The 57,178-nt window shown below is 63.1% G+C and carries 51 protein-coding genes and 1 riboswitch (2 of these 52 only partly in view); of the genes, 27 read left to right on the forward strand and 24 right to left on the reverse strand.

What is annotated here, in order from left to right; translation table 11 throughout:
* Both P0D70_RS11675 and P0D70_RS11680 read left to right on the forward strand, forming a co-directional pair.
* On the forward strand, nt 1-736 hold the 3' portion of the coding sequence (locus tag P0D70_RS11675) for an ABC transporter ATP-binding protein (protein ID WP_408184592.1). 311 nt of this gene lie to the left of the window's left edge; the window shows 736 of its 1,047 coding nt (coding positions 312-1,047); its start codon lies off the left edge, out of view; its stop codon occupies nt 734-736.
* 44 nt (nt 737-780) lie between these two features.
* Nucleotides 781-1,608 (forward strand): phosphodiesterase, encoded by an 828-nt coding sequence (locus P0D70_RS11680; protein ID WP_091792792.1) that lies wholly within the window; start codon nt 781-783, stop codon nt 1,606-1,608.
* A gap of 22 nt (nt 1,609-1,630) precedes the next feature.
* Here the strand turns inward: P0D70_RS11680 and P0D70_RS11685 are convergent, their stop codons facing one another.
* Nucleotides 1,631-2,116 carry a DUF2569 domain-containing protein gene (locus P0D70_RS11685; protein WP_408184593.1) on the reverse strand — a complete coding sequence of 162 codons (486 nt, stop codon included), beginning with the start codon at nt 2,114-2,116 and terminating at the stop codon, nt 1,631-1,633.
* A 227-nt stretch (nt 2,117-2,343) separates the two neighbouring features.
* On the opposite strand from P0D70_RS11685, the gene P0D70_RS11690 reads away from it, so the two are divergent.
* On the forward strand, nt 2,344-3,552 hold the full coding sequence (locus P0D70_RS11690) for an MFS transporter (protein ID WP_408184594.1): 1,209 nt from the start codon (nt 2,344-2,346) through the stop codon (nt 3,550-3,552).
* A gap of 25 nt (nt 3,553-3,577) precedes the next feature.
* Here the strand turns inward: P0D70_RS11690 and P0D70_RS11695 are convergent, their stop codons facing one another.
* From P0D70_RS11695 to P0D70_RS11715, 5 genes are all read right to left on the reverse strand, one after another.
* Complete coding sequence (locus P0D70_RS11695) at nt 3,578-4,006, reverse strand: response regulator (protein WP_408184595.1); 429 nt, start codon at nt 4,004-4,006, stop codon at nt 3,578-3,580.
* A 20-nt stretch (nt 4,007-4,026) separates the two neighbouring features.
* Nucleotides 4,027-4,659 (reverse strand): response regulator, encoded by a 633-nt coding sequence (locus P0D70_RS11700; RefSeq protein ID WP_408184596.1) that lies wholly within the window; start codon nt 4,657-4,659, stop codon nt 4,027-4,029.
* Between the two features lie 160 nt (nt 4,660-4,819).
* A complete protein-coding gene (locus P0D70_RS11705; RefSeq protein WP_091792788.1) occupies nt 4,820-5,392 on the reverse strand; it encodes a ferritin-like domain-containing protein in 573 nt (190 codons plus the stop codon).
* Nucleotides 5,393-5,493: 101 nt separating this feature from the next.
* Nucleotides 5,494-5,655: a DUF1328 domain-containing protein gene (locus P0D70_RS11710; RefSeq protein ID WP_006052455.1), complete on the reverse strand. Its 162-nt coding sequence runs from the start codon at nt 5,653-5,655 to the stop codon at nt 5,494-5,496.
* Nucleotides 5,656-5,763: 108 nt separating this feature from the next.
* A complete protein-coding gene (locus P0D70_RS11715) occupies nt 5,764-5,940 on the reverse strand; it encodes a DUF1328 domain-containing protein (protein WP_091800263.1) in 177 nt (58 codons plus the stop codon).
* A gap of 252 nt (nt 5,941-6,192) precedes the next feature.
* On the opposite strand from P0D70_RS11715, the gene P0D70_RS11720 reads away from it, so the two are divergent.
* Together P0D70_RS11720 and P0D70_RS11725 are read left to right on the forward strand one after the other, a co-directional pair.
* A complete protein-coding gene (locus P0D70_RS11720; protein WP_408184597.1) occupies nt 6,193-7,662 on the forward strand; it encodes a sensor histidine kinase in 1,470 nt (489 codons plus the stop codon).
* Between the two features lie 235 nt (nt 7,663-7,897).
* A complete protein-coding gene (locus tag P0D70_RS11725) occupies nt 7,898-8,032 on the forward strand; it encodes an entericidin A/B family lipoprotein (RefSeq protein WP_091792786.1) in 135 nt (44 codons plus the stop codon).
* Nucleotides 8,033-8,360: 328 nt separating this feature from the next.
* Here the strand turns inward: P0D70_RS11725 and P0D70_RS11730 are convergent, their stop codons facing one another.
* On the reverse strand, nt 8,361-9,155 hold the full coding sequence (locus P0D70_RS11730) for a DUF4397 domain-containing protein (protein WP_091792785.1): 795 nt from the start codon (nt 9,153-9,155) through the stop codon (nt 8,361-8,363).
* A 361-nt stretch (nt 9,156-9,516) separates the two neighbouring features.
* Between P0D70_RS11730 and P0D70_RS11735 the strand changes: the two genes are divergently transcribed.
* A complete protein-coding gene (locus P0D70_RS11735; protein ID WP_408184598.1) occupies nt 9,517-11,559 on the forward strand; it encodes an oxidoreductase in 2,043 nt (680 codons plus the stop codon).
* Nucleotides 11,560-11,625: 66 nt separating this feature from the next.
* Here the strand turns inward: P0D70_RS11735 and P0D70_RS11740 are convergent, their stop codons facing one another.
* Entirely contained in the window at nt 11,626-12,555 is a 930-nt protein-coding gene (locus P0D70_RS11740; protein WP_408184599.1) for an EamA family transporter, read from the reverse strand.
* A gap of 946 nt (nt 12,556-13,501) precedes the next feature.
* On the opposite strand from P0D70_RS11740, the gene P0D70_RS11745 reads away from it, so the two are divergent.
* The 6 genes from P0D70_RS11745 to P0D70_RS11770 all read left to right on the forward strand — a co-directional run bounded on the left by P0D70_RS11745 (nt 13,502) and on the right by P0D70_RS11770 (nt 20,972).
* On the forward strand, nt 13,502-13,912 hold the full coding sequence (locus tag P0D70_RS11745; RefSeq protein WP_177204949.1) for a GreA/GreB family elongation factor: 411 nt from the start codon (nt 13,502-13,504) through the stop codon (nt 13,910-13,912).
* A gap of 149 nt (nt 13,913-14,061) precedes the next feature.
* Nucleotides 14,062-14,180, forward strand: a riboswitch (TPP riboswitch).
* Between the two features lie 94 nt (nt 14,181-14,274).
* Complete coding sequence (gene thiC / locus P0D70_RS11750; protein ID WP_091792783.1) at nt 14,275-16,206, forward strand: phosphomethylpyrimidine synthase ThiC; 1,932 nt, start codon at nt 14,275-14,277, stop codon at nt 16,204-16,206.
* 264 nt (nt 16,207-16,470) lie between these two features.
* The gene (locus P0D70_RS11755) at nt 16,471-16,683 is read left to right on the forward strand and encodes a YMGG-like glycine zipper-containing protein (protein ID WP_091792782.1); all 213 of its coding nucleotides are present in this window, start codon (nt 16,471-16,473) and stop codon (nt 16,681-16,683) included.
* Nucleotides 16,684-16,946: 263 nt separating this feature from the next.
* The gene (locus P0D70_RS11760; RefSeq protein ID WP_408184600.1) at nt 16,947-17,438 is read left to right on the forward strand and encodes a hypothetical protein; all 492 of its coding nucleotides are present in this window, start codon (nt 16,947-16,949) and stop codon (nt 17,436-17,438) included.
* Between the two features lie 325 nt (nt 17,439-17,763).
* Nucleotides 17,764-19,362 carry an L-lactate permease gene (locus P0D70_RS11765; protein WP_408184601.1) on the forward strand — a complete coding sequence of 533 codons (1,599 nt, stop codon included), beginning with the start codon at nt 17,764-17,766 and terminating at the stop codon, nt 19,360-19,362.
* Between the two features lie 683 nt (nt 19,363-20,045).
* Entirely contained in the window at nt 20,046-20,972 is a 927-nt protein-coding gene (locus tag P0D70_RS11770) for a DMT family transporter (RefSeq protein ID WP_091800251.1), read from the forward strand.
* An 874-nt stretch (nt 20,973-21,846) separates the two neighbouring features.
* On the opposite strand, the gene bamC is transcribed toward P0D70_RS11770, so the two are convergent.
* Nucleotides 21,847-23,082, reverse strand: coding sequence for an NlpB/DapX family lipoprotein (gene bamC, locus P0D70_RS11775; RefSeq protein WP_091792779.1), 1,236 nt, complete (start codon nt 23,080-23,082; stop codon nt 21,847-21,849).
* Nucleotides 23,083-23,542: 460 nt separating this feature from the next.
* On the opposite strand from bamC, the gene P0D70_RS11780 reads away from it, so the two are divergent.
* Nucleotides 23,543-24,007, forward strand: coding sequence for a DUF2844 domain-containing protein (locus tag P0D70_RS11780; RefSeq protein ID WP_408184602.1), 465 nt, complete (start codon nt 23,543-23,545; stop codon nt 24,005-24,007).
* A gap of 64 nt (nt 24,008-24,071) precedes the next feature.
* On the opposite strand, the gene P0D70_RS11785 is transcribed toward P0D70_RS11780, so the two are convergent.
* Nucleotides 24,072-24,317 carry a hypothetical protein gene (locus tag P0D70_RS11785; protein WP_408184640.1) on the reverse strand — a complete coding sequence of 82 codons (246 nt, stop codon included), beginning with the start codon at nt 24,315-24,317 and terminating at the stop codon, nt 24,072-24,074.
* Here P0D70_RS11785 and P0D70_RS11790 point away from each other — a divergent pair.
* Both P0D70_RS11790 and P0D70_RS11795 read left to right on the forward strand, forming a co-directional pair.
* Nucleotides 24,283-25,362 (forward strand): DUF3443 domain-containing protein, encoded by a 1,080-nt coding sequence (locus tag P0D70_RS11790; RefSeq protein WP_408184638.1) that lies wholly within the window; start codon nt 24,283-24,285, stop codon nt 25,360-25,362. The two genes, P0D70_RS11785 and P0D70_RS11790, sit on opposite strands and share 35 nt — an antisense overlap.
* A gap of 147 nt (nt 25,363-25,509) precedes the next feature.
* Nucleotides 25,510-27,384: a glycosyl transferase family 1 gene (locus P0D70_RS11795; RefSeq protein ID WP_408184603.1), complete on the forward strand. Its 1,875-nt coding sequence runs from the start codon at nt 25,510-25,512 to the stop codon at nt 27,382-27,384.
* Between the two features lie 161 nt (nt 27,385-27,545).
* Here the strand turns inward: P0D70_RS11795 and P0D70_RS11800 are convergent, their stop codons facing one another.
* Entirely contained in the window at nt 27,546-28,028 is a 483-nt protein-coding gene (locus tag P0D70_RS11800) for a hypothetical protein (RefSeq protein WP_408184604.1), read from the reverse strand.
* 338 nt (nt 28,029-28,366) lie between these two features.
* Between P0D70_RS11800 and P0D70_RS11805 the strand changes: the two genes are divergently transcribed.
* On the forward strand, nt 28,367-28,996 hold the full coding sequence (locus P0D70_RS11805; RefSeq protein WP_408184605.1) for a cadmium resistance transporter: 630 nt from the start codon (nt 28,367-28,369) through the stop codon (nt 28,994-28,996).
* 125 nt (nt 28,997-29,121) lie between these two features.
* On the opposite strand, the gene P0D70_RS11810 is transcribed toward P0D70_RS11805, so the two are convergent.
* Complete coding sequence (locus tag P0D70_RS11810; RefSeq protein WP_408184606.1) at nt 29,122-29,451, reverse strand: hypothetical protein; 330 nt, start codon at nt 29,449-29,451, stop codon at nt 29,122-29,124.
* 335 nt (nt 29,452-29,786) lie between these two features.
* Here P0D70_RS11810 and P0D70_RS11815 point away from each other — a divergent pair, with 335 nt between their 5' ends.
* Both P0D70_RS11815 and leuA read left to right on the forward strand, forming a co-directional pair.
* Nucleotides 29,787-30,671 (forward strand): class I SAM-dependent methyltransferase, encoded by an 885-nt coding sequence (locus P0D70_RS11815; protein ID WP_408184607.1) that lies wholly within the window; start codon nt 29,787-29,789, stop codon nt 30,669-30,671.
* 267 nt (nt 30,672-30,938) lie between these two features.
* Complete coding sequence (gene leuA / locus P0D70_RS11820) at nt 30,939-32,657, forward strand: 2-isopropylmalate synthase (RefSeq protein WP_408184608.1); 1,719 nt, start codon at nt 30,939-30,941, stop codon at nt 32,655-32,657.
* A 176-nt stretch (nt 32,658-32,833) separates the two neighbouring features.
* Here leuA and P0D70_RS11825 read toward each other — a convergent pair whose 3' ends face one another.
* The 8 genes from P0D70_RS11825 to P0D70_RS11860 form a co-directional block, all read right to left on the reverse strand.
* Nucleotides 32,834-33,616, reverse strand: a complete 783-nt coding sequence (locus P0D70_RS11825; protein ID WP_408184609.1) for an amino acid ABC transporter ATP-binding protein — start codon at nt 33,614-33,616, stop codon at nt 32,834-32,836.
* A complete protein-coding gene (locus P0D70_RS11830; RefSeq protein ID WP_408184610.1) occupies nt 33,616-34,293 on the reverse strand; it encodes an amino acid ABC transporter permease in 678 nt (225 codons plus the stop codon). The genes P0D70_RS11825 and P0D70_RS11830 overlap by 1 nt, the downstream gene beginning before the upstream one ends.
* 22 nt (nt 34,294-34,315) lie before the next feature.
* On the reverse strand, nt 34,316-35,098 hold the full coding sequence (locus P0D70_RS11835) for an amino acid ABC transporter substrate-binding protein (RefSeq protein ID WP_091792768.1): 783 nt from the start codon (nt 35,096-35,098) through the stop codon (nt 34,316-34,318).
* Nucleotides 35,099-35,456: 358 nt separating this feature from the next.
* The gene (hydA, locus tag P0D70_RS11840) at nt 35,457-36,908 is read right to left on the reverse strand and encodes a dihydropyrimidinase (protein ID WP_091792767.1); all 1,452 of its coding nucleotides are present in this window, start codon (nt 36,906-36,908) and stop codon (nt 35,457-35,459) included.
* A 71-nt stretch (nt 36,909-36,979) separates the two neighbouring features.
* Nucleotides 36,980-38,491 (reverse strand): NCS1 family nucleobase:cation symporter-1, encoded by a 1,512-nt coding sequence (locus tag P0D70_RS11845; protein ID WP_408184611.1) that lies wholly within the window; start codon nt 38,489-38,491, stop codon nt 36,980-36,982.
* Nucleotides 38,492-38,601: 110 nt separating this feature from the next.
* Entirely contained in the window at nt 38,602-39,939 is a 1,338-nt protein-coding gene (preA, locus tag P0D70_RS11850; protein ID WP_408184612.1) for an NAD-dependent dihydropyrimidine dehydrogenase subunit PreA, read from the reverse strand.
* A 67-nt stretch (nt 39,940-40,006) separates the two neighbouring features.
* On the reverse strand, nt 40,007-41,356 hold the full coding sequence (locus P0D70_RS11855; RefSeq protein WP_408184613.1) for an NAD(P)-dependent oxidoreductase: 1,350 nt from the start codon (nt 41,354-41,356) through the stop codon (nt 40,007-40,009).
* A gap of 146 nt (nt 41,357-41,502) precedes the next feature.
* Nucleotides 41,503-42,783, reverse strand: a complete 1,281-nt coding sequence (locus tag P0D70_RS11860) for a Zn-dependent hydrolase (protein ID WP_408184614.1) — start codon at nt 42,781-42,783, stop codon at nt 41,503-41,505.
* A gap of 302 nt (nt 42,784-43,085) precedes the next feature.
* Here P0D70_RS11860 and P0D70_RS11865 point away from each other — a divergent pair, with 302 nt between their 5' ends.
* From P0D70_RS11865 to P0D70_RS11875, 3 genes are all read left to right on the forward strand, one after another.
* Nucleotides 43,086-43,817 carry a TetR/AcrR family transcriptional regulator gene (locus tag P0D70_RS11865; protein ID WP_408184615.1) on the forward strand — a complete coding sequence of 244 codons (732 nt, stop codon included), beginning with the start codon at nt 43,086-43,088 and terminating at the stop codon, nt 43,815-43,817.
* A gap of 101 nt (nt 43,818-43,918) precedes the next feature.
* Entirely contained in the window at nt 43,919-44,155 is a 237-nt protein-coding gene (locus P0D70_RS11870) for a type II toxin-antitoxin system Phd/YefM family antitoxin (protein WP_408184616.1), read from the forward strand.
* Nucleotides 44,152-44,547: a type II toxin-antitoxin system VapC family toxin gene (locus tag P0D70_RS11875; RefSeq protein WP_408184617.1), complete on the forward strand. Its 396-nt coding sequence runs from the start codon at nt 44,152-44,154 to the stop codon at nt 44,545-44,547. The genes P0D70_RS11870 and P0D70_RS11875 overlap by 4 nt, the downstream gene beginning before the upstream one ends.
* Before the next feature lie 52 nt (nt 44,548-44,599).
* Here P0D70_RS11875 and boxA read toward each other — a convergent pair whose 3' ends face one another.
* The 4 genes from boxA to P0D70_RS11895 form a co-directional block, all read right to left on the reverse strand.
* Complete coding sequence (gene boxA, locus P0D70_RS11880; RefSeq protein ID WP_408184618.1) at nt 44,600-45,841, reverse strand: benzoyl-CoA 2,3-epoxidase subunit BoxA; 1,242 nt, start codon at nt 45,839-45,841, stop codon at nt 44,600-44,602.
* A gap of 53 nt (nt 45,842-45,894) precedes the next feature.
* On the reverse strand, nt 45,895-47,322 hold the full coding sequence (gene boxB, locus P0D70_RS11885) for a benzoyl-CoA 2,3-epoxidase subunit BoxB (RefSeq protein ID WP_091792759.1): 1,428 nt from the start codon (nt 47,320-47,322) through the stop codon (nt 45,895-45,897).
* Between the two features lie 165 nt (nt 47,323-47,487).
* Nucleotides 47,488-49,158 (reverse strand): 2,3-epoxybenzoyl-CoA dihydrolase, encoded by a 1,671-nt coding sequence (gene boxC / locus P0D70_RS11890; RefSeq protein ID WP_408184619.1) that lies wholly within the window; start codon nt 49,156-49,158, stop codon nt 47,488-47,490.
* A 116-nt stretch (nt 49,159-49,274) separates the two neighbouring features.
* Nucleotides 49,275-50,258, reverse strand: coding sequence for a helix-turn-helix transcriptional regulator (locus P0D70_RS11895; RefSeq protein ID WP_408184620.1), 984 nt, complete (start codon nt 50,256-50,258; stop codon nt 49,275-49,277).
* Nucleotides 50,259-50,451: 193 nt separating this feature from the next.
* Here P0D70_RS11895 and P0D70_RS11900 point away from each other — a divergent pair, with 193 nt between their 5' ends.
* From P0D70_RS11900 to P0D70_RS11925, 6 genes are all read left to right on the forward strand, one after another.
* Complete coding sequence (locus tag P0D70_RS11900) at nt 50,452-50,919, forward strand: DUF4863 family protein (RefSeq protein ID WP_091800245.1); 468 nt, start codon at nt 50,452-50,454, stop codon at nt 50,917-50,919.
* A gap of 8 nt (nt 50,920-50,927) precedes the next feature.
* The gene (locus P0D70_RS11905) at nt 50,928-52,523 is read left to right on the forward strand and encodes a 3,4-dehydroadipyl-CoA semialdehyde dehydrogenase (protein WP_408184621.1); all 1,596 of its coding nucleotides are present in this window, start codon (nt 50,928-50,930) and stop codon (nt 52,521-52,523) included.
* A gap of 120 nt (nt 52,524-52,643) precedes the next feature.
* Nucleotides 52,644-54,236: a benzoate-CoA ligase family protein gene (locus P0D70_RS11910; protein WP_408184622.1), complete on the forward strand. Its 1,593-nt coding sequence runs from the start codon at nt 52,644-52,646 to the stop codon at nt 54,234-54,236.
* 8 nt (nt 54,237-54,244) lie between these two features.
* Nucleotides 54,245-55,096 carry an alpha/beta fold hydrolase gene (locus P0D70_RS11915; protein WP_408184623.1) on the forward strand — a complete coding sequence of 284 codons (852 nt, stop codon included), beginning with the start codon at nt 54,245-54,247 and terminating at the stop codon, nt 55,094-55,096.
* 187 nt (nt 55,097-55,283) lie between these two features.
* Nucleotides 55,284-55,610 (forward strand): hypothetical protein, encoded by a 327-nt coding sequence (locus tag P0D70_RS11920; protein WP_408184624.1) that lies wholly within the window; start codon nt 55,284-55,286, stop codon nt 55,608-55,610.
* Nucleotides 55,611-55,691: 81 nt separating this feature from the next.
* Nucleotides 55,692-57,178: the 5' portion of a phosphocholine-specific phospholipase C gene (locus P0D70_RS11925; protein WP_408184625.1), read on the forward strand. The gene runs 625 nt beyond the window's last position; the window shows 1,487 of its 2,112 coding nt (coding positions 1-1,487); it begins with the start codon at nt 55,692-55,694; the stop codon falls past the right edge of the window.

The following is a 57,178-nucleotide window of genomic DNA, read 5'->3' on the forward strand; positions in this document are numbered from 1 at the left end:
CCTGAAGATCAAACGCGTGCCGGCCGAGACTGTCCGCCAACGCGTCGACGAATTGCTCGGCATGATGCGTCTCACCACTCACGCCGACAAGCCGATCGATCAGCTTTCCGGCGGGCAGCGCCAGCGTGTGGCGCTCGCACGCGCGCTCGCCGTGCAGCCGCGCGTGCTGCTGCTCGACGAACCGCTCACCGCCCTCGACGCCCGCTTGCGCGACACCTTGCGCAGCGAGATGAACACGTTGCTGCGCGAGTTGGGCATTACGACCGTGTACGTCACGCACGATCAGGCCGAAGCAATGGAACTGGGCGACCGCATCGTCGTGATGAGCGCGGGGCGCATCGAGCAGATCGGCTCGCCGCGCGAGATCTATTACCGCCCCGCCAACCGGACGGTCGCGCAGTTTGTCGGCACGATCAACCGGCTCGCGGGCGAGCGGCGCGACGGCCTGCTGACGACCACCGGCGGCGCCGTGCCGCTGCCCGCGGGCGACGCGCACGTGAATTCGGCGCACGAAATTTTCTTCCGCCCCGAAGACGCTTATCTTGCCGATCCGGCTCATGCGCAATTGCGTGGCCATATCGAAAGCACCGCGTTTCTCGGCGAGCGAACACGGCTGACGGTGGGCGGCGCCGCTCCCGACGCGTTGCTGATCGACGTGGCGGGCCGCGTGGAATTGGCGCGTGGCACACCGGTCGGCATTTCAATCGCGCACGACGCGCTGATTGCGCTATCGTAATGAAGTGACGCCGTTGTTTGGCGCGCTATAAGAAAGGACACCCCATGCTGCTGGCTCAAATTAGCGACCTGCATATCAAACGGCCCGGCGCGCTCGCTTACCGCCGCGTCGACACCGGCGCCTATCTCGCACGCTGCGTGGCCGCGCTCAATGCGCTCGAACCACGTCCCGACGCGGTGATCATGACGGGCGACCTCGTCGATCAGGGCGACCCGGAACAGTACGCGCATCTCAAGACCCTGCTCGCGCCGCTCGAGATTCCCTACTTCCTGCTGGTCGGCAATCACGACGAACGCGCCGCGTTGCGTGCCGCATTTCCCGATCGCGCGGAATTGCAAAGCGGCGGCGAATTCGTGCAATACGCGGTCGATCTCGGCGCGCTGCGACTCATCGCGCTCGATTCGATGGTGCCGGGCCAAAGCGCGGGCGATCTGTGCGACGCGCGGCTCGCGTGGCTCGCCACGCAACTCGACGCGGCCCAAGGCAAACCGACGGTGGTCGCGTTGCATCATCCGCCGTTTGTGTGCGGCATCGGGCATATGGATGAATTGCGGCTCGATCCCACCGCATCCGACAAACTCGCGGCGTTGATCGCGCGCTATCCGAACGTGGAACGTGTGATCTGCGGGCATGTGCACCGGCCCATGTTCGTGCGCTTTGGCGGCACGATCGCCTCCGCGGTGCCGGCGCCCGCGCATCAGGTCGCGCTCGATCTGCGCGACGATGCGCCGTCCGCGTTCATGATGGAGCCGCCGGCGTATGCGCTGCATCACTATGACCCGGCAACCGGCATCGTCACGCATCACGCGTATGTGGATGCGGCGGATGGGCCGTATCCCTTTTACGAGCCCGAAGGCGATCTGATCGATTGATCTGATCCACTGAGGCGCGCGCTCACGCGCGGATGAAGGTCTCATGCACGCGCCGGGACGACCTGAAATACGGAATCCCGAGCGCGGCCGCGACGACGGCCTGAATAAGATCGCCGTAGGGAACGGCAATGTTGATGCCGATGGCGTATGTCATGTAATCGCCGAGCAGATACGCGCCGGCTCGCATCGCGACAATGGCGACGAGCCAAGCCTGCACCTGCGGCGCGAAGCGCGCCGATCTGCGCAGCACGAGCAGCGCCAGCCAGCCCGCGCCGGCCACGATGAATACGCCCGTGACGACATCACAGCCGACCATCGCGAGCACGGCGCGATACCAGCCATGCGTTTCGCGCCGGATAAACACCGCCAGCAGTTCCCATTCGAGCATCAGTTTGAGCGGATCGCGCATGGCGATCGCCGTATGGAGCACCCACGCGGCAACGCAGATCAACGCGACGAGCAGCCAGCCGCCGATGTGTCGAGGTTCATGTTTCGTGGTCGAGGCCATGGAGTCGTTCTTCGTTTGCTTCGTTCTGTCGTAATCGGTCGGATGAGGCGCGCCGATTCTACGAACTAACCACGAACGACCATCTCATTTTGTCGACGCGTCCCTTTCAGGTGGCTTGGAACCGGCGTGTTTGCGCGCTCGCGGCCGTCAGCACGATCCGCCATGCTCCGGTATGATCGGCACGCTTGAGGACCGTGCATGGGCCGGTCCGTCAATCGCCCTCTCTCATGTCCACTTCCAACGCGTCCACTCCCGCTTCCGCCGACCGGTCGCTGCGCGGCCTGCTGCTTCTGCTCGCCACCATCGCGGGCGTCGCGGTCGCGAACATCTATTACAACCAGCCGCTGCTCGACGACTTCCGGCTGTCGTTTCCGCACAGCGCGTCGTGGGTCGGCGCGGTGCCGGCCGTCACCCAACTCGGCTACGCGGCCGGCATGCTGTTGCTGGCGCCGCTCGGCGACCGCTTCGATCGCCGCCTTCTGATCCTGCTGCAGATCGCGGGCATCTGTGTCGCGCTGGTAGTGGCCGCCGCCGCGCCAACGCTGTCCGTGCTGATCTTCGCAAGTCTGGCGATCGGCGTGCTCGCCACCATCGCGCAACAAGCGGTGCCGTTCGCGGCGGAACTCGCGCCGCCGGCCGAACGCGGCCACGCGGTCGGCACGGTGATGAGCGGTTTGCTGCTGGGGATCCTGCTGGCGCGAACGGCGTCGGGCGTGATCGCCGAATATTTCGGCTGGCGCGCAGTATTCGGCGCGTCCGTGGTCGCGTTGCTGGTGCTCGCGGTCGTCATCATTCTGCGTCTGCCCAGGAGTCAGCCGACGTCCACGCTGCCCTACGGCAAGCTATTGGTGTCGATGTGGCATCTGGTAGTCGAGCACCGCGCGCTGCGTGAAGCGTCGCTGACCGGCGCGGCCCTGTTCGCTGCGTTCAGCATTTTCTGGTCGGTGCTGGCATTGCTGCTGGCCGGTGCGCCGTTTCATCTCGGGCCGCAAGCGGCAGGGCTATTCGGTATTGTCGGCGCGGCAGGCGCGATGGCCGCGCCGCTCGCCGGCAAGTTCTCCGACCGGCGCGGACCGCGCGCGATCATCACCGTGTCGATCGTGCTGGTGGCGATTTCGTTCGTGGTGTTCGGCGCATCGGCGAGAAGCATTGCGGGCCTCGTGATCGGCGTGATCGTTCTCGATATCGGCGTGCAGGCCGCGCAAATCTCTAATCAGTCACGCATCTACGCACTCAAGCCGGACGCGCGCAGCCGCGTGAATACCGTGTACATGGTGGCGTATTTCATTGGCGGAGCGATCGGCTCCGGCGTCGGCGCGGCAGTGTGGCCGACGTTTGGATGGCTTGGTGTGAGCGCGGCCGGCCTCGTGTTCGCTGGGCTGGCGGCGTGGAATCATCTGGCGCTGCCCGCAGGCGCGAAGGATGTGAAGGGCTAATCGGGGCCTTGTTCGCGTGGAGCGCTCATTGGCCGCTTCGCGCGGACGCATAGTCGTGCAGCGCGTCGATCACCCGATCGAACTCGAACGACTTGTCGTAAAAGTGGCGCACGCCGTATTGCTCGCAGCGCTCCCGATACGCGGGCAACGCATGATTGGTCAGCACCGCGGCGAATACCCGGTCGATCAATCCCTCACGCTGCAGGTAGGCTAGTACCGGCACGCCCGAGCCCTGCTTCAACTGCAGGTCGACGATCACCGCATCGAAGGGCTCGTCGCTCAACAGCGCAATCGCCTGATCCGCGGAATCCGCATACGCGGCTACCTTGAGCAGGCCGGAGGCGTCGATCGCTTCCACGAGGCTTCGGCGAATCAGCGGCGAATCCTCGATCAGCAGCACGCGCAAGGGAGCGCGGCTGGCTTGATCGGCAACAGGGTTCGATTCGCTGTTCATCGGAATATCTCGATCGTCCATTATTCGATCAAACCATTCTTGATCGCGTAATAAGTCAGATCGGCGTTGTTCGCCAGTTGCATTTTCTCCAGTACGCGGGCCCGGTAGGTACTCACCGTTTTCACGGACAAATGCAATTCCTCCGCAATCTCAGTGGGAATCTGCCCGGCCGCGAGCTTGCAGAAAATCTGGAACTCACGCTCGGACAGCGCTTCGTGCGGCCGCCCGGCGGACGGCTTGTCGAGATTGTCGGCGAGCGCGTCGGCCACCGCCTCGGAGAGGTAGCGATGCCCGCGCGCCACCGAGCGAATCGCCCGCACGATCTCGTCGGGCTCGCAATCCTTGTTCAGATAACCGTTCGCGCCCGCGCGCAGCAGGTTGATCGCGTATTGGCTTTCCGGGTACCCCGACAGAATCAGTACGCCCTGCTCGGGACGCACCTGCTTGATCACACGCAAGGTGTCGATACCGTTCTTGTCCGGCATCGCGATGTCGAGCAGCACCACGTCGAACGCCTGCTCGCGCACGAGGCTGATGGTTTCGTCGCCGGTGGCCGCTTCGGCCGCGACGCACATATCCGGCTCGTCAGCGACGAACTGCCTGAAGCCACCTCGGACGATCGCATGGTCGTCGGCTATCAACACTCGAATCATCGGTTTGGGTGTCCGTGTATTGGAATCGCTCCAAAGCAGACATTGTAATGATCTCCGGCACGGCGTCTGCCGGAATCGGAGAAGAACATGGCGGCGCATGCCGGCGCGGGAAACCTGCCACACCCGCCCAGACCCGCCCGTGCCCGCAGCGCCCTCCCGCTTACTCGCGGCCTTCGAGCAGATCCGCCATATCGTCTGCGTGCTCTTCTTCCACAGCGAGAATCTCTTCGAACATACGACGCGTCGTCACGTCCTTGTCGCCGAGATAGCGAATGATCTCGCGGTAGGTATCGATCGCAATCCGCTCGGCGATCAGATTCTCCTTGATCATCTCCGTGAGGCTGTCGCCCTCCTTGTATTCCGAGTGCGAGCGCGTCTTCAACCCGTCCGGTGCGAAATCAGGCTCGCCGCCCAATTGCACGATCCGCTCGGCGATGCGGTCGGCGTGTTCCTGTTCCTCCGCGGCATGTTCGGCGAATTCCGCGGCCACCGCCTCGGAGTTGATGCCCTTTGCCATGAAGTGATGCCGCTTGTAACGCAGCACGCAGACGATTTCAGTGGCCAGTGCGTCATTGCATAGCTTCAGCACCGTTTCGCGATCCGCGCCATAGCTTTGCGTGACCGGTCCGTCCGACATGTGCTTGCGTGCGTCTTCGCGGATCTTCTTGAGATCCATCACGAACGGATCCTTGGATTGAGTGGCCGCGCCCTGGGCGCCAGGTGACTTCGACATTGAATTTCTCCTTTATCCGGTATTGGGGGGAACTGCGCATCACGCACGAATCGCGCCTGATGCGCCGGCACAAGGAATGCGGGCTACCAATAAGCGCCCGTCTACGTTCGGAATACGCCGAGCAGCAGCGTGACCACGAACACGACGAGGAAAATGTAGAACAGGATCTTCGCAATTTCAGCCGCCCCTGCTGCGATTCCGGTAAAACCGAACACGGCGGCGATGATCGCGATCACGAAAAAAACAATGGCATAGTGAAGCATGGCGACTCTCCTTCTTGTTGGTATCTGCGTGGCCTGGCTCGGCGCATTGCATGGCGAACCGTCTGCCAGTTTCGAAGACACGGCTTGCGAACTCCTCGTCGAACCGCGCTAATCGACGATCTTTTTCGTCACCACGAAGCCGAGCACGAGGAACACGACACACAGAATCACGAACACGATAAACAGGAACTTCGCGATTGCCGCCGCGCCTGCCGCTACGCCGGTAAAGCCAAGAAGGCCGGCGATCACCGCCACGACGGCGAAGAACAACGCCCATTTCAGCATGATGGCTTTCTCCCGAAACATTGATTGAACGATCAGGTCAATCCTAGCCATCAGCGACGGCGGGCGCATTCCGACGCACGCCGGTTTTCGTGTGAGAATCCGCTGACATTGGATTACGGCAGCGTTACGGCGAGCGCGTAAGCCACGCGAGGCCGGTGTGTTGCGCCGGCACGGCGGCCGCGTCGGCGCGATACTCGCACCGTCGCCTGACGCGGCGGACGTTACACTGAAGCCCCAATAGAGGAGCCGAAATTGCCAAATGAGCAGAATGCGCCGAACGCGGCCGCCCTTGGGCCCGCCACCCGCCTGAGCGACTGGATGCGCAATCGCAGTTGGGCGATTGCCATGACCGTGGCGATCGTCATTACCGTGGGCGGTCTCGTGATTCTCGAGACCGCGCGCCAACGCATTGCCGCCGAATACGAGACCGCACTCGAAGCACGCGACGTCACCGTGCAACTGAGCATTCTTGCGAGCCAGCTCTCGCGCCTGAGTGCGCAGCAAAGCGATTTTCTTCTGACGAAGCAGGACGCTTCCGCGCGCGATTTCTGCGGGACCGCCGTGCGCATCCGTCAGAGCGAACAGCAGTTGAACCGCTTCTACCGTAGTGGCAAAGCCGACAGCGCCGAACTCGCCAGCTTTACGCAGATCCTCGCGCTGATCGAGGCGCGTATCGGCGCGGGCGCGTCCGCGCTGCAGCGCGCGGCGCCGCATCCGCTGGATCTCGCCGTCTGCGGCAGCGCGAGCGAAGCCAGTCCGGCCGATGCGTCGCTCGTGGACAGCACGCTCTCGCTGCTGCGCGACAACGAGGAGCGCCGCGCGCAACACGCGCTTGCCGCGAGCCGCGGCGATCAGCGCATCTCCACGCTGTGCGCAGCGGGCTTGTCAGCGCTGAACATCGTGCTGTTCATCCTGCTGTTTCGTAACCTCGGCATTCAGATCGATCGTCAGGCGCGCGTGCAGCGTCAATTGATCACACAGCAGGAGGGGCTCGACCAGCTCGTGAATGAACGCACCCGTCAGCTCGAAGCGCTCGGCTGGCACTTGCAGGCAGTCAGCGAAAACGAAAAAACCCAGCTCGCGCGCGAGCTGCACGACGAGCTCGGCGCGATTCTGACCGCGAGCAAAATGGACGTGGCGTGGGCCAACCGCAAACTGAAGGACAGCGCGCCGGACATCTCCGAGAAACTCAAGCGGGCGCTCGCGAATCTCGACCAGGGCATTGCGCTCAAGCGGCGCATCATCGAAGACATGCGGCCTACGGTGCTGGCGAACTTCGGGCTCGTTACCGCGTTGCGTACGCTCGCCGACGAAGCCGCGCAGCGCAACAACTGGACGCTCGAACTGCACCTGCCCGCCGACGACATCAAGCTCGACGAGCAGACGGAGATCGCGCTGTTTCGCGTCGCGCAGGAGTCGCTCACCAACGCCGCCAAGTACGCGCGGGCTTCGAAGGTGTCGATCGCATTGCAGGTCGGCGATGGCCAGGTGGCGCTGCATATCGCCGATAACGGCGTCGGCATCATGCCGGCCGATCTGAAGCGCACCCACACGCATGGGCTTCTGGGCATGCGCCAGCGCGTCGCCGCGCACGGCGGACGCTTCGATATCCGGCGCGGCGTGCCCAACGGCACCGACATCCATGTGGAGATGCCGAGCGTGAGCACCGCGACGCCTTCGATCGACCTGCCGCCGGCCACGCCTTCGCGAACGGCCGTCTAGTCAAGGCTCGCGCAACGCCTCCGTGAGGCTTGTAGGAGTGCGCCGACGCAAACAGCGGAGCACGCCTACAAGAAAATCGCAGCCCGGCCGACAGCGCCTTCCGCGCCCTTTTTTTACCATGCAATCAGACCGGATCGACTGGCGTAAGCCCCGGTCGGACGACAGCTAGCTTAGCTGGCGCGTGCCGTAGAACACGGGCACGTCAACCGATGCATTCTCGACAAGGAGAACTCTCATGAATCGACTGATCGCTTTGCTTCTCATTGCAGGGACGGCTGCGCTCGCCGGTTGCAACACCATGGCGGGGGCTGGGCAGGACATTTCGAAGGGTGGCGACGCCATCACGAATTCGGCTGAAAAGGCCAAGTAAGCAGGTCATATGAAGCAGACGCCCGGCGCTTTGAGGCGCCTGGCAACGGGGGTTCGTGAAAGCCCGCCGCGGGAAACCTCGGCGGGCTTTTTTTCGCCTGATGGTCGGGCTTCGTTGTTTGCGCAGCCTTCGCGCACGCATCGGCGTGATGCTCGCAACAGTCACGGCTTCGTTACCGACGCTCAGCGACGCCACAAACAAAACGGCGATCCACTCGCGTGGATCGCCGCTCCGTCCTCCCCAGGACGTGTCGCTTATTGCATGCGTCTGATTCAAGCGCCGCTTGCGGGCATTCCTGTCAGCGCACTTCTTCGCGCACTTCGCGTACTTATTGGCCCGTCAGCGTATTCGTCAGTTCGACGCTCGGCGTCTGCGTATTGCCGTTCTGCGCGACCAGCAGATGGATCTGGCCCGGCACGAGCTGGCTCAGCGCCCCCGCGATCGGCACCGACGTCACCAGCCAGTCGGCATTGTTCGACAACGTGAATGCCGGCGACTGGAAGATCGGCGTCTTGCTGCCCGCCGCTGTCGCGATCAGCACGTACGTGCCGCCGGACACGTAAATCGAGTCCTGACCGCTCGCCGGCACCGCGTTCTTGAATGCCACGCCGGCCATGGTCGGCGAGACGTTGGCGATGTTGGTGGCGGTGGATTGGACCAGATACAGGTCGAGATTGGTCGCGTTCGCCGAAGCGTTGAAGCCGCGCACACGCGCGCTATTCGAGAGCAGCCCCTTGTCGAACGGATCGTCGATCAGGCCGATGTCCGGTGCGGCGAGACCCGGCAGAGCGAGCACGGTGTATTCGTGGCCCTTGGCGACATCCGGAAAGCTGCCGCTTGCAAGCGCCGTCGTCGAACCGGTCGCCGAGTAAGCGACAGTCGTCGCACCTGTGTTGATATTGGTGAGGTTCGTCACGCCTTTATAGTTGATGTTCGTCTGGCCGGACGGCGCGGTACCGTTCACGAGAAAGTCGACTGCCGGACCACTGGGAATGGCATGGATGAAATGGATCTCCGGATTGGTCAGCCCGAGTTCCTTGCCTACGTCGTCGGAACCGCCGCCACACGCGCTCAGAATGGATGCAACCGCAGCCATCGCCACCATGGTTCGGATCAGTTTCATTATGTTCACCTATCGATGTTATCGGGCTCTCGGCCCATTGATTTGTGGACGTCCCGCTTCGGACAACACGCCGTCTAAAGCCTTGTTCGCTGGTCGATGGAACGGTTCCGGCCAGCTCTCCAAAGCGGAGCATCCCCTCCTATCCTTGCCGCACATCGCGCCTTTTTGCCGAACGGCGCGGTCCGTGTCGATGGACGCTCGCTTTGAGCAATGCGTGTACCGCGGGGTTTGGCATGGCCGGTGGCGGCTGAAGAATGTCTTACGGAGCAACGACTTGCGAGGTTTAGAATTTTTCCTCGGCGGGTTGGCACGCGACGCGGTGTATTGTTCGTGCGCGTCCAATAATTACACGGTCCCCCGCATGTCTTACCAACACTTACTCGCCGAACTCGATCTGGGCTTCACTCGTTTGCGCAACCGCGTGGTGATGGGTTCGATGCACACGGGCATGGAAGACCGCTTCTGGAATTACCCGAAGCTGGCCGCGTATTTCCGCGAGCGCGCGAAAGGCGGCGTCGGTTTGATCGTCACGGGCGGGATCTCGCCGAATCGCGAAGGTTGGCTGTTGCCGTTCGGCGGCACGTTGAATTCCATATTCGATCTGCGCAATCACCGGAAATTGACCGAGGCCGTGCATGCCGAAGGCGGCAAGATCGCGCTGCAGATCCTGCACGCGGGCCGCTATGGCTATCAACCGTTCGTCGTCTCCGCATCGGCGATCAAATCGCCGATCTCGAAGTTCAAGCCGCGAGCGCTTAGCATCGCCGGCATTGCGAAGACCGTGCGCGACTACGCACGCTGCGCACGCCTCGCTCAACGCGCGGGATACGACGGTGTCGAGATCATGGGCAGTGAAGGCTACCTGCTCAACCAGTTCCTGTGCCCGCGCACCAACCAGCGCACCGACGCGTACGGCGGCAGCATCGAAAACCGCATGCGACTCGCGCGCGAGATCGTCGAGGCGGTGCGCGCGGTATGCGGCGAACGCTTTATCGTCGTGTACCGGATCTCGCTGATCGATCTGGTGGAGGGCGGCAACACGTGGGACGAAACCGTGCAGGTCGCGCAGGCGCTCGAAGCCGCCGGCGTTACCATGTTCAACACCGGCATCGGCTGGCACGAGGCGCGTGTGCCGACCATCGTGACCTCGGTGCCACGCGCCGCCTTCGCCGCGCTGAGCGCGCGATTGAAGGCCGCCGTCAAGGTGCCGGTGATCGTGTCCAACCGCATCAATACGCCCGAGGTCGCCGAAGAACTGCTCGCGCAGGGAGCGGGCGATCTGGTTTCCATGGCGCGGCCTCTATTGGCCGATCCCGAGTTCGTGGTGAAGACCGCCGAGGGACGCGCGCACGAAATCAACACCTGTATCGCCTGCAATCAGGCCTGCCTCGATCACACGTTCAAGAACCAGCGCGCCACGTGCCTCGTCAATCCGCGCGCGGGACGCGAGACCGAATTGATCTACCGGCCCGTCGCCGGGGCGCAGGCCGCGCGCTCGGTGGCAGTGGTCGGCGCGGGTCCGGCCGGATTGTCGGCGGCGACCGTCGCCGCGGCGCGCGGGCATCGCGTGACGCTGTTCGATGCGAGCGCAACGATCGGCGGCCAGTTCAATCTGGCGATGCGCGTGCCCGGCAAGGAGGAGTTCAGCGAAACGATCCGCTATTTTCAGAGCCAGTTGCAACGCCACCGCGTCGACGTGCGGCTCGACACACGCGTCGACCCCGCCCTGCTGGCCTCGGGCGCTTACGACGACGTGATCGTCGCCACTGGCATCGTGCCGCGCCGGCCGGCGATTGCCGGTATCGACGCGGCCAACGTGCTGTCGTATGTGGACGTGCTGCGTGGTGCGCCGGTCGGCCAGCGCGTCGCGGTGATCGGTGCGGGCGGCATCGGCTTCGACGTCAGCGAGTTTTTGCTGCATCGCGCGGGCGAGCCTCTGCCAATGCCGCGCGACGCATGGCTCGACGAATGGGGCGTCGATCTGGCCGTGCGGGAACGCGGCGGGCTGAAACCGCCCGCGCCGGCGCGGCCGCCGCGGCAAATCTGGCTGTTGCAGCGCAAGGCCGGCAAGCTCGGCATGGGGCTTGGCAAGACTTCCGGCTGGGTGCATCGCGCGACGCTGGCGAGGAACGGCGTGACAATGCTCGGTGGCGTGTCATATCTGGAAATCGCGGCGCGCGGGCTGAAGATCGCGCATGAAGGCGTCGAGGAATGGCTCGACGTGGATACGATCGTGGTGTGCGCGGGGCAGGAATCGCTGCGCGATCTGCACCCGCAGGCAGCGGGTGAAGCGAATCAGGCCGGCGGCCCGCGTTATCACGTGATCGGCGGGGCGAAAGTCGCCACTGAACTGGACGCGAAACGCGCGATTCGCGAAGGCGCGGAAGTGGCCGCGGCGCTCTAATAGCGGGCCGCCGCCCCGGCACAATGAGACTCACAAGGGGCAACCCAACGCAAGCCCGCTCCAGGCTCAGGCGAGCCCCTTCTTCCGGTAGTCGAACCAGAACGACAGTCCCACGCTCGCCAGAATCACGACCGTCGCGATCACCGTGGAGCGGGTGACCGGCTCGCCGAGCAGCAGCGCACCCAGCGCCACGGCCACCACCGGGTTCACGTACATGCAACTGCTGGCGATGATCGGGCTGGTATGCCGGATCAGAAAACCATATGCGACGTAGGCGGCCATCGTGCCGATCAGCATCAGGTAGATGAACGCCAGCACCGGCATAACATGCACCTCGAGCATCCGCTCGCCGGAGACCCACGCGACCAGCGTGGACATCGCGCCGCCCAGACCGATTTGCAGCGACGTCGAGAGAAACAGGTCCGAGGGCAGTTTCAGACGCCCGGCCAGATGCGCGCCGCCCGCCCAGAAAAGCGCACCGCACAGAATCGCCAGGCTGCCGCCCGCGGAGCCCGGCGCACTATCGCCATGACTGAGAATCGCGATGCCGACCAGACCGAGGCCGACCGCGAACCACTCGCCCCGGCCAATCTTGCGCCCCGCCACGGCCGCGATCACCGTCGCGAACAGCGGCACGGTGGCGACCATCACCGCCGCGGTGCCGGTGCCGACGGTGCGCATCCCGTAGGCGAGCATGCCGCTCGACAAACCGACCAGCATGGTGCCCACCAGCCCGGCATTACGGATTTCGGCGGCGCCCGGCCAGACCGGATTGCGGCGCGCCGCAAAAATAAAGAGGCCTACACCGGCGAACAGATTGCGCAGCCCCGAGAGAAGCAATGGAGGAAACGAACCCAGCGCGACGTGCACGGCAAGATAGGTCGAGCCCCACACGACATAGACGACGGCGAGCGCGAGCGCGAGCTGGCCATTGCGGGACTGCGGCAAACGGAGCGAAAAACCACGCGGAAAACGGCTTGGGAGTTGCAGCGACATGCGTTCAACCCGCCCATGCCGCTCGAGGTGCGGCGCCCCCGCTGGAGACCCTGAGGCGGGATGGCGGACACCGCATCGGCGATACGGTCTGACGGGCAAGGCTGGCGGACATGTTGGTGGAGCGGAAGGACGATAGATGGCCAATGAGCCACAACGCCGCGGCGGCCGAAGAAATCGGGCCACGGCGAACACGCGCCAAATAGTGGGCGCGCACGGCATTATGCAGTAAGCGCCCACCGCGTCGCTTGAAAGAATCGTAACTTTTTGGCGTACTTGCAACAAAAACGCCGTGGACGTTTCCCCCCGTATTTGCCACGTCGACTCCACAGAACGCGTTGAATGCACAAGGCATAGCGATCTGTGTTTCGGCATGAGCCGCCGTGCGTTGCTGCGGATCTTTGAGTGGTCGATTCTCCCGCCGCCTGGTTGAGTGGATGCTCAAGCAAGGTCGACGATGATTCGGCCTCCGTAACTTTCGGGCAGGCGGCGGTCTGGCCGGAATACGGCCCGCGCGCTTTGCCAACGGATGTCGGCCGATGGCGCACGGTGAACGACGGTCCTTGGCGGCGAGTCGGGAGACACGCCCCGGCCTTGTGCTACAGTCGGTAGAGATTAGCCCCGTGCTAACATTCAGCTTTCGATCGCGCCGCGTGCAACTGTATCGTGGCGCCCGCTTCCCCCTCTTTCGCTACCCACCGGCCACCTCGATGCGCTTTCCGACTTTCCGTGCCCACTTCCGCTTGCGCCCTCGCCGCGCAACCGGCTGCGCGCGCGCGGAATTCATGCCGCGTCGCGCCGGCGGGCCGTCCCGAACGCTCCCGCTCCACGCCGCCCGGCGCCCGATTTAACGCTGCTCGCTCCATTGCCTGAGCCGCGTTGTCGGGCTCCGGGCCGATCTCATCCGCACGCTGTTCCCCTACATGCAGATCGAATTGGAGTACCCATCGTGAAAAAGACGAAAACCTGTTACCTCACCGAACTCGACGTCACCCGTCTCGAGAAGCACGCAGCCGCGCCCGGCGCCGACGCGCGTTTGCAAGACATGCTCGACGACGTCCTGGAGCGCGCCGTGATCGTCGACTCGCACGAGATTCCGGCCAATATCGTTACGATGAATTCGCAAGCCACGCTGGTCGACGAAACCAGCGGCGAGCACATGACCTGGACCGTGGTCTATCCGCCGAACGCGGACTTCGCGCATGGCCGCCTGAACGTGTTCTCCCCCGCCGGCCTCGCCTTGCTCGGCGCCAAACGCGGCGAGCGCATCCGCTTCACGCCGCCGAGCGGCACGGAGAAAGTGCTGAAGCTCGAAAAGATCCTCTTTCAGCCCGAAGCCGCCGACAATTTCACGCTGTAAGCCAGCGCAATGGCGTAGCAACGCGTGTTGCGCCGCTTCATGACAGCCCCCTGAATACGGCAATGCCGCGTGGCTTGCCGCTGTGATATCCGCCATCCGATGTTCGAAGACGGGTTGCCAAGCAGCGTGCGGCCGGTGTATCGTGTGCGCTGCTAACGCGGGGGTCCTGCGTTGCACGGAGGTTGGAGGTCCGTGCTGCGCGGGTGAGAAATACCCTTTGAACCTGATCTGGATAATGCCAGCGCAGGGAAGCGTGCGGAATTCGCACTCCAGCTCTACAGCCTCATCTCTCGCGATTTCCGACAACTTCCGTCTCGTCTCCTGCTTAGCCGCCCCACATAGCTTTGCTCAGGAGATACTGCATGAACGCCAACCCGAAGTTCCTTTCCGCCGACGCTCACGTCGATGAAGCCGCCGTCGCGCCGCTGCCAAATTCCCGCAAGGTCTACGTGACCGGCTCGCGTGCCGATATCCGCGTGCCGATGCGCGAAATCTCGCAGGCCGACACGCCCGACAGTTTCGGCGGCGAAAAGAATCCGCCGGTCTATGTCTACGACACGTCGGGCCCGTACTCGGACCCGGAAGCCAAAATCGATATCCGCGCCGGTCTGCCGGCACTGCGTCAGGCATGGATCGAAGAGCGCGGCGACACCGAAGCGCTGACGGGTCTGTCGAGCGACTTCAGCCGCGAGCGCGCCGCCGACACGGCGACCGCCGAATTGCGCTTCCAGGGCCTGCACCGCACGCCGCGCCGCGCGATCGCCGGCAAGAACGTCTCGCAAATGCACTACGCGAAAAAAGGCATCATCACGCCGGAAATGGAGTACATCGCGATTCGTGAGAACCAGCGCCGCGCCGAGTATCTGGAAAGCCTTAAGACGAGCGGCCCGAACGGCGAAAAGCTCGCCGCGATGATGGGCCGCCAGCATCCGGGTCAGGCATTCGGCGCGAGCGCGTTCGGTCCGAACGGCCTCACCGAAATCACGCCGGAATTCGTGCGCGAAGAAGTGGCGCGCGGCCGCGCGATCATCCCGAACAACATCAATCACCCGGAAAGCGAGCCGATGATCATCGGCCGCAACTTCCTCGTGAAGGTGAATGCGAACATCGGCAACTCGGCGGTGACGTCCTCGATCGGCGAGGAAGTCGACAAGATGACGTGGGCGATCCGCTGGGGCGGCGACACGGTGATGGATCTGTCCACCGGCAAGCACATTCACGAAACGCGCGAGTGGATCATCCGCAATTCGCCGGTGCCGATCGGCACGGTGCCGATCTACCAGGCGCTGGAAAAGGTCAACGGCAAGGCCGAAGACCTGACGTGGGAAATCTTCCGCGACACGCTTATCGAGCAGGCTGAGCAGGGCGTCGACTACTTCACGATTCACGCGGGCGTGCGTCTGCAATACGTGCCGCTCACGGCCAAGCGCATGACCGGCATCGTCTCGCGCGGCGGCTCGATCATGGCCAAGTGGTGTCTCGCTCACCACAAGGAAAGCTTCCTGTACGAGCATTTCGAAGACATCTGCGAAATCATGAAGGCCTATGACGTGGCCTTCTCGCTCGGCGACGGCCTGCGCCCCGGCTCGATCTACGATGCCAACGACGAAGCGCAACTCGGCGAACTGAAGACGCTCGGCGAACTCACGCAGATCGCGTGGAAGCACGACGTGCAGACCATGATCGAAGGCCCCGGCCATGTGCCGATGCAACTCATCAAGGAGAACATGGACCTGCAACTGGAATGGTGCGACGAAGCGCCGTTCTACACGCTGGGACCGCTGACCACGGACATCGCGCCGGGTTACGACCATATCACCTCGGGCATAGGCGCTGCGATGATCGGCTGGTTCGGCACGGCCATGCTCTGCTACGTGACGCCGAAGGAACACCTCGGCTTGCCGAACAAGGACGACGTCAAGACCGGCATCATCACCTACAAGCTCGCCGCGCATGCCGCCGATCTGGCGAAGGGCCACCCGGGCGCGCAGGTGCGTGACAACGCGCTCTCCAAGGCGCGCTTCGAATTCCGTTGGGAGGACCAGTTCAACCTCGGCCTCGATCCGGACAAGGCGCGCGAATTCCACGACGAAACGCTGCCGAAGGATTCGGCCAAGGTCGCGCATTTCTGCTCGATGTGCGGCCCGCACTTCTGCTCGATGAAAATCACGCAGGACGTCCGCGAGTTCGCCGCGCAACAGGGCGTCACCGACGACGAAGCGTTGAAGAAAGGCATGGAAGTGAAGTCGATCGAGTTCATGAAAAAAGGCGCTGAGATTTATCAGCGGCAGTAAGGTTCGCACGCGGGTCGCGTGTTCTCGCGGTGCAGTCCAAGCCGCCACTCGATCCGCCAATCCTTGCATTGCAGCACCGAAGCCCGCCACTGGCGGGCTTTTCCGTTTACGGCTTCCGGGCACGTCGCATGCTATCCGGAGGGAAACATTTGATTACGAAACCGACAGTTCGTTGACAAGCGCAAACATCTGGATACGGGCTGCGGCGATAACATCAAATGCAAGGAAGGTGACGTTCCAACTACAACTACCGGAGTCAGCATCATGAAATCGATTCGTCAAATCGGCACGCTCGCGGCCATCGTGGCAGTCGTGGTGAGTCTTTCCGCGTGTGAAGGCATGAGCCGGCAAGGCCGCGATACGGCTATCGGCGCGGGCTTGGGCGGCGCCGCGGGCGCGGCGATCGGCGGCAATGCGCTGTCGACCATAGGCGGCGCAGCGGCGGGTGGCATCATCGGCAATCAGGTCGGGAAGTAAGCGGACGGCAGGTCGTAGCGCGATCCATCACATGACACGCACGAGGGGCGAGCGAAGCGCGACCCTCGGCGAGCTGGACACATCGCTCATGAGCGCAACGCGCGCGACATGCGTTTTATGCTCGGGTTCATGCAGGTCGCGAATGGCGCTGCAATGAGGTGAAATAAGCCGTTACCGTTTTGCAATCCGGCCGGCGTCGCAGCAGCGTAAGCTGGTACCGTGACGCCCCCAATGGCGGCGTTCGATTCAACCAGGAGCGCGTCATGAAGTCCCGCCTCATCAATACGGTGTGTGCGATCGGCCAGCGGTTGCCGCTGCGCTTTTCCCGTTCCTCCTTTCCTCGACTCTCATACACCGGCATGGCGCTTGGCGGCATGGCCTGCGCCCTCACGCTGTCCGGTTGCTACTACCCATACGGTTATTATCCGGCCGGCTATTACCCGTATTACGGCGCCGTGCCCGCGGCGGGTACGCAGCAGGCCGTGCCGATGGGCCAGGAGGCTTCATACCCCGCGCAGCAGCAACAGGCTCAGGGTGGTCAGCAGAGCCCGCCTCCCACTTACGCGGTTGCCGCCCCGCCCGTGTATGTGGCGCCCGCGCCGGCCTATCCGGTCTACTATCCGCCGCCGGTCTATCCGGCTTATTACGGCTATCCAGGCTGGTATGGTCCCTCGGTTTCGATCGGCTTCGGTTTTGGTGGCTACTGGGGTGGCCACGGTGGAGGCGGCGGGCACGGCCATGGCCACGGGCACTGACACGTGCCGGCGCGTTTCGACTCATTGATGGTCTTTGCCATGAACTGCACGACGGCCCCTGCAGCACGCGGCCCCGCCGCGCTTCGCGCATGCCGCCTCAGGCGAGCGCAACGCGGGTTCCCGGCCCTCGTCCGCTTCGCCCGCAGTTTCTTCTTGACGCCGCCCGACTGGGTTCTATGCTTGGGAAAGCCCCACACAGTACCTGTTTAAATAAGCGATCCGGCCCGGCCCGCACGTGCCGCCGACGCCCATCCGTCCTGCCAGAGCGACGCGTCCGATAAAAATAAGTGCCGCGTCGAGTTCGAACAACAACGAAGGAGACGCGATGTTCCATCAACTACTCACCCCTGTCGGCAATTCGCTATTGCCATCGTTTCTGGTCGCGGCCTTACCGATCATCGTCGTGCTGCTCCTGCTCGGCTGGGCGCGGCGGCCGGCATGGCAGGCGTCGCTCGCGGGCCTGATCGTCGGCTTGATCGTGGCGATCTTTGTCTGGCAGTTTCCGGTGGGACTGGCGGTCGATTCGGTCGTGGCCGGTGCCGTGTTCGCATGCTGGCCGGTCATGTGGATCGTGTTCGCGGCGATCCTGCTGTACAACATCTCGCAGCGCTCAGGGCGCTTCGCGGCCTTTCGCATGTGGATGATCGACAATCTGCCGAACGACCGGCGCGTGGTGCTGGTGGTGATCGGGTTTTCGTTCGGCGCGCTGCTCGAAGGGATTTCCGGTTTCGGCACGCCGGTCGCCATCACCAGTTCGTTGCTGATTCTGCTCGGCTTTCCCACGCTGGAAGCGCTCACCTTCACGCTGATCTTCAATACCGCACCGGTCGCCTTCGGCGCGCTAGGCGTGCCGATCACCGTGCTCGGCGCGGTCACGCACCTGCCGGCCGATTCGCTCGCCAAGATGGTCGGCCGCCAGTTGCCGTTCTTCGCCTTTCTGCTGCCCTTCTATGTGATCAGCGTCTATGCGGGCTTTCGCAACATGCTGAAAGTGTGGCCGGTGCTGCTGGTATCGGGCGCGAGCTTCGCGCTGACGCAGTTCGTCGCCTCGAACTACGTGAACTACAGCCTGACCGACGTGTTGTCGTCGATGGTCTCGCTCATTCTGACGATCGCCTTCCTGCGCGTCTGGCGGCCCGCGGTTGATCCGAAATTCGCGGTCAACATCGACCGTGTCGGCGAGGTGCGCGGCAAGATCGGCGGCGGCCAGGGCTGGTATCCGTGGATCATCGTGTCGGTCGTGGTGATCGTCTGGACGGTGGCGAAGATCTTCCTGATCGGCGACGTCAAGGTGCCGTGGCCGGGGCTCGACAAGGCCGTCTTCATCACGCTGTACAACACGCCGTACGGCGCGGTATGGGACTTCCAGCCGCTCGCCACCGGCACCGCGATTCTCGTTGCCGCGCTCATCACCACCTTCGTGGTCGGCCTGAGCGCGCGCGAGTTTGGCGCGGCCATCGCCGACACGTGGGTGCAAACGCGCATCGCAATCCTGACGGTAGCGACCATCGTCGGGCTCGCGTATCTGATGAACTACTCGGGGCTCACCTACACGCTCGGGCTGGGCGTCGCCTCGGTCGGACCGTTCTTTCCGCTGGTATCGGCGTTCCTTGGCTGGGTCGCGGTGTTCCTGTCCGGCAGCGATACCTCGGGCAACGCCCTGTTCGGCAATCTGCAGGTGGTGGCGGCCAACCAGTTGAATCTCAACCCGATCCTGATGGCGGCGACGAATTCGTCGGGCGGCGTGATGGGCAAGATGATCTCGCCGCAAAACATCTCGACCGGCGTGGCCACCACCGAGCTTAAAGGCAAGGAAGGCGTGGTGTTCGCCAAGACGTTCAAGCATTCGATTCTGTTGACGGTGCTGCTCGGCGTGCTGGTCTGGCTGCAGCAGAATTTCCTGCAGTGGATGATTCCGCACTGAGGGGGCGGCGATCGTTCCGGCGGGATTGCGTACCGAGGGCGTGGCGCTTGTACCGGCGAAATTCCGTGCCGAGAGTGTGGCGTGTGTACCGGCGGGATTCCGTACCGAGGGCGTGGCGCTCTCGTACCGGCGGGATTCCGTACCGGGGGCGTAGCGCTCTCGTACCGGCGAAATTCCGTACCGAGAGCGTGGCGCTCGTACCGGCGGGATTCCGTACCGAAGGCGTGGCGCTCGTACCGAGGGAATTCTGTACTGAGGGCGTTGCTTACGGTGGGCACGACGCGCACGGAAGACTGCGCACTGAGACGGGTTTCGCCAAGTCGGGCCGGGTCGCGTCTGGTCGGCTCAAGCAGCTGACCCGGCGCGCCCGACCCGCGCTTGCGCCGCATGCACACCACCCCGGCCAGCGAGCCATCGACCGCAAAATAATTCACGACGCTCAAGCAGACACCATATCCTGCCTCAGCCCCTCCCTTCCATCACACCGTCCTGATCGCAATTTTTCTCACATCAGCGTGAGAATTGCTCGTTTTGCGCACACCGCCGCTACACTTACGATCACGACTATCAGACGCCTTTCATCTCCCGGATCTTGCCGTTTCATTCCAGCCTGAAACGTTTCGCACGATTGCGCTGCTACGATGCGCGGGCGTCTCGACTCAACCGCGCGAGGCGCCATCCCGATGAATGCCAAGAACCTGCTGCAACTGCTGATCCTCGCCGCCCTATGGGGCGCGTCGTTCCTGTTTATCCGCGTCGGCGTCACCGACTTCGGCGTCGCACCGTTGATGGCGCTGCGCGTCGGCATCGGCGCGGCGTTTCTCGCCGTCGTGCTGATCGCGCGACGCCCGCTACGCCAATCCGCGACCATCCTGCGCACGCGCGCCTTCCCGCTGCTGGTGGTCGGCATCCTGAATTCGGCGGCGCCCTTCTGCCTGTTCGCCTACGCCGAGTTGACGCTGTCGGCGGGAGTCACCTCCGTGATCAATGCGAGCACGCCGCTCTGGGGCGCGCTGGTCGGCTTTCTCTGGCTGCGTGACCGGCTGAGCGCGCTGCGCACGCTCGGGTTGGTGATCGGCTTTCTCGGCGTATTGATGCTGGTATGGGATCAGATCGCTGCGCCGAACGGTACGGCCGCGACCCCGCTCAGCACCGCGCTCGCGGCCGCCGCGGCTCTCGGCGCCACGCTGCTGTACGGCGTCGCAGCCAACTACACGAAGCGCCACCTGACCGGCGTCGACGCGCTCACCGTCGCGACCGGCACCATGACCGGCGCCACGATCGTGCTGCTGCCGCTCGCCGTGATCTACTGGCCGGCGGCGCCGGTCTCGCTCCACGCGTGGGGTGCGGTGATCGCGCTCGGTGTCGCGTGTACGGGCGTGGCGTATATGTTGTTCTTCCATCTGATCGCGGTGGTCGGACCGGCGCGCGCGATTACGGTGACCTTCGTGATTCCGATCTTCGGCATTCTGTGGGGCGCGCTGTTTCTCGGCGAAAGCGTGTCACCCGGCATGCTCGAAGGTTGCGGCGTGATCCTGGTCGGCACCGCGCTGGCCACGGGCGTTATCAAGCGTCTGCCGTGGATCGGAACGCGCCGCGCCGACACCTGACATCCGCTTCGTTGCGCGCGACGCTCTCCGGCGTCGCCGACCCGCGCATTCTTCCCGCAGTCCCGCCATCCCGCCGCCGCGACGACTCCCAAGCGCAAAAAAATAGCCCGCACTCCACGGGAGTGCGGGCGAAACCGTCGCCCTACGAGGATAGGCGACGGGGCCACCGAGGCCGCGCGTCATCGCGCAGACCATCATCGGGCTAAGCATCGGTTCGTCGGCCGATGCTGGAATGGTCAGAATTCCCTGATTGATTCGTTCGCTGGACGACTCGCCGCAAACCCACGTGGGGCAAGCCAATCCGGTTTCACGCCCTATTAAAAGCAGCTTGTGTGCCAGCTTGCCAAACGACTGCAGCCAGTCAACGCAAACGGTTGATTCTTATTGAATTTATTCGCGACGGAGAGTTGACAGGGCGCGGCGGAAAGAAGGTTTGGAAAGTTACGTCACCGGCGTAACGTCACGTTACATGCGGCCGCACGAGGCGCCGCCGCATGATCCCCGCCGCGGACGGCGGGACGCGCTTCAGGGCGATTCAAAGGATCCGCCACTTTGAACGCCGCGCCGCCGTCTGGCGGACCCGCAGGCCGGTTGGCCGCTGCGACTCCCTCGGGCCCAAGGCTGCGCCGCACACGAGCGCCAGGACGAGCAAGCTCGCCGCCCACATCCAGTAAGGCATCACGTCGAACATGGCCAGCTCCCATTGAATTCCGGTTCGTACCGGTATCCTGGAAGCAAAGCAAAACACATGCGCGCGTTGGGCGATCGCTGTCGAGCCGCGGGTTGCGCGCGGGATGCCTAATATCCGGCCGTAAAAAAACCCGCCCGGGTCGACCCCGGGCGGGTTTCATACAGCATTCCAACTTGCTGAGTCTTAGTGCAACTGGTCGACCATCAGACTCATGATCTGTTTGGCTTGCGGGCTTTCATCGATCGAGCCCTTGTCGTCGACGACGGCCACGCGCGTCTGGTTAGGCGTCACCGCGCGCACGTTCACGAGATACTGCTTGGCGACTTTTTCCTTCTTGCCGTGGAACACCTGGCTCCAGAAGCCCTGCTCGGCCGACGTCATATCCTTCGGATCGACGTAGCGCACGAAATACAGGCCACGAGTCAGATCGCGGTCGTCGACCGTAAAATTGCTGCGGTCGAGCGCGAGGCCCACGCGCAACCAGGCGCGGTCATACGGCTCGCCGAGCGTGAGTTCCGTGGAGGACAACTGCGCCGAGGTATTGTTAGCAGAATCCGCATCCGGCAAAGGCTGCTGCGCGGACAGCGCGACGTTTTGCGCCGCCGTGGCCGCAGCCGCCGACTTCGCACCCGCCGTGGCCGCGTTAGGCGCGGTTTGCGCACCGGCCGGCGACAGGTCGGCGCTTTGCGTGCCGCCCGACTTCGTGCGCGAATCGGCCAGCGCGAGCGCTGCCTGAAGGCGCTTCAGGTACTCCTGTTCGAGGCCCGGATCGTTCGGCTTCGGCACCCAGGTGCTCGAATCGTTATTCGTGCCGGTGAGCGCCTCACGCATGCCCTTCTGGCTGATGAACACGTAAGTGCCGCCGTTGGGCGCCGCTTCGAGACGCGTGCGGTACTTGTTGCGCTCCGAAGTCACATAGCTGTTGCCCATGGCCTTGGACAGCGTGTTGCGAATCAGGCCGTCGTTGATCTGCGCGTGGGTTTCGTTCCAGTCGGTTTCCATCACGCCCTTGTCGCGCTGGTCGACCACCAGCAGGAAACCCTGCTCCTGCCAGAAGCGGCGGATTTGCGCCCATGCCTGCTCGGGCGCCTTGTTGTCGATGACGAGCCAGCTTTCCGTGCCGTCGCGCTGGATATGCATGCCGGCGACCGGCGGCACCACCACGACGGAATTGGCCGACGGCGCCTGGGCCTGGACCTGCTTGAGCGTGGACAACGAGGTTTCGCCGCCCTGCGGGGGCAACGAACGCTGATCGGCCGTCTCATCAATCATGTTCGGCGGTACGGCAAGTGACACCTGCTTCGATTTCGAGTCGCTCTTGTAGTCGATTTTGGTCGGCGACGAAGTACTGCAGCCGGCGACCAGACCGCCTGCCATCAGCATTACTGCAAACCGCTTGGTAAGACGAAGATCAGTCATGTTCGGGGAATCCTTCCGCTACGCCACGGCAAGTTTCCGTGGATCAACCCGACATTTTACCGATCCCGGCGGACTGTGTGCAAAAAGCCGGGTTTGCCTGTGAATTGAGCAGCGCGCGCCGCGCGTGAAACCGCCCTGGATCGACGCGCGTAGAGAATACGCCACCTGCTCGCCTGGTGAGTTTTCACTGCTTGCGAGAGCGTGGTTTTCGCACAGGAAAGCGGCTCGCAGCGCGGCGGATTTAACAATCGCCCACATTTCCCAAGCGCCTGTCAGATACACCCTACTTACTCGTCAGAACATTGATTCGACGGCCTTTTCCGAGACCGTCGCACGATCAATTTTGAGACCTCAAAAATCGTCGAGTAGCGCTTCTGGTAACGGTCACAAAACCCCGGTGATATCTTGAAATGGACATCTCAAAAAGCCTTCGAGAGCGCCGACCAGGAGACCGATCGTCATGCCATTGCCCACTTTCACACCCAGCCTCGCCGTTTGCGCACTGGCGGCTGTCATGTCGTGCCTCAGCGCCGACGCACGCGCCCAATTGGGCGGCGCCATGCCGGCTCAAGCGGAGTCGAACGCGAGCGCGCCGCGCCCCTTGTTGAATGGCGCACTGCGCATGCGCACGCTGACCGACGCGGGCAACACGACCATCAACGAATACGCCACGAACACCGGCCAGATCATCGCCTACGCGTGGCAGGGCCCAACCATGCCCGACCTGCGCGCACTGCTCGGAAAGTACGCCGACTCGTATCGAGCGGGCGCGCAAGCGGCGCCCGCGGACGCCAATCTGCACGTCTCGCGCGTGGCACGGCCGGACGTGGTCGTGGAATCCGGCGGACCGATGCGCGGCTACGTGGGACGCGCATGGCTGCCCGCCGCGCTGCCGCCCGGCGTCACCGCCGACGATTTCCAGTGACGCAACCGCATCAGGACTCCGCTTCCACCCATGCTCCCGACGCCATGAAACCCGCCCTTCGCCTTTACGCCCTGCTCCTCGTCTGCGCCGCCTTCTCGGGGTGCGGCGGCGGTGGCGGCAGCACGCCGGCCACGACTTCCCCGACCGGCGCCGCCGCTCCGGCCAGCGGCCCGAGTGCCGCCAGTGCGCCGTCTGCCGCCGCGCCGCCCGCCGCGCCGGGTTCCGGCACGAGCGGCTCCGTGCCACAGTCGAATACGCCGAACGTCCAGCCGATCATGGTCACGAGCGCGCCAGGTCTGACGCGCAACATGTTGACGACGAGCGTCACCGTCTGCCAGCCCGGCACCAGCAACTGCGCGACGATCGACAATGTTCAGGTCGACACCGGCTCGCACGGCTTGCGGATTCTCGCGTCGGCGCTGCCGGCGAGCCTGCCGCTCGCGGCAATCGCATCGGGCGCCGGGATCGCAGGCGAGTGCGCGGTGTTCGGCGGCGGTTACACGTGGGGGGCGGTGCGCAGCGCGGACGTGCGCATGGCCGGTCAGCTAGCCGCGTCGATCCCGATCCAGACGATCGCCGACCCGGCGCTGCCCGCCGTCCCCGCCGACTGCGCCGGCTCCGGCCGGGCCATGCAGACGGTGGCGGGCCTGCGCTCGAACGGCATTCTCGGCGTCGGCCTGTTCGCGGCCGACTGCGGCAGCGGCTGTGTGAATGCGGCGCTGCCGCGCTGGTACTACAGCTGCAATACTGGCGGTACGGGCAATGCGGGCAATGCGGGCGAAGCGTGCCAGCCGAGTACTCAGGCGCTCGCGCAGCAGGTGACCAATCCGGTCAGCCGCTTCGCGCTCGACAACAACGGCGTGGTGATCGACTTGCCGGCTATCGCCGACGCCGGCGCGGCCAGCGTATCGGGTTCGATGATCTTCGGCATCGGCACGCAGGCGAATAACGTGCTCGGCGGCGCCAGCGTCCTCAAGGCGAACAGCGTGACGGGCTACGTTGTCACCACGAGCGGCGGTCAGACTTTTTCGCAAAGCTATCTCGATAGCGGCTCGAATGGGCTCTTCTTCCGCAATACGCAGTTGCCGCAGTGCGGTTTCTGGTACTGCCCCTCTTCGGTACAGGCCGCGAGCGCCGCGATCACGGGTACGGATGGCGCGTCGAGCACGGTGTCGTTTGCGATCGGCAATTCGAGCGCGCTGTTCGCGTCGGCGAATAACGCGTTCAATAACCTCGCCGGCGTGGCCAGCAGCGGCTTCGGCTGGGGCCTGCCGTTCTTCTTCGGGCGACGCGTCTTTACGGCGATCGCCTCGCGCGAGACGTCAGCGGGCCCGGGTCCTTATTATGCGTTCTGAGCTTCCGAACAGGCGGCTTCTTTCGGCGCAGAAAATTCCCAAATTCGTCGACCGGACAGATTTGATATCCATTGGCTACGATAATTCTCGCATCCGGCTAACTCGCTTCCAATTAGTTAGTCATGCAAATTCTGGAATTGTCGGCAGATGGAAGAACCCACTTTTTCGCTCGATCACTTCGAGCAGCTCGTTTATACGCAACAGCACGTCAAGGCTGCGATCCAGTTCATTGCCGCGCTAGCGCTCCTTCAGCAGAAGCGCGGCAAGCTGGACGGCAGCTTTCTTGCCTCGGGCATCGCCGATCTGCCGCCTGACGAGCAACGCCAGCGCTTCTGCACACGCCTTGCGAGCGCGGCTTCAACCCTGTTCGCCGACCCGGCGTTCAAGCTTCCGCATGAGTGCTTCAGGCTGCTGCTGACATTGCACGAATGGGTCGGACTGGTGTTCTCCTCCACCCCATTCGGCAACGCGGACCACGTGGCCCGCAACCTGAATCCGCGTGGTCCGGATAACGCCCAGTTTCTGCCCGGCGACAGCTTCGCCGAGAAACTTTGCGTGCTCTATTCAACGGAATCCGAATTCGAACTCGACTTCGCCGCGCTGTGGGCGTACAACAAATCCCTCGCCGCCTGTCTCGCCCTCGTGTTGCTTGCGCCGGTCTTCAAGGGCTCGGCGAGCGCGCATATCAAACGCGAGGCGCTGATGGAATGGCTGCCCGGCAAACTGCAGCAGATCGACGACCTCGACGACCTGCCCACCGCCCTGCTGCATAACGCGTATATGTTCTGCAGCTACGCGGACACGCCACGGCGCCATGAGATCAAACGCGACATCAACGCACTGGTGCGCCGCAAGCTGGCTCAATTGGGACTGACCGACCTTCCCGCGTCGCAGCGGGCCCGAGCGAAAAACCGCAAACAACGCGGCAAAAAGCCGCTCATGGTCGTCGTACTCGAGTGGTTCGGCGGCGCCCATTCGATCTATCGCACGCACTCGCGCACGCTCGAAGCCGCGCGCGAGCAGTTCGAGGTGGTGGCCTTCAGCTTCGGCTATGCCATCGACGACATTGGGCGCGCGGTGTTCGACCGTTTCATCGAACTGGAAGAGCCCGAATATCTTGGCGAATGTCTGAAAACGATTCGCGACTTTGCCGAGGCGCAACAGCCCGACGTGCTCTATATGCCGAGTGTCGGCATGTTCGCGCTGACCGTGTTCATGTCGAACCTGCGCATCGCGCCGCTGCAGATCGCCGGGCTCGGCCACCCGGCCACGACTCATTCCGACAAGATCGACTATGTCAGCGTCGAGGAAGATTATGTCGGCGATCCCGCCTGCTTCAGTGAGCGTCTGCTGAAACTGCCGAAAGACGGGCAGCCGTACCGGCCGTCGGTAGCGCTGCCGGACATCGTCGCCGAGATGCCGCCCTCGCGCGAAACGCTGGAGGTCGTCATTACGGCCAGCGCCATGAAGCTCAATCCCGGCTTTCTCGAAGCGTGCCGCGAGATCGGCGCGCGCGCCGCGACGCCAGTCGAGTTTCACTTCATGAGCGGCGTGCCCGCCGGTTTGCCGCTCGAGCGTATGCGCGAAGTGATCCGCGAGGCGCTGCCGCGCGCGGTCGTCCACGGCTTTCACGATTACGCGGACTACCTGGCCCGCGTCAATCGCTCCGACCTTTTTCTCAGCCCGTTTCCGTTCGGCAATACCAACGGTATTGTCGACGCGCTCACGCTGGGTTTGCCCGGCGTCTGCAAACGCGGGCCGGAAGTGTTCGAGCGGATCGACGGCGCGCTGTTCGAACGCACGGGCATGCCGTCGTGGACTACGGCGGAGAGCGTGGAGGATTACATTGCCGCCGCCGTACGGCTGATCGACGCGCATGGCGAGCGCGCCGCCTTGCGGCAGCGGCTGATCGACACACGGGCGGTAGATCGATGCTTTGACGGGCGGCCGCAGGCGTTCGCTGAAAGCGTGCTGCGGCTGGTGCGGGATAAGCAGCGCCACCGCGAGGAGGCGATGGCTTGAGGTTTGTCGTGACTTGCGGCGCGTTGTAGTTTGAGGCTTGCCTTCGGCTTGAGGCTTGCCTCTGGCTTGAGGCTTGCCTCTGGCTTGAGACTTGCCTCTGGCTTGAGACTTGCCGTGGCTTGATGTTTGTCGAATCTTGCGGCGCGTTGCAGCTTGACGCGCTATTCGGTCGCGTTTGCGGGCGGGGTCACGAGATTGGCCGGTGCGAGCCAGTTGAATGCGTTCAGCGTTGGCCCGTGGAACGTGCATTCGGCGGCGGCTGGCGTGACGATCTTCTGCGGTTTGGCAGGTGTGAGCGAGACTGCTTCGGTCGCCGAAGCAGTTGATGCACCTGATGCACCTGATGCACCAACAGACACCGCCGACGCCGCGTGCGCGCCCGACGCGCTCAACGGCGCCGTTGCTGTTGCCGCCGAAGCCGAAGCCGAAGCCACCACATGCTCGATCGATCCCTCGACCACCACCCGCGAGCCGTAAATGCCTGCGCCCGCATGGCCGATTTTCAGCGTATCCGTCGAGGTGTCCGCCAGCTTGCTTCGCATCAACTGCTCGCATGCGTCCGTGTTCTTGTAGACGGTCGTACAGGCCGCCAGCAGCGCAGCAGCGGTCGTGACGCAGGCGATAGAGAGAATCCGAATCTTCATTGATGTTCCGTTTTTCAAGCCGTCCGCAATTGTAGCTTACGACTTACTTGACCTGCACCCGCTCTGCGCGCCGTATGCGATCTCGTTGAACGCTCGTTGCGTGCCGGCCGCTTCTGACGATGAACCCTTTCACCGCCTACCCGGCACGGGTATGCCGCAGTAACAGCTCGATCGCATGACCGCTCGACCGCATGACCACTTGACCGCAACAGTTCGCACCGGCATCGTGTCAACCGGCCGCAACTCATCGACGCGCCGCCAACTTCCCGACCGGGCCTCGCGACGAACCTCGCTTCGCCTTACAGCCTTTATCACTGAGTACCGATCCGCTTTCCTGCATGTTCAGCCTTGCCCTGCTCGCCGTCGCGGGTTACACCGCCACCAACATCGACAACCTGTTCGTGCTGCTCGCGTTCCTGGCGGAAGCCGGCAGCGAGCGGCGGCGCGTGATCGCCGGGCAGTATGCCGGTTCGCTGGTCTTGATCGTGGGGTCGATACTGCTCGCCGGATTGCTAAAGCATTTGCCGGCTGGATATGTCGGTTTGCTCGGCATCCTGCCGATTGGCGTGGGGCTCGCCAAAGCGTGGGAGCGCTTTGGCCGCGGTAACACGCAGGAGGATGAGACGGTACGTGCCGACGGCGAGTCGACCGCTTCGCGCGGCTCATCCTGGTGGGTGGTGGCCTGCGTAGCCATCGCCAACGGTTCCGACAACCTCGCCGTCTATGTGCCGTTGTATGCCAGTCACTCACACAACGAGGGCGCGTTCATCTCGCTGGTCTTTATCGTGATGATCGGACTCTGGTGCGCCGGCGCGGTGTGGCTCGTGAAACATCCATTGCTCGGTGCGCCAATCCGTCGCTACGGCACCGCGCTCTTACCGCTGATCCTGGTGATCATCGGCGGCTCGGTGATCGCGCAAAACGATACGCTGCGGATCATGTTCGGAGTCTGGGCAAAGCTTCATTGACTGATGGCAATCTGCCCGCAGGCAAGCAGGAAAGCAAATCGCCGAATAAAACGGCATGGTCCGTGCAGGGATGCGCGCGTTCTATCCAGCGCACGATACGGCACGACCTTCGTTCGCGCGACCGCTCAATTCGACGGCGCTTGCGGTTGCACATAGGTGCGCACGCCGGCAAGCGGTGAACCATAGCCGCCGGAATTCGTGTGGTTCGGTAAGCCGTTGACCAGTTGCGCGCGCGGGTCGGTCGGATTAAGGTTCATTTCCCCAGCCTGCTGATTGCCGTGCGTTGGATATTCGCTGCCTCGCGCGGCATTCGGCATCAAACGCGTGCTGTTTTGCGGTGCGTTCATGTCGTCCTGCGGGCTCAGTCCCTGCGCCCCCGCCTGCGCGGCGATCGCGCATGCGGCTGTGCACAGTAAAGCCCGACCTACCCGCAACATCGTCGATGCTCGTTTCATACCTGCCTCCGGCCAATGAAATGAAGTGAATCAAGTCGCGCTCGATATACACCAGGCCTGCGCGCGACGGCAAACGCTGATTACACCCTCATCACGCTATTTATACGCGCCACCCGGCGCTTCGGATTCGGCAATCGTGGCGCGAGCCACGGCAAACAGGGAAACCGGCGGCGACGGTCTTTTATTCCGCGCCGCGGCGGCGGCCAACGTCTCTTTTTCCCGCCGCCGCGGCCACTGTCTTTTTTCTCCCGCCGCAGCGCCGGCCACGCAAATCCAGCAAGCGCCTATCCTTATGACGATTGCCGATTTCCCTCGAAGGCCGATCGAACCCGATAATGGATGCCATGAACCCTCGCCCCGATCTCCCAGCCCGCGCGTTGCGCACCACGCTCGCGGCGTTCAGTGCGGCGCTGCTCGTTGCCGCCTGCGCCAATCCGTCAGTCTCGACTTCCCCCTCCGCGTCGGCCAGTCCGGCGCTGCTCGACGCGGCCATTGCCGGACCACAGCGCGGCGACAAGGCCCGCGCGCGCGATATCTACCGCCATCCGAAAGAGACGCTGCAATTCTTCGAACTCGCGCCGTCGCAAAGCGTGCTGGAGATCGAGCCGGGCGGCGGCTGGTACACGGATATCCTCGCGCCCTACCTGCACGACCACGGCAAGCTCTACGAGGCGCAGTACGACGGCCCGCTGAACACGCCGTCGGCGGAGGCACAGGCGAGCCGGGCTGCGTTCGCGCGCAAGCTGGCGGCCACGCCCAACGTCTACGGGAAGGTCGTGGTCGGCACGTTGCACGCCGGCCAGTTCAACGGTTTTCCGGCCGATGCCAGCGTCGACGAGGTGCTGACCTTCCGCAATATCCACAACTGGATCAAGGACGGCCAGATCGACGCGAACCTGCGCGCCTTTTATGCCGCGCTCAAGCCGGGCGGCGTGCTCGGCGTCGAGGAACACCGCGCGGCGCCGGGCACCACGCTGCAACAGACCATCGAAACCGGCTACGTGACCGAAGACTACGTGATCGAACACGCGCGCGCGGCCGGCTTCGAGCTGGCCGGCAAGAGCGAGGTGAACAGCAACCCGCGCGACACCAGGAATTACCCCAACGGCGTCTGGTCGCTGCCGCCGACCTTCGAAGGCGGCGACGTCGACCGGGCGAAATACGCGGCCATCGGCGAATCGGATCGCATGACCTTGCGCTTCGTGAAACCGGCCCACTAACCTCGCGCCGCCCGGGACGGCGCTTGACGCCGTCCCAATAATATGTTCCTATTGTGCCCTATGTACCGCGCCCAGACCATCCTATCGCTACTACTAGCCCCCTCTACCGGGCTAGGTCTGCTGCTGCGCGCTTCCATCTGATATACCCGAAGCACCGCTCAATTCCCCAGTAACTGACCCAGCCCCGGTTTCCGACCGGCGCCCAGTTATGTCTTTTCGTCGTCCGGTCGACTCCCAGCTATCTGGTCTCACCCACGGACGATGAAAATGTTGAAGAACCCTGCTACCAAATACCGCGCGTTCAAGCCCATCAACTTGACGGATCGCCAGTGGCCGTCGCGCACGATCACGCATCCGCCGATCTGGATGAGCACCGACCTGCGCGACGGCAACCAGTCGCTGTTCGAGCCGATGGATGCACAGCGCAAGATGCGCATGTTCAAGACGCTGGTGCAGATCGGCTTCAAGGAAATCGAAGTCGCGTTTCCGTCCGCGTCGCAGACCGACTTCAATTTCGTGCGCGAGTTGATCGAAGGCGGCCATATCCCCGACGACGTCACGATCGAAGTGTTGACCCAAGCCCGCGACGACCTGATCGAACGCACTTTCGAGTCCTTGCGTGGCGTGCCGCGCGCCATCGTCCACCTGTACAACGCGACCGCGCCGGAATTCCGCAAGATCGTCTTCAATCTGGAAAAGAGCGGCGTGAAAGAACTGGCGCAAAACGCGGCCCGCACGATGAAGCGCATTGCCGCCACCATGCCGGAAACACAGTTCACGTTCCAGTACAGCCCGGAAGTGTTCAGCGGCACCGAGATCGAATTCGCCAAGGAAGTCTGCGACGCCGTGTTCGACATCTGGGAACCGACGCCGGAACACAAGGCGATCGTCAACTTGCCGGCCACCGTTGAAATGTCCACGCCGAACATCTACGCGGACCAGATCGAGTGGATGCACCGCAATCTCAAGCGCCGCGATTCGCTCTTCATCTCCGTGCATCCGCATAACGATCGCGGCACTGCGGTGGCCGCGGCAGAACTCGCTGTGATGGCCGGCGCGGATCGTATCGAAGGCTGTTTGTTCGGCAATGGCGAGCGCACCGGCAACGTCGATCTCGTTACGCTCGCGTTGAATCTGTACACGCAGGGCGTCGATCCGGGCCTCGACTTCTCGAACATCAACGAAGTCGCGCGTACCGCGGAAGAATGCACGCAATTGCCGATCCATCCGCGTCACCCGTATGTCGGCGATCTGGTGTTTACGGCCTTCTCGGGTTCGCATCAGGATGCGATCAAGAAGGGCTTCGCGGTGCAAAAACCGGACGCGGTCTGGGAAGTGCCCTATATGCCGATCGATCCGGCCGACCTCGGCCGTACGTACGATTCGGTGATTCGCGTGAACAGCCAGTCGGGCAAAGGCGGCATTGCCTATCTGCTCGAACAGGGCTATGGCGTGGTGTTGCCGCGCCGTCTGCAAGTGGACTTCAGCTCGGCCGTGCAGCGCTTCACCGACGACAGCGGCCAGGAAGTCACGTCCGCGCAGATCTGGGAATTGTTCCAGCAGGAGTACGTGCAGAACACCGCGCCGATTCATTACGTCGGCCATAGCCTGTCCGAGCGCGAGGGACGTGAGCACATCAAACTCACGGTCGACATCAACGGTACGCGACGGGTGCTGACCGGCGCAGGCAACGGCCCGCTCGACGCCTTGATGCACGCGATCGGCGTGCCGGTGCGCATTCAACATTACGAAGAGCGCGCGTTGACTCAAGGCGCCGATGCACGCGCGGTGGCGGTGGCCGAAATGGCCGGCGCCGATGTGACCGGCAGCGCGTTCGGCGTCGGCATCGATGCGAATCTGGTGACGGCGTCCATTCGCGCGGTGATCAGCGGCGTGAATCGCGCTTATGCCCGTGTCAATGCGCAGGCGAAGGAACGTTTCTTCGACGCCGCGATGAACGATGCCACGGAGAGCGTGGGCGTTTAAGGTTTGATGTGCGTGGCTAAGCGGTTGTAGCCGTGATGTTCAAAGGGGGGCGTTTCGACGCCCCCCTTTTCTTTTGGGTTGTTGGAATGACGCGTTGGTGCGTGAGGCGCGGCGTCGCCTCCGCAGCGCCGCTGAAAATGACACCGTTCAACTCCCACTGCCGCCTTCCACTACCCTCAGGTGGACCCGCTCGATGCAGTCCACTCATCCGGCAGACTATGGGTCAGCGTCGACACGAAACGCTCGGTCTCCGGCGCACGCGGTTGCATGAAGATTTCACGCGACGGACCGGCCTCCACCACCACGCCGTTGTTCAGAAACACCACGTCGCGCGCGATCGTTGCGGCGAGCCGCAAGTCGTGCGTGGCCATCAGCATCGTCATGCCTTCGGTGGCGAGTTGCTTGAGCACCTCCACGACTTCCGCGGCAAGACCGGGGTCGAGCGCCGAGGTCGGCTCGTCGCACAGCAATACTTCCGGCGAAGGCGCCAATGCCCGCGCAATCGCCACACGCTGCTGCTGACCGCCCGAAAGCGTCGAAGGCCACGCATCCGCCTTGTGCGCGATGCCGACCTTCTCGAGCAATTCGTCGGCGCGAATCCGGGCCCTTTCTTTATCCCACTTCTGCACGGTGAGCAAACCTTCCATCACGTTCTGACGCACCGTCAGATGCGGAAACAACTGGAAGTTCTGAAAGACCATGCCGGTGCGGCGGCGAATGGTCAGCACCGCTTCACGCGAGGGTTTGTGGTCGCGACTGAATTCCAGCCGCTGGTCGCCGAGTTCGAGCGAACCGGACTCGGGAATCTCGAGCAGATTCACGCAACGCAGCAGCGTGCTTTTGCCGCTGCCTGAAGGACCGATCAATGCGGTGACATTACCCGGAGCGAGTTGCAGATCGACCGAGTTCAGCACCCGTTGCCCGCCGAAGTACTTGTCGATTTTTTCCAGTCGGATCATCAGTTGCCTGCATGGAAAAGTGCGTGGCGGCCGAATTTGCGCTCGAGCCTGACTTGCGCCGACGACAACACCGAACTGAAGACCAGATAAACCAATGCCGCCTCGGTATAAAGAATCAGCGGCTCGTAAGTGACCGACGCGATCCGCTGTGCCGCCTGAAACACCTCGGGCACGGTCAGCACCGCGGCGAGCGACGTGTCCTTCACCAACGCGATGAACGAATTGGACAGCGGCGGCAGCGCGACGCGCGCCGCCTGCGGCAGGATCGCGCGACGCAAGGCCTGCTCGCGCGTCATACCCATCGAATACGCCGCTTCCCACTGCCCTTTCGGAATCGACTCGATCACGCCGCGTATCACTTCGGAGTTATACGCGCCGACATTCAGCGAAAACCCGATGATCGCCGCCGTCAAGGGATCGAGCACGATGCCAACGTTCGGCAATCCATAGAAGATCACGAAAAGTTGCACGAGCAACGGTGAGCCGCGAAACAGCCACACGTAGAAACGCACGATCGCCACGGCCCACTTCGGTCCGAACAGGCGGACCAGCGCGACGATGAACGCGAGCGCCAGCCCGATGGCGACCGAGACCAGCGTGAGCGGCACGGTAAACACGAGCCCCGCATACAGCAGGGGCCACAGCGACTGCGCCATCAGATGCAACCATGCCGGCATGATTCAGACTCGCGGAAGGCGTTTACTGGGAGACGTCTTTGCCGAAATACTTCTGCGAGATTTTCGCGTAGGTGCCGTCTTTCTTGATGTCGGCGAGCGCCTTGTTGATCGCGGCCTGCAATTCGGGGCTGCCCTTGCGGATCAATACAGCGGACTTGTCGCTGCTGTCGCTCGACGTATCGAGCGCGGCGATTTTCACCTTCGCGTCCGGCTTGTGCTTCTTGAAGTCGAGGAACGACAGCGAATCGTTGACAGTGGCATCCACACGGCCCGAGGTCAGCAGATCGATCGACTCATTGAAGCCTTGCACGGGAATCACTTCCGCGCCGTGCGCGGCCGCGATCTTGCCGAAGTTGCTGGTCAGCGTGTTCGCCGACTTCTTGCCTTTCAGGTCGTCGAAATTCTTGATCGTGGTGTTGTTCGACTGCACGATCAAGGCTGCGTGCGATGTGATGTACGGGTCGGAGAAATCGTATTTGACCTTGCGCGCGTCGGTGACGGCCACTTCATTGATCACCGCATCGTAGCGGTTCACGTCGAGACCCGCGATCAGACCGTCCCATTTGCCTTCCACGAATTGCGGCTTGACGCCGAGACGCTGCGCGATCGCGGTGCCGATTTCAACGTCGAAGCCGGTCAGCTTGCCCGACTCGTCGTGATAGGTGAACGGAGCATAGGTGCCTTCAGTGCCGATCCGGAACACGCCGGCCGATTTGATCTGCGCGAGTTCATCGGCGGCGAATGCGGAGCTCACGGCCACAGCCTGGAACAACGCGATCAGCAGAATGGAACGAATCGATTTCATCAGGCGGCTCCGTCAAATATGCCACGTCGGTGGCTTGGTCTTGTGTTGGACAATCCTCACCGGCGCTTGCGCCCGGCTGAGTGGGCGGACTGTAGCAAATGGCCTGGGTTTTTACAAAGGATCAGGTTTTCGATCCATATGCGCTTGCGTGCTAAGCGAGCAGCCATGACCTCCACTAAGACGTGGATTCCCACTCTACAGCAGATAGAACAGACGCGGCATGCATCGCAACATGGAACCCATGTCGCGCGCCATCGGGGAAAACGCGAGAGGGGGCACGGCCGCGGCGAACGCGCGGCATGAAAAAACGGGCGGCGCCGCATTCGATGCCGGCGCCGCCCGTGGGACTGCGAACCGCTTACCGCTCGACCGGATGCGGCTCCTTGCGCTTGTTGGCGACCCGGATCGCGTCGAAGTAAGCCCCGTTAGGCGGGCGCTTCAGATAACGGCCCGCACCGCGCACCGCGCGCAATTCGCCGTCGGTCCAGGCGAGCGCGCCTCGCGTGAGCGTGTGCATCGCCACGCCTTGCACCGTCATGCCTTCGAACACGTTGAAGTCGACTTTCTGATGATGCGTCTTCACCGAAATCGTTTTGCTCGCGTTCGGGTCCCACACCACCAGATCGGCATCCGCGCCGACCCGCACCGCGCCTTTGCGCGGATAGAGGTTGAAAATCTGCGCGGCGTTCGTCGACGTAATGCGCACGAACTCGTTCGGCGTGAGACGCCCGGAGTTCACGCCGTGATGCCAAAGCACCGCCATCCGGTCTTCCACGCCGCCGCAGCCGTTCGGGATCCTGGTGAAGTCCTCGCGCCCCATGGCCTTCTGCGACGCGCAGAACACGCAGTGATCGGTTGCCGTGGTGTGCAACTGGCCGGCTTGCAAACCGCGCCACAGCGCCTCGCGATGTTCGGCCGAGCGGAACGGCGGGCTCATCACATGGGCCGCCGCGCGGGTCCAGTCGGGATCGCGGTACACGGCTTCGTCGATCACCAGGTGGCCTGGCAACACTTCGCCGAATACCCGCAGACCTTCGCTGCGCGCGCGCGCGATTGCATCGACTGCGTCTTTCGCGGACACGTGCACGATATACACCGGTACGCCCAGCACCTGCGCGATCCGGATCGCGCGATTGGCCGCTTCGCCCTCCACTTCCGGCGGCCGCGATAACGGATGCGCCTCCGGACCGGTAAAACCTTTAGCGAGCAACTGACGCTGCAACTGGAACACCAGCTCACCGTTTTCCGCATGCACGGTGGGCAGCGCGCCGAGTTCGAGCGAACGTGAGAAGCTGTTCACCAGCACTTCGTCGTCGGCCATGATCGCGTTCTTGTAGGCCATGAAGTGCTTGAAGCTCGACACGCCGTGCTCCTCCACCAACGTGCCCATGTCGCGATAGACCGAATCGTCCCACCACGTCACCGCGACGTGAAAACCATAATCCGCGGACGCCTTTTCGGCCCAGCCGCGCCATTCCCTGAAGGCGTCCATTAACGGCTGCTTCGGGCTTGGAATCACGAAGTCGATGATGCTCGTCGTGCCGCCCGACAAACCCGCCGCCGTGCCCGTGTAGAAATCGTCGCTCGCCGTGGTGCCCATGAACGGCAATTCCATATGCGTGTGCGGATCGATGCCACCGGGCATCACATACTGCCCGCCGGCGTCGACGATCGTGGCGCCCGCCGGCGCCTCCAGGTCCGCGCCGATCTGCAGGATCGTGCCGCCGTCCTGCGGGTCCGCACACAACACGTCCGCACGATACGTGTTCTCCGCGTCGATAATCGTGCCGCCGCGAATCAGGGTCGTCATGTTGCCGCCTCCTTATGAACTGCTGGTTTCGGTGCTACGTACTTCGTTTCGTCGATACGCGTGCTCGCGTCTCAGGCACTCGCCACGCGCGCACTCGGCCCTTTGCTCAGCTTCATCCACGCGCTGTATACGATCGACGCCAACGCCAGTCCGACAAACCACGCATACGTATAGAGCGTGTTGAAGATCGCCGGCACGTTCGGGAACGACGCCGGAAACGCGGTGTGCAAAAAGCCCGGCAGATTCGGCAGCACGCCGATCACGAGTGCGACCACCGCGCCGACATTCCAGCCGCCGGTATAGCTGTACTCGCCGTGTTCGTCGAACAGTTCACGCGTGTCGAGCCGGGTGCCGCGAATCAGGAAATAGTCGACCATCAGAATACCCGCTACCGGTCCGAGCAGCGCCGAGTAACCGACCAGCCACGTGAAGATATAGCCCTGCGTGGTGGCGAGAATCTTCCACGGCATCATCACGATCGCGATGGTCGCGGTAATCATGCCGCCCACGCGATACGAAATGCCCTTGGGCCACAGGCTCGAAAAATCATAAGCCGGTCCGACCAGATTCGCCGCGAGATTGCAGCACATCGTGTCGAGCGTGAGGATGATCAGCGCGACACCCACGCCGATGCCGGTCATGCGGCTCGTCAGATCGATCGGATCCCAGATCGCCTTGCCGTAGATCACCACGGTGGCCGACGTGACCACTACCGAAATCACCGAGAGCAACGCCATCGGCACCGGCAAGCCGACTGACTGACCGATGATCTGATCACGCTGCGTTCTGGCAAAGCGCGTGAAGTCGGGGATATTCAGTGCGAGCGTGGCCCAGAACCCCACCATTGCCGTAAGGCCTGGCCAGAAGGTGGCCCAGAACATGCCCTCCTTCTTGCCGCCCGGCACGAATTGCGACGGCGCCGACAGCATCGAGCCGAGACCGCCGGCTTTCGAGGTCGCCCACCACACGAGCGCAATGCACATGACGATCTTGATCGGTGCGGACCAGCTTTCGAGCCAGCGGATCGAATCGGTGCCATGCACGATGAAGTAGATCTGCAGCGCCCAGAACACGAGGAAACACGCGAGTTGCGCGAGCGAGATGTCGAGAAACGGCAAAACCGCGCCGTGCAGCGCGTTGCCCGTGAGAATATTGAGCAGCGTGTAGATCGCGCTGCCGCCGAGCCAGGTCTGAATGCCGTACCAGCCGCACGCGACGATCGCGCGCAGCATTGCCGGCAATTTGGCGCCCTGGGTTCCGAACGAGGAGCGCACCAGCACCGCATACGGAATGCCGTGCTTCGCGCCCGCGTGGCCGATCAGCAGCATCGGCACCAGCACGATCAGGTTGCCGAGCAACACGGTCACCACGGCTTGCCACGGCGACATGCCCTCTTCCGTCAAGCCGGCGGCGAGCATGTAGGACGCGATGTTCATCACCATCCCCACCCACAGCGCGGCGAAGTGATACCACTTCCACGTGCGCTGTGCGACGCCGGTCGGCGCCAGATCGTCGTTGTATAGACTGCTGCCCTGCACGCCGGCCGCGAACTGCGGGTCGGCGGATTGCGCTGTCTGCTTCATCTAAAGATCTCCACTCGATCGTTGAGGCCCGCGCGGCTTCTTGCGGCGCGTCGGGCCATGGGAATGACAGGTTCAGTACTAGCGCTGCGTTTTTCCGACCCCATGCTGTTTCAGGCGGCTTTTGCCGCTGCGTGGGCATGGGCGTGCCCGGCGGTTTCGGCCGCGTCCGCTGTTGCCGCCTCTTGTGCGCCCACGCGCGCCGGGTTATTCGGATGCGTGGTCCAGTTCGCGTACTCGCCGTTGTCCACGCGCTCCATCGTGATGCACTGTTCGACCGGACACACATGCATGCACAGATTGCAGCCGACACATTCGGAGTCCATCACTTCAAAATGCCGGACGCCATCTTTTTCTTTCATGATCGCCTGGTGAGCCGTGTCTTCGCAGGCGATATGGCACAGGCCGCACTGAATGCACTTGTCCTGATCGATGCGCGCCTTGATGTCGTATTTGAGGTTCAGGTATTTCCAGTCGGTCACGTTCGGCACGGCGCGGCCGCGAATGTCGTCGAGCGTCGCGTAGCCTTTTTCGTCCATCCAGTTGGAGAGGCCGTCGGCGAGATCGGAAACGATACGGAATCCGTAGTGCATCGCCGCCGTGCAAACCTGCACGCTGCCCGCGCCGAGCACCATGAATTCGGCGGCGTCGCGCCATGAGGAGATTCCGCCGATGCCGGAAATCGGCAGGTTTGGCGTTTCCACGTCGCGTGCGATTTCCGCGACCATGTTCAGCGCGATCGGTTTCACTGCCGGGCCGCAGTAGCCGCCGTGGGTGCCCTTGCCGTCGACCATCGGCAGCGGCGACATCGCGTCGAGATCGACGGCGACAATCGAGTTGATCGTGTTGATCAGCGACACGCCGTCCGCGCCGCCTTTATAAGCCGCGCGCGAACCCAGACGAATGTCGCTGATATTCGGCGTGAGCTTGACGAGGCACGGCAGCTTCGTGCCCTCCTTGACCCAACGCGTGACCATCTCGACATATTCGGGCACCTGGCCGACCGCCGCGCCCATGCCGCGCTCGCTCATGCCATGCGGGCAGCCGAAATTCAATTCGACCGCATCGGCGCCGGTGTCCTCGACGAGCGGCAGGATCCACTTCCAGTCGCGCTCGTTGCACGGCACCATCAGCGAGACGATCATCGCGCGATCGGGCCAGTCGCGTTTGACTTGCGCGATTTCCTTCAGATTGACCTCGAGCGGACGGTCGGTAATCAGTTCGATATTGTTCAAACCCGCAATACGCTGGCCGTTCCATTGCACCGCGCCGTAACGCGAGCTCACGTTCACCACGTGCGGGTCGAGGCCGAGCGTTTTCCACACCACGCCGCCCCAGCCCGCCTCGAAGGCGCGGTTCACGTTGTAGGCTTTGTCGGTCGGCGGCGCGGAGGCGAGCCAGAAGGGATTCGGCGAGGTGATGCCGGCAATCGTACAGCGCAGATCGGCCATGTTCGGCTCCTTGGGGACTGCTGTTTTTTGTCTGGTATGACGCTTCGTTCAATTTGGCATGGTTCGTTCAGGCGGCCTTAACCGCTGTACGAGCGAACTGTGCGTCGATCGCGGCAGCGGCGATTTTGCCGTCCTGCACCGCCTGCACCGTGAGGTCGATGCCGCCGGTAGCCGCGCAATCGCCGCCGGCCCACACGCCCACGAGCGAGGTCTGGCCATTCGCATCGACCGCGATGCGGCTGCCGTCCAACGTCAGCAATTCCCGTTCGATGCCGACCGGCACCAGCGTTTGACCGATCGCCTTGAGCACCATGTCCGCTTCGACGACAAAGCGCTCCTCGCCACCATCATTCAACGTGCGTGCGAATTCGACACCCGTGACCACGCCGCCTTCGCCGATCAAACGCAACGGCGTGGCGTGCGTGACGAGCGTGACGCCGCTGGTCCGCGCGAAATCGCGCTCGGCCCACGTCGCGCTCATCGATTCGACGCCGCGCCGGTACACCATCGTCACCGAGGTCGCGCCGAGCTTGCGGCTTTGCACGGCCGCATCCACCGCCGTATTGCCGCCGCCGATCACGACGACCCGCCGGCCCACCGGCACCGTGCCAAGGTCGCTCGCGCTGCGCACCTGTTCGATGAAGTCCACCGCATTCATCACGCCACCAAGGTCCTCGCCTTCCATCGCAAGTGCCCGCACGCCGGTGAGACCGATCGCGAGGAACACGGCATCATGCTGCTTGCGCAGTGTGTCGAGGTCGACATCGCGTCCAAGCGAGACGCCGTGTCTGATCTCGATGCCGCCAACCGAGCACAGCCACTCCACCTCACGCTGCGCAAAATCGTCGACGGTCTTGTAGGCGGCAATGCCGTACTCGTTCAGACCACCGGCCTTTTCGTGAGCGTCGAAGATCGTCACGTTATGGCCGGCCAGTGCAAGACGGTGCGCACAGGCGAGTCCCGCCGGACCCGCGCCGACCACCGCAACGTGTCGGCCGGTTTCGGCTGCGCGCTTGAAGAGCGCTTCACCGCGCGCCATTGCCCAATCGGTGGCATGACGTTGCAGTGCGCCGATCGCCACCGGCTTCGCATCCTGATGGTTACGCACGCAGGCGCCTTCGCAAAGAATCTCTGTCGGGCAGACACGTGAGCACATGCCGCCCAGCGGGTTGGCGGACAGAATGTCCACGGCCGCGCCCTTCAGATTGCCGTTGCTGATCTTGCGGATGAAACTGGGAATGTCGATCTGCGTCGGGCAGGCGTTCACGCACGGCGCGTCGTAACAGTAGTGGCAGCGGCTCGCCGCCGCGGCCGCGGCGCTGGCGTCGAGCAACGGTGCGATGTCGGAAAACTCGCACGAGAGCTGCTCGGGCGACAGGCGCTGAGCGGCAATGTCGCCGGTTTGCTTGATGGCCATACGCGTTCCTTCTTCGATGTGAGGACGTAGCCGGTCCCGCCGGCCGCGCGTCAGGCGCAACCGGGACGGCATGTTTTAATGGGCACTACGGTGAAGCGGGTCGAACGGGTGGTAAGGACCGCAACCGCCAAAGCGTTATGACATCGTCATGAAACCGGCTCGCATGCCCGCTCCAGCATGGCGTGCAGCAACACGTTGGCGCCGGCTTCGATCCATTCGAAGGTGGCGTCCTCGATCTCGTTGTGACTGATCCCGTCCACGCACGGCACGAACACCATCGAGGTCGGCGCGACTTGCGACAGATAACAGGCATCGTGTCCCGCACCGGAAACCATATTGCGATGCGGATAACCGAAGCGTTCCGCCGCGGCGCGCACGGACTTCACGCAGGCTTCGTCGAAAGCGACGGGCGCGTAATAAAAGATCTGCTCGAGTTCGGTTTCGAGCCCGATGCCGTTCGCGATGTCCGCCACGCCCTTGCGCAACGCGGCGTCCATTTTCGCGAGCACTGCATCGTCCGGATGACGGAAATCGACGGTGAAGAACACGCGGCCCGGAATCACATTGCGCGAGTTCGGATAGACCTGCATCATGCCGACCGTCGCGCAACCGAACGGCGCGTTGTCCAGACCGATGCGATTGACCAGATCGACCACGCGAGCGGCGCCGAGCAAGGCGTCGCGACGGCGCGGCATGGGCGTCGGACCCGCGTGCGCCTCCTGCCCCGTCAGCGTGATTTCGTACCAGCGCTGACCTTGCGCATCGGTCACCACGCCGATGGTTTTCTGTTCCGCTTCGAGAATCGGCCCTTGTTCGATATGCAGCTCAAAGGCGGCGTGCAGTGGCCGCCCACCGCACGGTACATCGCCCGCATAGCCGATGCGTTCGAGTTCCTCGCCAATGGTTTTGCCATCTACGTCCTTGCGCGACAGACCGTAGTCGAGCGTGAACACGCCGGCGAACACGCCCGATGCCACCATGGCCGGCGCGAAGCGCGAGCCTTCCTCGTTGGTCCAGATCACCACTTCGACCGGATGCTCCGTCTCGATACCGTGATCGTTCAGACTCCGAATCACTTCGAGACCGCCCAGCACGCCGTAGATGCCGTCGAAGCGCCCGCCGGTCGGCTGCGAGTCGGCGTGCGAGCCGGTCATGACCGGCAGCGCGGCGGGATTGCGCCCGGCTCGACGCATGAACACATTGCCCATCTGATCGACACTGACTGTGCAGCCGGCTTGCTTCGCCCAACTCACTATCAGGTCACGCCCTTCCTTGTCGAGGTCGGTGAGCGCGAGGCGACAGACGCCGCCTTTGGGTGTCGCGCCGATCTTCGCCATCGTCATCAGACTGTCCCACAACCGCTTGCCATCGACCTTGATCGAGGTGGTGGGCTCTGCGCCCTTCAGCGCTTCGGATACCGCGTTCATTCGTCTCGCTCCTTTCGGTGAACCGACGTAAAACTGGTGCATCGGCGGCGGATTTTGGGGCGCTGCCGCACGCGGGCGGTGCATACGCGATGGGTTCGATCGCCTCTTATAGAGAGGGCAAACCCTGGGGTATCGCCCGCTCTTCCAATCCTGTCCAGTTGGACAGGTTGTAGACGATTAAACTCGCCAAATCAACACCTTTCGTGCGGTGAGAAACATAGCGAGAAGCGTGCCATTGCATTGCAGCATGGGTTTGGGGCGGGTAGCGAATGCACGTGTGAGCGCCGCGCCAAACGACTAGAATGAAGCGCGACGCGGCACAGATGCCGCCGAAGGCGAACATGAGAGACGACGACGTGGCGGCCGACATCACGGAAAATGAAGAAACACGCGCGCCTTTGCGGCGGCGCAAGGCACACATTCGCGAATCGAATGAAGCGCATCTTCTCGCATGCGCGGAGGCGGTTTTTGCGGAGCGCGGACTCGACGGCACGAGCACTGCGATGATCGCTGAGCGTGCAGGCTTACCGAAAGCCAACTTGCACTACTACTTCCCAACCAAGCTCGCGCTTTACCGGCGCGTGCTGGAAGATCTGTTCGAAGACTGGTATCGCGCGGCCGACACGTTCGAATGCAGCGACGACCCGGTCGAGGCGATTGGCGGCTATGTTCGCGCGAAAATGGAATTGTCGCGCCGCCGCCCGCTCGGTTCCAAGGTGTGGGCGAGCGAGATCATTCACGGCGCGGAACACATGGAGGACATTCTCACGGAGCGTGTGAAGCCGTGGCTCGACAGCCGTGTGAAGGTGATCGACAACTGGATCGCGCGCGGGTTGCTGGCGCCGGTCAATGCGCAGACGTTGATGTACATGATCTGGGCGACGACCCAGCACTACGCCGACTTCGATGCCCAGATTCGGGCGCTCAAAGGCAAACGTGCGTTGACGCAGAAAGCGTTCGAGGCGACGACGGAGGAAGTCGTGCAGTTGGTGATTCGGGCATGTGGCGCGGTGTCGCCGGAGACGTCGGACTAGTCCGAGGGGCGCGCATAAAGAAACTTCTGTTTCCGTCGCTATAGCTATTCCGCTTTCCATTTTATAATTATGACTATAGACATATGACTATAGGTACGATTATGGCGGGCAATCTGGTGTCGAAATCCGAGTTCAAGGCTAAAGCACTCGAATTTTTCAGGCAGGTGGAAACAACGGGAGAAAGCATGATAGTGACGGACCATGGCAAACCCGCAGTCGAAGTTCGTCCCTACCGAGGGGTCGAACGCAGCCCCCTCGAGGTACTGCGCGGCACGGTTTTGCATTACGACAACCCCACGGCACCTATTGGAGAGGACGATTGGGAGGCCGCGCGGTGATCGTTCTGGACACCCATACTCTGATCTGGTGGGCCACCGGCGATTCGACTTTAAGCAAGAAGGCAAGAACGGCTATCACGCACGAACTGGCTGACGGAGAAATTGCAGTCTCGGCGATTTCTGCATGGGAGATTGCCATGCTGGTACAGACGGAGAGGCTCGTGCTCTCCATGGATGTAAGCAGTTGGCTCGCCACGGTTTCCGCGATCGAAGCGGTACGCTTTGTGCCGGTCGATGTTGAAATTGCAACGAAGTCGGTCGATCTTCCCGGCGAGTTTCACAAAGATCCCGCCGACCGGATGATTGTCGCCACGGCGCGCAAGTTTGCGGTCCCCCTTATCACGAAAGACGAGAAAATCCGCGCCTACCCTCATGTCAAGACTATCTGGTGACCTATCGCAAGACCAGAAAGTCAGTGCCGCTTAACGACCGGACAAAGTCCGGTCAGTAAGTCTCCAGATGCAACCGCCCCTCACGCTTGAGCTTCCCCCACAGCGCCTCCCAATCCAGCTGGTGCTGCTCGCCGATCTCCTTGAGCGCCTGCAATACACCATCTTCCATGCCCTTCAATCCGCACACGTAGATATGCGTGTTGTCATCTCTTAGCATTTGCGCCACATCGACCGCGCGCTCGCGCATGACGTCCTGAACGTACCGCTTCGGCTGGCCCGGCGTGCGCGAAAACGCCAGATTGGTATCGATGAAATCCTTCGGCAGATTCGTGAGCGGGCCGAAGTACGGCAACTCTTCTTTAGTCCGCGCGCCGAAGAACAGCATCAGCTTGCCGGTCGCGCCCTTCAAGCGGCGCCGGCGGCGATACTCGGTCATCGCGCGCATCGGCGCTGAACCCGTACCCGTGCAGATCATCAGCAGATGCGAGTTCGGATGGTTGGGCATCAGAAAGGTGCCGCCGAACGGGCCGATCACGCTGACCACGTCACCCTTCTTCAGATCGCACAGGTAGTTCGAACACACGCCGTCGGTCGAATCGCCGTGCTGCTGCGAAACGCGTTTGACCGTCAGCGAAATGTTGTTATAACCGGGCCGCTCGCCATCACGAGGGCTCGCAATCGAATACTGGCGCGCGTGATGTGTGCGGCCATCGGCGCTCGCGCCGGGCGGCAGAATGCCGATCGACTGGCCTTCCAGCACCGGAAACGGCATCGAGCCGAAATCGAGCACGATATGATGAATGTCGCTGTCGGTCGAACCATCGGTGAGCCGGTAATTGCCGACCACCGTCGCGGCAGTCGGCGCTTTGTGCGTGTAGAGATTCACATACGGCTTCGCGGCCGACCACGGCGGCACGACCGAACCGCGCACGCTGTCCACTTCGATGCCGCTCGCGTCCGCAGGCGTATCGCCGTATGCGCCCGCGCCCGGCGATTCGTCCGCAGCGGGCACGGCCATTGTGTTCTGTTCCGGCAGGACGTCCCATGTGAACTGCTCGTCGATCGGATAGGCGTCGGCCTTGAGCACCGTGCGCCAGTTGTCGATCGCGCCGGTCGGACACGGCGGCACGCATGCCATGCAGCCGTTGCAGATCTCCGCCTTGACCACGTAGTTGTTGTCGTCGTGCGTGATCGCATCGACCGGGCAAGTCTCTTCGCACGTATTGCAGCGAATGCAGATTTCCGGATCGATCAGATGCTGCCTGAGAACTTCGATCGATACTGGGCCGTTCATGACTTCCTCCACCAGGATGTGCGGCGCAAGCGTGCTACGCGCCGCTCGCGCGTTCAGTTAAAGCGCACGTATTCGAAATCGACCGGCTGACGGTTCACACCCATTGCAGGCGGCGCGATCCAGTTGGCGAACTTGCCGGCTTCCGTGACGCGCCCCATCAACGACGCGACGTAGGCGCGATCTTCCGGCGTGGCGAGCCATTTCGCCTCGTTGGCGGCCCATTCGGCTTCGCTGACCACGCGGCCATCGGGCGACACACGCGTGCCCGCGAACGTGCCGATCTGACGATTAAACGCTTTATGCGGCACTGTCATGCGGAAATCGATGCCGGCCTTTTCGAGCACCTTGTTCCAGCGCGCCACGCCCGCCACCGAATCCTTGATGTAGTCGTCGCGCAGCACTTCATTCATGGCGTTGAGCATCGGCACTTCACGCTCGACCAGTTTGCCGTCCTGCACGTCGAGCAGCTTGTAGCTCTGGCCGTTCAATTGATGATCGTCGTCGCGCTTGTTTTCTTCGTAGCGGCCTTTCAGGCCTGAGCTATAGAACGTGGCCGCGTTGGACGAGTGATCGGCGCCGAACAGATCGATCGTGACCGAGTAGTGGAAGTTCAGATAGCGCTGAATGGTCGGCAGATCGATCACACCGGCCGCGCGAATCTTCGCGACGTCGTCCGTGCCCAGTTCGTTCATGACCTTGGCGGTGCGCTGAATTACCCGCGAGACACCCGATTCGCCCACAAACATGTGATGCGCTTCTTCGGTCAGCATGAACTTCGTGGTGCGCGCGAGCGGATCAAAGCCCGACTCGGCGAGAGCCGACAACTGGAATTTGCCGTCGCGATCGGTGAAGTACGTGAACATGAAAAACGCGAGCCAGTCCGGCGTTTTCTCATTGAACGCGCCGAGAATGCGCGGGTTGTCTTCGTCGCCGGAGCGGCGGCCGAGCAATGCTTCGGCTTCCTCACGTCCGTCGCGGCCGAAGTAACGGTGCAGCAGGTACACCATCGCCCACAGGTGGCGCCCTTCTTCCACGTTGACCTGGAAGAGGTTGCGCAAGTCGTACATGGAAGGCGCGGTCAAGCCGAGGTGGCGCTGCTGCTCGACCGACGCGGGTTCCGTATCGCCTTGCGTCACGATAATGCGCCGCAGATTCGCGCGATGTTCGCCCGGCACGTCCTGCCACGCTGCTTCGCCCTTGTGTTCGCCGAAGTGAATCTTGCGGTCCTGCTCGCCGGGCGTCAGGAAAATGCCCCAGCGGTAGTCGGGCATCTTCACATGATCGAAATGCGCCCAGCCGCCTGCATCCACGCTCACTGCGGTGCGCAGATAGACGTCGTAGCCGTGCGAGCCTTCCGGACCCATGTCGCCCCACCACGCCAGAAAATTCGGCTGCCATTGTTCGAGCGCGCGCTGCAGCGCCCGGTCGTCGGCGAGGTTGACGTTGTTCGGAATCTTTTCGCTGTAGTTGATCGTTGACATGGTCGGTTCCTGGTTCGGAAACTTCAGTGACGATGAGAGGCGCGTATGGGAAAGTTGCCGGCTTCGATTGCGCTCGCCGCGTTGATGGCGTTCGATCGCGCATCAAGCACCTGACAAGGGCGCATCAACGCGTATCAACGCGCACCAAGCTGAATCAAGCGTGCATCAAACACGCGAGACGTCGAATTGCGCTTTGCTGCCCTTGCCGTACACCTTGAGCGCGCCCTTCTCGCCCACCGCGTTCGGCCGGTTGAAAATCCAGTTCTGCCACGCGGTGAGACGGCCGAAGATGCGCGTCTCCATCGTTTCCGGACCGTTAAAGCGCAGATTCGCTTCGAGCCCGGTCAATGCATCTGGTGACATGGCCGCGCGTTCTTCGAGCGCGATGCGGATTTCGTCGGCCCAATCGATGTCGTCGGGCGACGCCGTCACGAGACCGAGCCGTTCGGCTTCGACCGGCTTGATCGGCTGACCGATCAGGGAGCGCACGGCGTCGAGCGGCGCGGCTTCTTCATAGAAACGCCGGGCGAGACGCGATTGGTGCGTGACCATCGGATAGAGGCCGAAGTTGACTTCCGAAAGCGTGATGGCCGGCTCTTCGTCCTCATTGGCCGGCAACGCCGCCATATAAGTGCGGTCGGCGGCGAAGGCGAGTTCCGCGAAAGTGCCGGCAAAGCACGAACCCGGCTCGATCAGCGTGAACAGCGAACGCGACGAGACGTCGATGCGAGCCAACGTGCGGCGCAACAGGCCGATCGTCTCGCGAACGAACCAGTGGTCCTTGTGCTGCATGAGTGAAGCGTCCGCGGCGAGCAGATTGCGCGCGTCGCCTTCGGTCCTGAATACCCAAGTGCCGACCGCAAGCTCGTTGGTGCGCATGGACAGGATCGCGTCGTCGAGTTCACGGGCGAATTGCAGCGGCCACCAGTTCGCGCCGGCTGCGACAATGGCGTCGATATCCGACGGCGGTTCGATTTGCGGAGCCCTGGCCGTGAACGTTGCAATACGCTTCGCGCGATCGATCGTCACGTCGAGCGTTTTATACGTGAGGCCGTCATCGCGATCCGTGCGCTCTATACGTGTGAGCATCACGCCTTGTGCGTCCGTGGGACGATCGCTCTGCGCGGCAAGTTCGAGCGCACGCGCCTGGATCGCCTGATCGAACTGGTTCGGCTTCACGACTTCATCCACGAGTCGCCACGCTTTCGCGCGTTCGCCGCGCACGCCTTCAACCACCGTGCAGAAGATGTCGGCGCGATCGTGGCGCACGCGGCGCTTGTCCGTCACCCGCGTGAGGCCGCCGGTGCCCGGCAAGACGCCGAGCAGCGGCACTTCCGGCAACGACACTGAAGACGAGCGGTCATCCACCAGATAGATCTCGTCGCAGGCAAGCGCGAGTTCGTAGCCGCCACCCGCGCAGGCGCCGTTCACCGCCGCGAGAAACTTCAGACCGGAATAGCGCGAGGAATCTTCCAGACCATTGCGCGTTTCGTTGGTGAACTTGCAGAAGTTGACCTTCCAAGCATGGGTGGAGAGACCCAGCATGAAAATGTTGGCGCCCGAGCAGAACACGCGATCCTTCAGACTCGTCAGCACCACGGTTTTCACTTCCGGATGCTCGAAGCGGATGCGCTGTATTGCGTCGTGCAGTTCGATGTCGACGCCGAGGTCGTATGAATTCAGCTTGAGCTTGTAGCCGTCACGGATACCGCCGTCCTCGGCGATATCGATGCCGAGCGTCGCCACCGGACCATTGAAGCTCAGCTTCCAATGCTTGTACTGCGAGGGATCGGTGCGGTAGTCGACCGGCGCAACGGCGGTTTCTGCTGTGGACATGGGGCGTCTCCTGACTGGACGATGCAAATTTGTTTTTTGAACAATAGTGCACCGACAAACCCATGTAAAGCACTTTAGTGCATGTTTGCTAGTAAACCCTGACGCCGGAGCGCAGATCAACCCACCCGCACGTCATCCGGCGATTCGGCGGCAAGCCTTGCGGCGAGGCGGTCGCGCAGTTGCAGATAGGCGTCGGCCAGGGTTTTTTCGCTGGTGTCGAAGGTCATATCGGCGCGGCCATACAGTTCGCTGCGCCCCGCCAGGATGCGCTTCAGGTCGTCCATCGCCTCCTTGTTACCCGACATCGGCCGCAGGTCGCCTTGCGCGACGACCCGGCGCATGTGTTCCTCCGGCGCGGCCTGCAGCCACACCGTGTAGCAGTGCGACAGCAAGGTATTGAAGGTGCCCGATTCCGACACCAGCCCGCCCGGCGACGCAATCACCGCATGCTCGTGCTCCTGAATCACGGCCTCGAGCGCACGGTGCTCATAGCGCCGGTAAGCGGCCGCTCCGTACAGCGAATGAATCTCCGAAGGCGGGCAGCCCGCCAGTTGCTCGATCACCCGCGTGAGTTCGACGAACGGCACCTTGCGCTCCTGCGCCAGCATCCTTCCGAGCGTCGATTTGCCGGCGCCACGCAGGCCGATCAGGGCAATCCGGTCCTTGCGATGCGGGTCGCGCGGCGCCTGCGCGAACATCTCGGCAAGCGTCATGCGGGCGCGCTGCAACGCCGCCTGATCGCGCCCGTGCAGCAATTCGCGGATCAGCAGCCACTCGGCGGAGGCGGTGGTTTCGTCGCCGATCACCTCGGCCAGCGAGCAGTTCAAGGTGGTCGCGATCTGCCGCAGCACCAGCACGGACGCATTGCCCACACCTGATTCCAGATTCGCCAGGTGCCGCTCCGACAGGCCCGTTTCCGTCGCCAGCGTCTTGCGGGTCATGCCGCGGCGCGCGCGCAGGAGGCGCACGCGCTCGCCCATTGCCGTAAGAAACGGATCGCGCTCTTCGCGCTCGACGCCGCGCTCCGCCGGCGCGCCCGCGCGGCCCGCATCCTCGCCTGGGGAGTCGTCCAATGGCGCAGGAGAGTAATTCTGATTCATGTTTTGCTGCCCCTTAACTTCGACACATGTACTATAGTGCTTGACATGCAGGTGGTGAACGGTTAATTTTCGCCAAATATTGATTCAATAACAAACGCTGCCGAGAATTTCCGGCGGCGTCACGGAGAGTGCGCGACCATTCGCATGCATTAACGTGCGTGTGGCGGTCGAACGCGCCGACCTGGAGGCTCGCATGTCCCCACATGAATTCCAGCGCCTGATTGCGGGCGTCACGGAGCAACTCGCCGGCCGGCCGCTCGACGGCAGTCTGGCGGCGTGGCTGAACGACACCTATCCCGCTGAAGGCGGCACGTTCCGCGAGCTTGCCGAAGCCTGCCGCAGCGGCGTCGCCGAAGGCTGGCTGTGCAACCGCGAAGGCGGCGGCATTCGCTACGGCCGCATCTTCAAGGCGCTGCCCGAGACGCACGGCTTTTCCGTCGACGTGGTCGATATGAAGGATATCGCCGGCCCGCACCATGTTCACCCCAATGGCGAGATCGATCTGATCATGCCGCTGACCGCAGGCGCCACGTTCGACGGCCACCCGGCCGGCTGGTGCGTGTACGGCCCCGGCTCCGCGCATCGACCGACGGTGGCGAACGGCGAGGCGCTGGTGCTGTATCTGTTGCCGCAAGGCGCAATCGAATTCACTCCCGCTTGAGCGCCGCCATGACCGAACTATTGAAGAACCACGTGGGCGGCCAGTGGATCGCGGGCAGCGGCACAGGCGTCACGCTCACCGATCCGGTGACGGGCGATGCGCTCGTGCGCGTCTCGAGCGAGGGCCTCGATCTCGCCCACGCCTTCCGCTTTGCCCGCGATGAAGGCGGCGCGGCGTTGCGAGCGCTGACCTATGCGCAGCGCGCCGCCCGCCTCGCCGATATCGTCAAGCTGCTGCAAGCGAAACGCGACGACTATTACGCGATCGCCACCGCGAATTCGGGCACCACGCGCAACGACTCCGCGGTCGATATCGACGGCGGTATTTTCACGCTGTCGTATTACGCGAAACTCGGCGCAACGCTTGGCGAGGTGCATGCACTACGGGACGGCAACACCGACTCGCTGAGCAAGGATCGATCGTTCAGCGTGCAGCATGTGCTGACGCCGACACGCGGCGTCGCGCTGTTTATCAACGCCTTCAATTTTCCGTCGTGGGGCTTGTGGGAAAAAGCAGCGCCGGCCCTGCTCTCGGGCGTGCCCGTCATCGTCAAGCCCGCCACGGCCACCGCCTGGCTCACCCAACGCATGGTCGCCGACGTGGTCGACGCGGGCATTCTGCCGCCCGGCGCGCTCTCCGTGATCTGCGGCGGCTCGGCGGGCCTGCTCGATCAGATTCAGCCTTTCGACGTGGTGTCGTTCACGGGCTCCGCGGACACGGCCGCCACGTTGCGCGCACATCCGGCATTCGTACAGGGCGGCGCACGCCTGAACGTCGAAGCCGACAGTCTGAACAGCGCGATTCTGTGCGCCGACGCCACGCCCGAGACGCCCGCCTTCGATCTGTTCATCAAGGAAGTCGTGCGGGAAATGACGGTGAAATCCGGGCAAAAATGCACGGCCATCCGCCGCGCTTTCGTACCGGAGGCTGTACTTGAAGCCGTGCTCGAGGCACTGAAGGCGAAGCTCGCGAAGATCACCGTCGGCAATCCGCGCAACGACGCCGTGCGCATGGGTTCGCTCGTGAGCCGCGAGCAATACGAGAACGTACTGGCCGGTATCGCGGCGCTGCGTGAAGAAGCGGTGCTCGCTTTCGACGGCTCCGCTGTGCCGCTCATCGACGCGGACGCAACCATCGCGGCTTGCGTCGCGCCGCATCTGTTCGTCGTCAACGATCCTGATAACGCGACGCTCCTGCACGACCTCGAAGTATTCGGACCGGTCGCGAGCGTGGCGCCTTATCGCGTTTCCGCCGCTGGACATGCGCTGCCCGAAGCGCACGCAGTCACCCTCGCGCGACGCGGTCTCGGATCCCTCGTCGCATCGATCTATTCGAACGACGAAGCGCATCTCGGCCGCCTCGCGCTGGAACTCGCGGATTCGCACGGTCGTGTGCATGCCATTTCGCCCTCCGTGCAGCAGAGTCAAACCGGTCACGGCAACGTGATGCCGATGTCGCTGCACGGCGGACCGGGCCGCGCGGGCGGCGGCGAAGAACTCGGTGGCTTGCGCGCATTCGCTTTCTATCACCGGCGCTCGGCCATCCAGGCCGCGAGCGTGGCAATCGAGGCGCTCACACAGACGACGCATTTACCCTCGGCCTGACGGCGCACGACCGCAGCAAAAACGTAGCAATCAGGACCGGGCACGCGAATCAGCCCGCAAGCATCGAGCGGATCATGAGCACAGAACAGCCGGACCGCGCCCACCCGATGGAGGAGACACATGGAAGCCCTGCTGGAAAAGGCGGCTAACCAGCCCGCCGCGACGGTCGAAGCGCCGCCCGCGCTGTTCAATTTCGCGTCCTACCTGTTTCGACTGAACGAAACGCGCGCCGGCAAGACCGCCTATATCGACGACACCGGCAGCACGACCTACGGTGAACTCGAAGACCGCGCGCGGCGCTTCGCCAGCGCGCTGCGTACGCTCGGCGTACATCCTGAAGAGCGAATACTGCTAGTGATGCTCGACACCATCGCGCTACCGGTTGCCTTTCTCGGCGCGCTCTACGCGGGCGTCGTGCCGGTCGTGGCGAACACGCTGCTCACGCCCGCCGACTACGTGTACATGCTGACGCATAGCCACGCGCGCGCCGTGATCGCCTCGGGTGCGCTCGTGCAGAACGTGACGCAGGCGCTGGAGTCCGCCGAACATGACGGTTGTCAGCTGATCGTCTCGCAACCGCGTGAAGGCGAGCCGCTCCTCGCGCCTCTGCTTGACGACCTGATCGACGCCGCCACGCCTGCCGCCAAAGCCGCCGCGACCGGTTGCGACGACATCGCCTTCTGGCTGTATTCGTCGGGCTCGACCGGGAAACCGAAGGGCACCGTCCACACGCATGCCAACCTGTACTGGACCGCCGAGCTGTATGCCAAGCCAATTCTCGGCATTGCCGAAAGCGACGTGGTGTTTTCCGCGGCCAAACTGTTCTTTGCATACGGGCTCGGCAATGGACTGACATTCCCGCTCTCGGTCGGTGCGACTGCGATTCTGATGGCCGAGCGCCCCACCGCCGACGCGATCTTCGCGCGCCTCGTCAAACATCGCCCGACGGTGTTTTACGGCGTGCCCACGCTCTACGCGAACATGCTGGTGTCGCCGAACCTGCCCGCGCGCGCCGATGTCGCGATACGCATTTGCACGTCGGCGGGCGAAGCGTTGCCGCGCGAAATCGGCGAGCGCTTTACCGCGCACTTCGGCTGCGAAATTCTCGACGGCATCGGCTCGACCGAAATGCTGCACATCTTTTTGTCCAATCGCGCGGGCGCAGTCGAATACGGCACCACGGGCCGACCGGTGCCCGGATACGAAGTCGAATTGCGCGACGATGCGGGCCACGCCGTGCCCGACGGCGAAGTCGGCGATCTGTTCATCAAAGGGCCGAGCGCGGCGGTGATGTACTGGAACAACCGCGAGAAATCGCGCGCCACCTTTCTCGGCGAATGGATTCGCAGCGGCGACAAGTACTGCCGGCTGCCGAATGGCTGCTATGTCTATGCGGGCCGCAGCGACGACATGCTGAAAGTCAGCGGCCAGTACGTCTCGCCCGTCGAAGTGGAAATGGTGCTGGTGCAGCACGACGCGGTGCTCGAAGCCGCGGTGGTCGGCGTCGATCACGGCGGCCTCGTCAAGACGCGCGCGTTCGTCGTACTGAAGCGTGAATTCACGCCATCTGAGATACTCGCGGACGAGTTGAAAGCTTTCGTGAAGGACCGGCTCGCGCCGCACAAATATCCGCGCGATATCGTGTTCGCCGACGATCTGCCGAAAACCGCCACCGGAAAAATTCAACGTTTCAAACTGCGCGAGCAGTCATAAGGTGATTTATGCAGAACCCCGCCAGCGCCAACGTTACCGCCGCAACGACCGTTAGCGAGTTCGCTGAACTGCCCGCTACCGCGTCGCATGGACCGCTGCGCATCGAGTATCGCTGGGTGAATGCGCGCGCGACCGACGCGCCGATCGCCGTCTTCCTGCATGAAGGCCTCGGTTCGATCGCGATGTGGCGCGACTGGCCGCAAACACTGTGCGAACGGCTCGGCATGCGAGGGCTCGTCTATTCGCGGCCCGGCTACGGGCTTTCCACACCGCGTGCGCATGAGGTGAAGTGGCCCACCGATTTCATGACGGCGCAGGCGCGCGACATTCTGCCCGCATTGCTCGACGCACTCGGTATCGATTCACGCGAACGCCGCCGCATGTGGCTGATCGGTCATAGCGACGGCGGCTCGATCACCCTGCTGTACGCCGCGCTCCATGCCGAGGAATTGGCCGGCGCGGTGGCGATTGCGCCGCATGTGTTCGTCGAAGATATTTCGGTGGAAAGCATCGCGCAGACCAAACAGCTCTACGAAACCACCGACCTGCGCAGCAAACTCAGCCGCTATCACGCGGACGTCGATTCGGCGTTTTATGGCTGGAACGACATCTGGCTGAATCCGGCATTCCGAACGTGGACGATTGCCGGGGAACTGGCGTCCATCCGCAAGCCGCTGCTCGCGGTGCAAGGCCATGACGACAACTACGGCACGATGGCCCAGATCGATACGATCGCCACACATGTTCCACATGCGCAACGGGTCAAGCTCGAAGCTTGCGGGCATTCGCCACATCGCGACGCGCCCGAGGCTTTGAACGATGCCATTGCGGCATTCGTTGCTGGAAGCGCGCCTTCCTGATCATCGAGCGACGCCAAACCTTTCGGCATGCCAACGCAGTGTGCGATTGGTCGGCGCCCAGCTCTCGCCAAATACTCAAATTTCCACATCTTCACAAAAGTTACACAGGTCAGCGACTATTCTTGCGTATCGCTGATCTGGGCACGTCGATGCCCTCGCGCATCTTCCCCGTGCCGGAGACATTGCCATGTCCGTTGTGTCGAAGCCGTCTAAAGCCTTGCATTGCAAACGTTTGGCGGCCGCGCTGGCTGCCCTGTCGCTTTGTGCGCTGGTCGGTGCTTGTGGCAACGACGACGACAAAACAGCCGGCACGAGCGCGGTTAGCCCTACCGAAATTCCCGCCAGCGAGAGCACTGCCGCCGCGCTTCTCCCGGCGAATCCGTCCTCCGCTTCACCGGCGCCCGCCGCGCTGACGATTCAAACCCCAGCACTACCCGCATCAAGCGCCGACCCGGCACTGTCTGCTGCCGCGCCGGCGCCGCTCGCCACGCCCGTCATCCACACCGTGGACTGAGTTTCGCGCCTCACGCGACGCGCGGGTGGGGCTCGCGCGCCTCGTGGATCGTTCCTCCACCGAAGATCGAAAGCCAATACCATGACCTCAAAAAATCGCCGTGATTTTCTGCGCTCCGCCGCGCATGCTGCCGGTTCCGCCACCGCATTAAGCATGCTGCCTCTGGGCATTCGCAACGCGCTCGCCATTCCTGCCAATAACAAGACCGGCACGATTCGCGACGTCGAGCACATTGTCGTGCTGATGCAGGAAAACCGCTCGTTCGACCACTACTTCGGCACGCTCAAAGGCGTGCGCGGTTTTGGCGACACGCGCGCGACCAATTTGCCGAACGGCAAGCCCGTGTGGTATCAGCCGCTCGCGGCGGATCTCGGCTACGTGCTGCCGTTCCGCCCCACCGCGCCCAATCTGGGCCTGCAATTCCTCCAGGATCTCGCGCACGACTGGACCAGCACGCACGCGGCGTGGAACGGCGGCCGCTACGATCAATGGGTGCCCGCGAAAGGCACCACGACGATGGCCTACCTCACGCGCGAGGACATTCCGTTTCACTATCAGCTCGCCGACGCCTTCACGATCTGCGACGCGTACCACTGCTCGCTGATGGGACCGACGGACCCGAACCGCTATTACATGTGGAGCGGCTGGGTGGGCAATGACGGCAGCGGTGGCGGTCCGGTGATCGACAATTCCGAACTCGGCTACGGCTGGTCCACCTACCCCGAAGTCCTGCAGAATGCGGGCATTTCGTGGAAGATCTATCAGGACATCGGCACCGGTCTCGACGCCAACGGCTCGTGGGGCTGGACACAGAACCCGTATATCGGCAACTACGGCGACAACTCGCTGCTCTACTTCAACCAGTACCGCAACGCGCAGCCCGGCAACCCGCTCTACGATAACGCGCGCACCGGCACGAATGCGGCAAAGGGCGACGGCTACTTCGATATTCTCAAGCGCGACGTGCAGAACAACGCGCTGCCGCAAGTGTCGTGGATCGTCGCGCCCGAAGCCTATTCCGAACACCCGAACTGGCCGTCGAACTATGGCGCGTGGTACATCGACCAGGTGTTGCAGATTCTCACGTCCAATCCCGAGGTGTGGAGCAAGACGGTGCTGCTCATCAACTACGACGAGAACGACGGTTTCTTCGATCACATGGTGCCGCCCTTCGCACCTTCGTCGAGCGCGAACGGCTTGTCGACCGTGGACACCAGCAACGAAATCTATCCGGGCGACGCGAAGACTCCCGCCGCACCGTACGGACTCGGACCGCGCGTGCCGATGCTGGTGGTTTCACCGTGGTCGAAAGGCGGCTACGTGTGCTCGGAACTGTTCGACCATACGTCGGTGATCCGTTTTATTGAAAAGCGCTTCGGCCACGATCACAATCTCGGCGAATCGAACATCACGCCGTGGCGCCGCGCGGTGTGCGGCGATCTGATGTCCGCGTTCAACTTCAGCAACCCGAACGACGCCTTCCCGACGCTGCCGAGCACGAGCGGCTACGTACCGCCGGACCAGAACCGCCATCCGGATTACGTACCGCTGCCGCCTGCCCTGCAGGC

Source organism: Paraburkholderia sp. RL17-381-BIF-C (assembly GCF_046026435.1).
In the GTDB taxonomy this organism is placed as follows: Bacteria; Pseudomonadota; Gammaproteobacteria; order Burkholderiales; family Burkholderiaceae; genus Paraburkholderia.

What these genes read in the sequence shown, in the direction of transcription:
- P0D70_RS11690 (WP_408184594.1), top strand. Translation starts at nt 2,344, where the DNA reads ATGTCCACTTCCAACGCGTCCACTCCCGCTTCCGCCGACCGGTCGCTG.
- P0D70_RS11740 (WP_408184599.1), bottom strand. Translation starts at nt 12,555, where the DNA reads ATGTCGCTGCAACTCCCAAGCCGTTTTCCGCGTGGTTTTTCGCTCCGT.
- P0D70_RS11790 (WP_408184638.1), top strand. Translation starts at nt 24,283, where the DNA reads ATGGTCACGAGCGCGCCAGGTCTGACGCGCAACATGTTGACGACGAGC.
- P0D70_RS11765 (WP_408184601.1), top strand. Translation starts at nt 17,764, where the DNA reads ATGTTCCATCAACTACTCACCCCTGTCGGCAATTCGCTATTGCCATCG.
- P0D70_RS11695 (WP_408184595.1), bottom strand. Translation starts at nt 4,006, where the DNA reads ATGAACAGCGAATCGAACCCTGTTGCCGATCAAGCCAGCCGCGCTCCC.
- P0D70_RS11735 (WP_408184598.1), top strand. Translation starts at nt 9,517, where the DNA reads ATGTCTTACCAACACTTACTCGCCGAACTCGATCTGGGCTTCACTCGT.
- bamC (WP_091792779.1), bottom strand. Translation starts at nt 23,082, where the DNA reads ATGACTGATCTTCGTCTTACCAAGCGGTTTGCAGTAATGCTGATGGCA.
- P0D70_RS11770 (WP_091800251.1), top strand. Translation starts at nt 20,046, where the DNA reads ATGAATGCCAAGAACCTGCTGCAACTGCTGATCCTCGCCGCCCTATGG.
- thiC (WP_091792783.1), top strand. Translation starts at nt 14,275, where the DNA reads ATGAACGCCAACCCGAAGTTCCTTTCCGCCGACGCTCACGTCGATGAA.
- boxB (WP_091792759.1), bottom strand. Translation starts at nt 47,322, where the DNA reads ATGTCAACGATCAACTACAGCGAAAAGATTCCGAACAACGTCAACCTC.
- P0D70_RS11785 (WP_408184640.1), bottom strand. Translation starts at nt 24,317, where the DNA reads ATGTTGCGCGTCAGACCTGGCGCGCTCGTGACCATGATCGGCTGGACG.
- P0D70_RS11815 (WP_408184607.1), top strand. Translation starts at nt 29,787, where the DNA reads ATGGATGCCATGAACCCTCGCCCCGATCTCCCAGCCCGCGCGTTGCGC.
- P0D70_RS11810 (WP_408184606.1), bottom strand. Translation starts at nt 29,451, where the DNA reads ATGAAACGAGCATCGACGATGTTGCGGGTAGGTCGGGCTTTACTGTGC.
- P0D70_RS11705 (WP_091792788.1), bottom strand. Translation starts at nt 5,392, where the DNA reads ATGTCGAAGTCACCTGGCGCCCAGGGCGCGGCCACTCAATCCAAGGAT.
- P0D70_RS11835 (WP_091792768.1), bottom strand. Translation starts at nt 35,098, where the DNA reads ATGAAATCGATTCGTTCCATTCTGCTGATCGCGTTGTTCCAGGCTGTG.
- P0D70_RS11895 (WP_408184620.1), bottom strand. Translation starts at nt 50,258, where the DNA reads ATGAATCAGAATTACTCTCCTGCGCCATTGGACGACTCCCCAGGCGAG.
- P0D70_RS11825 (WP_408184609.1), bottom strand. Translation starts at nt 33,616, where the DNA reads ATGATCCGACTGGAAAAAATCGACAAGTACTTCGGCGGGCAACGGGTG.
- boxA (WP_408184618.1), bottom strand. Translation starts at nt 45,841, where the DNA reads ATGAACGGCCCAGTATCGATCGAAGTTCTCAGGCAGCATCTGATCGAT.
- P0D70_RS11685 (WP_408184593.1), bottom strand. Translation starts at nt 2,116, where the DNA reads ATGGCCTCGACCACGAAACATGAACCTCGACACATCGGCGGCTGGCTG.
- P0D70_RS11900 (WP_091800245.1), top strand. Translation starts at nt 50,452, where the DNA reads ATGTCCCCACATGAATTCCAGCGCCTGATTGCGGGCGTCACGGAGCAA.
- P0D70_RS11915 (WP_408184623.1), top strand. Translation starts at nt 54,245, where the DNA reads ATGCAGAACCCCGCCAGCGCCAACGTTACCGCCGCAACGACCGTTAGC.
- P0D70_RS11855 (WP_408184613.1), bottom strand. Translation starts at nt 41,356, where the DNA reads ATGGCCATCAAGCAAACCGGCGACATTGCCGCTCAGCGCCTGTCGCCC.
- boxC (WP_408184619.1), bottom strand. Translation starts at nt 49,158, where the DNA reads ATGTCCACAGCAGAAACCGCCGTTGCGCCGGTCGACTACCGCACCGAT.
- P0D70_RS11805 (WP_408184605.1), top strand. Translation starts at nt 28,367, where the DNA reads ATGTTCAGCCTTGCCCTGCTCGCCGTCGCGGGTTACACCGCCACCAAC.
- P0D70_RS11870 (WP_408184616.1), top strand. Translation starts at nt 43,919, where the DNA reads ATGGCGGGCAATCTGGTGTCGAAATCCGAGTTCAAGGCTAAAGCACTC.
- P0D70_RS11760 (WP_408184600.1), top strand. Translation starts at nt 16,947, where the DNA reads ATGAAGTCCCGCCTCATCAATACGGTGTGTGCGATCGGCCAGCGGTTG.
- hydA (WP_091792767.1), bottom strand. Translation starts at nt 36,908, where the DNA reads ATGACGACCCTGATTCGCGGCGGCACGATTATCGACGCGGAGAACACG.
- leuA (WP_408184608.1), top strand. Translation starts at nt 30,939, where the DNA reads ATGTTGAAGAACCCTGCTACCAAATACCGCGCGTTCAAGCCCATCAAC.
- P0D70_RS11710 (WP_006052455.1), bottom strand. Translation starts at nt 5,655, where the DNA reads ATGCTTCACTATGCCATTGTTTTTTTCGTGATCGCGATCATCGCCGCC.
- P0D70_RS11795 (WP_408184603.1), top strand. Translation starts at nt 25,510, where the DNA reads ATGGAAGAACCCACTTTTTCGCTCGATCACTTCGAGCAGCTCGTTTAT.
- P0D70_RS11755 (WP_091792782.1), top strand. Translation starts at nt 16,471, where the DNA reads ATGAAATCGATTCGTCAAATCGGCACGCTCGCGGCCATCGTGGCAGTC.
- P0D70_RS11800 (WP_408184604.1), bottom strand. Translation starts at nt 28,028, where the DNA reads ATGAAGATTCGGATTCTCTCTATCGCCTGCGTCACGACCGCTGCTGCG.
- P0D70_RS11830 (WP_408184610.1), bottom strand. Translation starts at nt 34,293, where the DNA reads ATGCCGGCATGGTTGCATCTGATGGCGCAGTCGCTGTGGCCCCTGCTG.
- P0D70_RS11730 (WP_091792785.1), bottom strand. Translation starts at nt 9,155, where the DNA reads ATGAAACTGATCCGAACCATGGTGGCGATGGCTGCGGTTGCATCCATT.
- P0D70_RS11700 (WP_408184596.1), bottom strand. Translation starts at nt 4,659, where the DNA reads ATGATTCGAGTGTTGATAGCCGACGACCATGCGATCGTCCGAGGTGGC.
- preA (WP_408184612.1), bottom strand. Translation starts at nt 39,939, where the DNA reads ATGGCCGATCTGCGCTGTACGATTGCCGGCATCACCTCGCCGAATCCC.
- P0D70_RS11865 (WP_408184615.1), top strand. Translation starts at nt 43,086, where the DNA reads ATGAAGCGCGACGCGGCACAGATGCCGCCGAAGGCGAACATGAGAGAC.
- P0D70_RS11910 (WP_408184622.1), top strand. Translation starts at nt 52,644, where the DNA reads ATGGAAGCCCTGCTGGAAAAGGCGGCTAACCAGCCCGCCGCGACGGTC.
- P0D70_RS11845 (WP_408184611.1), bottom strand. Translation starts at nt 38,491, where the DNA reads ATGAAGCAGACAGCGCAATCCGCCGACCCGCAGTTCGCGGCCGGCGTG.
- P0D70_RS11715 (WP_091800263.1), bottom strand. Translation starts at nt 5,940, where the DNA reads ATGCTGAAATGGGCGTTGTTCTTCGCCGTCGTGGCGGTGATCGCCGGC.
- P0D70_RS11860 (WP_408184614.1), bottom strand. Translation starts at nt 42,783, where the DNA reads ATGAACGCGGTATCCGAAGCGCTGAAGGGCGCAGAGCCCACCACCTCG.
- P0D70_RS11725 (WP_091792786.1), top strand. Translation starts at nt 7,898, where the DNA reads ATGAATCGACTGATCGCTTTGCTTCTCATTGCAGGGACGGCTGCGCTC.
- P0D70_RS11905 (WP_408184621.1), top strand. Translation starts at nt 50,928, where the DNA reads ATGACCGAACTATTGAAGAACCACGTGGGCGGCCAGTGGATCGCGGGC.
- P0D70_RS11780 (WP_408184602.1), top strand. Translation starts at nt 23,543, where the DNA reads ATGCCATTGCCCACTTTCACACCCAGCCTCGCCGTTTGCGCACTGGCG.
- P0D70_RS11920 (WP_408184624.1), top strand. Translation starts at nt 55,284, where the DNA reads ATGTCCGTTGTGTCGAAGCCGTCTAAAGCCTTGCATTGCAAACGTTTG.
- P0D70_RS11680 (WP_091792792.1), top strand. Translation starts at nt 781, where the DNA reads ATGCTGCTGGCTCAAATTAGCGACCTGCATATCAAACGGCCCGGCGCG.